The following is a 57,671-nucleotide window of genomic DNA, read 5'->3' on the forward strand; positions in this document are numbered from 1 at the left end:
AATTGCGATGTGGTGGGAATAGACGAAGCCCAGTTTTTTGATGAAAGCATTGTTGATATTGCGAATCAGCTTGCCAACAGCGGTACAAGAGTAGTTGTAGCAGGTCTTGATATGGATTTCCTGGGACGTCCATTCGGACCGATGCCCAATTTAATGGCTACTGCAGAATACGTCACAAAAGTGCATGCTATTTGCAAGAGAACGGGGAATCTGGCCAATTATTCTATGAGAACTTCTCAGGGAAATGATCTGGTTGAACTTGGCGAAACAGAAAGCTACGAAGCAGTAAGCCGACGGGTTTTTATTGACGAAATGCTTTTAAGAAAGAAGAAATAACAGGGCAATCTGTAAAAAGATAAAGCAGTAAAACTACAACAGATTAATGACCATAAACACAAATTAAATTAATAAGGCCCCCTTTTGTAAGGCAGCTCCATTCAGACCTCTTAAAAGGCTAAAAACACTGGAAGCATTTACCTTAAAAGGCTATAATTTGAAAATAATTTTGTGTATTGATAATGGTCAAAAAAAATAAATTAACTTGTAATGGTAAAACATTGAAAAAAGGTGTATAGCACAGATCAGTTCAGCTTTCTCAAATTTTACCATCAATGAGCTCAAAATAAAGCAGCAGGGGTACCAATGAACTATACAGTAAAACAAATTGCAGAAATCACCAATGCACAGATTATTGGTGATAAAAATTTAGTGATCAGAAATATCGCGTTTGACAGCAGGATTATTTATTCAATAAAGAATACGGCATTTATTGCGATTAATACGCATAAGAATTCCGGTGAAAAATTTATTGAATCTGCAATAGACCGCGGTATCAGTGTGATTATTTCTGAGCATCAATATCCGCAATTTGAAAATGTAACATGGATTATTGTTGAAAATTCAGTTGCTTTCCTTCAGAAACTGGCCCAATACCATTTTGAGAATTCTCATATTAAATCTATTGGAATTACAGGAAGTAACGGAAAAACTATTCTTAAGGAATGGCTTTATCAATGTCTGTGGAATGAATTTCCAACGGTAAAAAGCCCAAAAAGTTTTAATTCTCAGATTGGCCTTCCACTTTCACTACTTCAGATTAACGATTCCTATGAACTTGGAATTTTTGAAGTTGGAATTTCAAAGCCGCATGAGATGGACAAACTTGAAAACATTTTTCATCCCGAGATTGGATTGCTTACTCATATCGGGAATGCCCATGCAGCCAATTTTCAATCGGAAGAAGAATTGATAAACGAAAAAATAAAGCTTTTTAAAGATTCTAAGGTTATTATTTACAATGGTGATCATCTGTTGGTTGCTAAGAAGATATACGAACTGTATTCAGGTAAAAAATTAATTTCCTACGGACTTAAAAATGATAACAACGTTTTCATCAAAGAAGGTGTTACCAAGGATGAAAATATTACTGTTGTTTATTTTGACGAAGAAATCTCCTTCCCTGTTCATCAAAAAGACGAAGCTACACTGACTAATGCATTGGCATTAATCACAGTTTTAAAGGAACTTAATATTGATAATCAAAAGATCATCGATAAGATCAACTCTCTGAAAGCTGTAGAAATGCGTCTGGAAGCCATTGAAGGAATTAAAAATAATATGATTATTAACGATTCATTTAATCTCGATCTGGATTCCCTGAAAACGGCGCTTCAATTTCTGAATGAATATAAGAAATCTAAAAAATCACTGGTCTTAACAGATATCGTAGGGGTTAATTCTAATTCTAAAGAACTCTATGAAGAAGTCTCTGAACTGGTCAATGACCAAAAGTTTGATTCTGTTTTCCTGATTGGGGAAGAAATATCAAAATTCACTGAATTATTCAAGTCCAAAACTTCTACTTTCGTCAATACCCAAGAGTTAATTGACAGTAAACATCTTACGGAAATTGAAAATCAGATTATTCTTCTCAAAGGAGCCAGAAAATTTGAGATAGAAAAATTAAAGGATATCCTGGAACTGCGAAAGCATGATACAGTTCTTGAAATTAATCTCAATGCCATTCTGCATAATATCAACTATCACAAATCCCTGCTGAAATCGGGGACGAAGATGATGGCGATGGTAAAAGCTAACGCTTACGGGTTGGGCAGCTATGAAATTTCAGAATTTTTACAACACCATCACATTGATTATCTTGGCGTTGCATACGCAGATGAAGGTATAGAACTTCGTAAAAAAGGAATCACTACTCCCATTATTGTCATGAATCCTGAGCAGCACAGCTATGAAGCGATTATTGAATATAATCTGGAACCCGAAATTTACAGTTTCAGAGTTTTAGAGCTGTTTTATGAAGCAGTTCAAAAATCTGGCTATGATAAAAAATATCCTATCCACATCAAGCTTGAAACGGGAATGCACCGTCTTGGCTTTAAAGATTTTGAATTAGATCAGCTAAGCGAAACTTTAAGCCATAAGAATGTAAGGGTTCAGAGTATATTCAGTCATTTATCATCTTCTGATATGCCTGAAGAAAAAGAATTTACTAACAGACAGTTTGACGTTTTTGAAAAAAATTCCAGTTATCTGATTGAAAAACTGAACTACACTCCTATCCGACATATCCTGAATTCATCGGGAATAACAAGCTATACAGACCATCAGTATGATATGGTAAGAATTGGAATTGGAATGATCGGTGAGTCACCATGTAGTGAAATACAAAAACAGCTTCACTCTGTAGTAAGTTTTAAAACCGTAATTTCACAGATTTCAACGGTTGATACCGGAGAATCTGTAGGTTACAGCAGAAGATACAAAGCAGATCATCCTTCAAGAATTGCTACTATTCCTGTGGGGTATGCAGATGGAATACCAAGACTTATCGGCAACCAGACAGGAAGTTTGGGAGTACACAAAGTACTTGCACCCATCGTAGGGAATCTCTGTATGGATATGATGATGATCAATGTAGACAATATCCCGAATGTAAAAGAGGGTGATACGGTCACCATCTTTAATGCAAAACCAAGTTTAAAAGAATTCGCAGACTACTGCAAAACAATAACCTATGAAGTGTTAACATCCATTTCGCCCCGGGTGAAACGGATTTATATAAAAGACTAGTTATGAGAAAACTCCTGATCCTTCTCTTCGCATTCCAGCTCCTAATGATCCATTCTCAAGTGAAAAAGGATCTGGTCATACCAAAAAATCCCAAAATAGGCCTTTCCCTTGCCGGAGGCGGTGCCAAAGGATTTTCACATGTCGGAGTACTGAAGGTCTTAGATTCATTGGGAGTCAAAGTCGATTATATTTCCGGAACCAGTATGGGAGCCATTGTAGGCGGCCTGTATGCTTCAGGATATTCGGGTAAAGAAATAGAAAAAATCGTCATGGATACCGATTTCTATTCTTTGATCATGGATCCCAAATCCAGACAGGAGTCTTCTTTCTTTAATAAATCTGTGGATAAATATCTTTTATCCATACCTCTCAAAAATGGAAAGATATCCCTTCCCTCTTCTATAAGTTCCGGACAGAGAAATGTATACCTTCTCAAAGAACTTTTCAAAAATGTTTCCAATATTGACGATTTTTCCAAACTGCCAATTCCTTTTATGTGTGTAGCTACCAATCTTGAAAGTGGCAATATGCAGATATTTGAAAAAGGAGATCTCGTGCAGTCCATTATGGCCAGCTCAGCTTTCCCTTCTCTTATGGATCCGGTAAAAATTGGTGACAGTATCTATATAGACGGAGCCATGACAGTCAACTATCCTTCAAAGCCGTTAAAGGACAAAGGAATTGATATCGTCATAGGTGTTGACCTTAATCAGGATTTATCGACAAGAGAGGATTTAAGTAACATTATATCCATCCTGAATCAGGTAATTGATTTCGGAATTAAAAGGGATACCAGAAAACAGTATAAATACACCGATATCAATATCAAGCCTAACCTAAAGGGAATGACGGCAACCAGCTATGATGACAAGAAAAAAATTCTTGACAGCGGGTATATAGAAGGAATGAAATATACTGAGATATTGGATCAGCTTCCCAAGAAGTCTTTTGACCGTCTTAGAGAGCGTGTAAACCCCATATATTCCAACGTATATAAGATTGACAGCATTTCACTCGATGGAGGCAGAATATACAGCAAAAACTATGTTCTAGGGAAAATGGGACTCCGTCTTCCGTCTATGCAGACTTACGGCAGTATCAATAAGAAAATCGATAAACTTGTTGCAACAAATAACTACAGATTCATCAATTATGATATCATTCCTGAAAATGATGCGAATTATTTAAAACTTTACGTTACAGAAGACGAAGCCCGTCATTTTTTAAAAGTAGGACTCCATTATGATGAAGTATTCAAAACAGGACTTCTTCTCAATTATTCAGGAAAACGTCTTTTATTTAAAAATTCTAATCTCTCTCTAGACGTTGTCGTAGGTGACAAACCAAGATATTATCTGAATTATTTTATAGACAACGGATACATACCTGGATTTGGTATTTACTCTTCGGGAATGAGTTTTGATCTGAAAAATATAGACAATAATGTTGTAGATAAATGGGAATGGTTTAGAAATGAGGCCTATATTCAGTCTGTATGGAAGGATAAATTTGCAGTTGGAGGTGGTATAAGCCATGATTATTTTGGAGCCGAAATCAATGGCGTACATGAAAGATATATGCGCTTTCTAAACCCTTACGTATTCTTAAAGAGCGATACACAGAATGACAAAGATTTTCCATCCAGAGGTATTTATATAAATGCAGAAGGTAAAGTAATTGACCTTTTAAAGTCTGAGGTAGACAAAAGAATCATACAGGTTAAAGCTGACATCAGGCTAAATATTCCACTCTCAAAGCAGTTCTCCTACCGTCTTAACCTTTACGGTGGAATTACAATTGGAGATAATCTTCCGGAGTTTTACCAATATAGATTAGGAGGAATCTTTGAACAGAATTTAATCAACTTCAGAAGTTTCGGAGGCTTCTATTTTGCACAACTCAACACCAATAATGTTATTCTCATTTCAAATGATGTTCAGTTTAAATTTAATAAAAACTATTTCATCAGCGGGAATTTTAGCTTTGCTAATCTCTCAGAAGACATTAAATTTGAAGATGCAGTTAAAGTAAATTATAGTTCACTAGGACTTACTGCCGGATATAAATCTCCTTTCGGGCAGATTAAAATTAACTTTAGCCACTCACTTAAAAACAATCAAAAAGGCATATTCAGTGTTATTTTAGGACACTGGTTTTAATACAATGATACAATTCTTTTACGAAAATTTAGAGGCATCTGTTAATACAGATTATCAACAATGGCTGAAAGACATTATACTTTCAGAGGACAAAAAACTGGGCGAAATCAATTATATTTTCTGTGATGACGAGCATCTGCTGAAGATCAATCAGGATTATCTGCAGCATGATTATTATACCGATATCATCACTTTCGACTATGTAAAAGGTAAGACAATAAGCGGTGAGATTTTTGTATCTTTGCAGCGTATTTCAGATAACGCTTCTACCCTATCCAGAGATTACGAAGAGGAACTAAAAAGAGTCTTGGCTCATGGCATTCTTCACCTCGCAGGATACAAGGATAAGACAGAAGAAGAAGAAAAAGAGATGCGGAGAATGGAAGATCTTTACCTGGCTAAATTCAGAGATTTAAATCCTGAATAAATTAAAGAATCACTTAAGAAACGATTCGTAAAGTGCTAGAAGCTAGAAGTAATTACCACTCACTTAGAGTGCATTCTCTAAAAATGTTTCACGTGAAACATTCCTAGAAAATATTAAATTAAAAGCTTTAAATAAGCAATATAAAAATGATTTCAGATATATACGACGTCATCGTAGTAGGTGCCGGACATGCGGGTTGTGAAGCAGCAGCAGCTGCCGCGAACCTGGGTTCAAAAACCCTACTTGTTACAATGAATATGCAGACCATCGGACAGATGAGTTGCAACCCGGCAATGGGAGGAATCGCAAAAGGACAGATCGTAAGAGAGATTGATGCTATGGGAGGATACTCCGGAATAATAGCTGATAAATCTGCCATCCAGTTCAAAATGCTGAATCTTTCCAAAGGTCCCGCGATGTGGTCTCCAAGAACCCAAAATGACAGAATGCTTTTTGCGGAAGAATGGAGATTGGCATTAGAAAACACACCCAATCTTGATTTCTTTCAGGATATGGTGAAACAGCTTATTGTTGAAAATAATAAAGTAACCGGAGTTGTTACTTCTTTAGGAATCGAGATAAAAAGTAAATCTGTCGTTTTAACTAATGGAACTTTTCTTAATGGATTAATTCATGTTGGAGATAAACAATTAGGCGGAGGAAGAATGGGCGAACCAAGAGCATTCGGAATTACAGAACAGCTGGTAAGTTTAGGTTTCGAAGCAGGAAGAATGAAAACAGGAACTCCTCCCCGAGTAGATGGAAGAAGTCTTGATTATTCAAAAATGGAGGAACAAAAAGGAGACGAAAATCCTCAGAAGTTTAGCTATACAGATACTCCGAAATTGACAAAACAATTAAGCTGCCATATCGTTTATACCAATGAAACGGTACACGATATTTTACGCGAAAGTTTCGATAGAAGCCCGATGTTCAATGGGACGATTCAAAGTCTTGGTCCAAGATATTGTCCAAGTATAGAAGACAAAATCAACCGTTTCGCAGAAAGAACAAGACATCAGCTTTTCGTAGAACCGGAAGGATGGAGAACAGTTGAGATCTACGTCAACGGATTTAGCTCTTCTCTACCTGAAGATGTCCAGCTTAAAGCAATGAAACATATTCCAGGTTTCGAGAATGTAAAAGTATTCCGTCCGGGCTATGCCATTGAATATGACTACTTCCCTCCTACCCAATTGAAACATACTTTAGAAACAAAACTGATTGACAATTTATATTTTGCCGGCCAGATCAATGGAACTACAGGATATGAAGAAGCAGCTGGGCAAGGTTTAATGGCTGGTATCAATGCGCATAATAAAGTACACGACAAAGAAGATTTCATTCTAAACAGAGATGAAGCTTATATTGGTGTACTGATCGATGATCTTATTACAAAAGGTACAGAAGAACCTTACAGAATGTTCACTTCGCGCGCTGAATACAGACTTTTACTAAGACAGGACAATGCTGATATCAGATTAACGGAGAAAGCTTATCATTTAGGTCTTGCCAAAGAAGACAGATTAAGAAAAGTAGAAACCAAAGTATCTAAGAGTCAGGAACTTGAAAGCTTTTTAAGAGAAACTTCTTTAAAGCCTGGTACGATCAACCCTATTTTAGAAACTATTGACAGTAATCCTGTAGATCAGGCATACAGAGCATCACAATTCCTTACAAGACCTAATATTACTCTGGAAAAACTTGATGCTATAGATGTTATTAAAGAATTTTCTTCTCAATATGATGATGAAGTTCGTGAGCAAGCTGAGATCAATATTAAATATAAGGGATACATAGAAAAGGAAAAGGAAAATGTAGCTAAACTTAATCGTCTCGAAAATATAAAAATTCCAGAGGATTTTGATTATAAAAGCATTTCGAGCCTTTCTTTAGAAGCAAAACAGAAGATGTCTAATATAAGACCTAAAACTATTGCACAAGCAGGCAGGATCAGTGGTGTTTCTCCTGCCGATATAAACGTTTTACTGGTCTATTTGGGACGTTAAATCAAAAATGTTTCACGTGAAACATTTGTAAATTAAAAGCAAAAAATAAGGTATTTATATACGTTTAAACTTACCCCATAAATACCTTATTTTTACAATATCAAGATATCAATTCAATGAGAATAAAAGATCATTTTCTTTCACAGGAAATATTTGAAATAAAAGAAACGGAAACAAAAGGAGTTTTTAAAACCTCTCCTATCCCATCCAATATTTCTAAATATTACGAAAGCGAAGATTATATTTCCCACCATCAGGATTCCGGAAGCTTAAAAGAAAAGCTGTATAAATTCTTACAGTCCTTCAATCTGCAATACAAAAAAAATATCCTCGCAGATAGAATCAAAAAAGGATCGAAAGTTCTTGATTATGGATGCGGCGCAGGAGAATTTGTTAAGTATATAGAAAACGATTTTGAAACTTTTGGCTTTGAACCAGATGACGATGCCAGAAAAGCAGCTCTCAGTAAAATATCAAAAGCAACAGTCCTGGATAATATTCAAAGTATTCCGGATCATAGCCTGGATGCCATCACATTATGGCATGTTTTTGAGCATGTAGAAAATCAGGATGAAATGCTTCAACTATTTCACGGGAAATTAAAAGATAAAGGACTTCTTATTATAGCGGTTCCCAACCCTACTTCCTATGATGCAAAACATTACAAAGAATATTGGGCAGCATACGATGTACCTAGGCATATTTATCATTTCTCTAAAAATGGTATGGAAAATTTAATTTCCAAGAAACCGGATTGGAAAATGAGAAAAATCAAACCTCTGGTCCTGGATTCGTTTTACATCTCTATGTTGAGCGAAAAATACAAAAAATCACCTCTTTTTTGGCTGAAAGCAATAGTCTACGGAACAATTTCAAACGTAAAGGCGCTTTTTTCAAACGAATTTTCAAGTTTGATATACATTATCGAAAAAAGATAGAAAATCGATTTTTGAGCCGTTTATGACGGTCAAATTTCATCAATTTTCACCAAAAAATACAAAAACCCGGAGATTTCCGGGTTTTATTTTTTTAATTTGAGTACAGTCAAAAAATTGAAGTAACTCAAAATTAAAACTCCCCTACCCCACTCTCCAAAAAAAATTGGAAAACAAAATCGGGACTTCTCTAATTTATAGACGATTGAAAATTTTCAAAAAAAATTATGGTATCAAAGAATTCAAAAAAAAGACATAACCAAAAAACACGAAAAAATGAAAAATTAATATTCCTTAGTGCATTTACAAAAATTCAGGATATGGTTAAAAAATATCACGCGAAAAAAATAGATCCAATAGAAAACATACCATCTGTTTTCACTGAGAAAAAATATTTACAAAAAACAAACTATATACACATGTTCCTAACAAATTTAGAAATCAGGTAGTGATTTTCTCAGATACTCTATTTTAAGTTCAAATAGACAGTCATCAATGAATATGACCTATTCTAAAAAATTTACTTTCCATAAAATAAAAAGACCGCCATAGCTGACGGTCTTCTATATATAGAAAAAATAAAATCTATTTGTTGATTGCTGCAATTCCTGGAAGTTCTAAACCTTCCAGACTTTCAAGCATTGCTCCTCCACCTGTAGAAACATAGCTTACTTTTTCATCGTAGCCAAACTGCTTCACAAAAGCAACACTGTCACCTCCCCCAACAAGAGAGAATGCTCCCAATTTTGTCGCTTCAGCAATACTGTCTCCAAGAGCAATTGTTCCTCCTGCAAAGTTTGACATTTCAAAAACTCCTATCGGACCATTCCAAAGAATTGTTCTTGAATTTAACAAAACATCATTGAACTGATCTCTGGATTTGTGACCCGCGTCAAGTCCCATCCATCCTTCAGGGATAGCATAAATATCAGCCTCTTTTCTTTCAACATCATTATTGAAAGCTTCAGCGATAATAACATCTGAAGGAAGATATACTTTTACATGATGCTCCTTAGCTTTTCCAAGAATCTCAAGAGCTAAAGGAAGCTTATCCTCTTCCACCAATGAGTCTCCTATTTTTCCACCTAAGGCTTTAATAAAAGTAAATGCCATACCTCCGCCAATGATCAAATTATCAATCGCAGGAAGTATATTTTCTATAATGGTAATTTTAGTTGAAACCTTAGAACCACCTAAAATAGCAGTTACTGGTCGCTCCCCTTTTCTCAATACTTTATCGATTGCCTGAAGCTCTTTAGCCATCAGTAAACCGAAAAATTTAGTTGAATTGAAATATTGAGCAATAACAGCAGTAGAAGCATGCGCTCTGTGAGCAGTTCCGAATGCATCATTCACGAAAGCATCCCCCAGTTTTGAAAGCTGTTCTGCAAAACCTTCATCACCTTTTTCCTCTTCATTGTGAAAACGCAGGTTTTCCAGCAATAAGATTTCCCCGGGTAAAAGCTCAGCAGCAGCTTTTTCAGCCTTTTCTCCGATACATTCATCCACAAACTTCACTTCCTTTCCAAGAACGCCGGAAACTTCATCTACGATATGCTTAAGAGAGAATTCATCTTTCACTTCACCCTTTGGTCTTCCAAGATGCGTCATTAAGATCACGGAACCTCCGTCATTAAGAATTTTTTCCACTGTGGGCTTCACAGCAGCAATTCTCGTATTATCCGTTACTTTTAGCTGATCATCCTGCGGAACATTAAAGTCCACTCTTACCAGAGCCTTCTTGTCTTTAAAATTGAAATCATTGATTGTTTTCATAAATATCGTTGAATTTTCGTTTCACAAATGTAAGCTTTTAAACTTTTTCAACAGATCCCCCGAATTAAAACTTTTCCGAAACTTTCCCCCAACCCAATCACCCACTAATCAACAATTTTTTTCTCTTTAAAGAAAAGAATAATGTAGTTGTTGTTGAGTATTGTTAGTTTCGGGGATAAGTTTTATCAAAAAAATTGGTAACAAATAATTTTTATTCAATTCATATTTAATTCACATTGTAAAATATTGTAAATCTGTCTTTTCACACACTTATTAACAGATGTGAATAACTTTCCCACAAATCCATTATTAGTTATTTAATTATGGAAAAACTTTGGAGTAAGTGAAGAAAACAATTTGAAAGTTGTGAGTGAAATTTCCAAATACATTTCCCATTACGAAATAAATTCTTCTTTAAAAATAGAAAGTTGGAAAAAGTTTTCCACAGTTATTCACATACCTTTTCACAAATTACCCCCGATTAATTAACAGACTTTGTTATTATTCTTACCTTTGTCATGAAATAAAATCTAAAAAGACTTAATACAGGTATTATGAAAAGAAAAATAGCGATTGCTGCAGACCATGCAGGCTATGAGTATAAGGAGATTGTTAAGAACTATCTATCAGAACGATTTGATGTTCAGGATTTTGGCACGTTTTCCACAGACAGTGTGGATTATCCTGACTTTGTACACCCGGCAGCAGCCTCTGTTGAAAACGGTGAAAATGAATTGGGAATTTTGATCTGCGGAAGCGGAAATGGAGTTCAGATTACAGCAAACAAACATCAGAAGATCAGATGCGCACTTTGCTGGATGCCGGAGATTGCAGTCCTGGCGAGACAGCATAATGATGCGAATATGATCTCAATGCCTGCGAGATTTATCTCTAAGGAAGTAGCTATGGAAATTGCAGAGAAATTTCTTTCCACAGACTTTGAAGGGGGAAGACACCAAAACAGAGTTGACAAAATTGCTGTTTGCTAAATATATAAAGGCCTGTAAATCAAATTGCAGGCCTTATTTATTATTTATTTTGTACATTTGTACCAGCCAATAGAAATTACCAGTCTATTATTTCCGTACAGAACCTCAAATATTTAAAAGATATTATTCAAAGGTTTTTCTCCCCTCTTCTCCATATTTGTAGTAATTTTATACAAACTAAAGTTTCCATTGAAAAAAAATTGGAAGGAAAATTGATGCTGTTGGACTAATAAAGAAATTTAAACCTGAATGAAGATCAAAGCATCTGCCGTACTATTTTTCGTTATAAGTTGTTTCCATGCTCAGGAAATAGCGGATAGAGATGCCTTTGAAAAATGCATAAAGGAAAACAGCCGGAGAACCTGCATGTCTGATAAAGATAAAGATGGTGTTCTGTTTTATCTTGATGAATGTTCCAATGTTCAGGGATTGGCTGAATTTAAAGGATGTCCGGACTCAGACGGTGATGGGATTCCTGATAAAGATGATTTCTGTTTTGAAGTGCCGGGACCTATGGAAAATAAAGGATGTCCATGGACGGATGCAGATGGTGCGGTATTTTGGATAAAGATGATGCATGTCCAGCTGTAGCAGGAAAAGTTGAGATGAATGGATGCCCTGATATCATCAGACATTATTATTCAGAAGAAGAATTAAAAAAAGTAGAAGAAGATTTTTTAGCGCGTACTAAGAACAATAATTATCATGCGCTGGCCGATCAGATTTTTAAAAAGATTGAAAAAAAATATTTTAAACATAAAATACTGTACATATCCATTTTAGATATTTTCTCAGCCGGATGTGGAATGGATAGAACAGACTATTCAGCAGATAATTTAAGAAGTAGGTTAAAGTACAAATCTTTCTGGGATGACAGAAATTTCAGAAAGTTTGTAAATATTTTTCCGGAAAAAACAATTATTCCGGTACCGCGTGGTTACGATTATGCTTACAAACGTTTTTTGGAGCAGATCAATTTTAAAGGTATTCCCCAATCAAAACTTGATTACAGAGTCGTTTTTAACGCCAAAGGAAATTTTGTTAAAACAGTAACAAATAAAGAAGTAATAATTCCTGAAAGTGATTTCATTCAAATATCTCTTAATATGGAGGAAAAAAATAATAAGGTAGAAGTTCTTATGGGAGATCTCGTTTATTATTTTGAGTTTAAAAATTCTGAAGTAACAGAAATTGCAAAATCGGATTATTACAAATAATAACAATTAAATAATATTAAAAATGCCAAGAAAAGGTAAATATATAAGCCATAAAAACGAACAGAAACTGATAGAAATCGGAAGACTGATCCTTCGTTTCATGAATACTAATTCATCAAAAATCTATAATTATAAACAGATCGCAGATGGAATAGATTATAAAAATCCCCGCCAGAGAGAGCTTGTTATTCAAAGCCTTCACAAACTTCAGGCTTCTGAGAAGATCAAAGAAGTAGACAAAGGAAAATATATCGTTAATCTGAAAATTGCAGGAACATTAACAGGAATCATTGATTTTAATCAGTCCGGTAACGCCTATGTAAAAGTAGAAGGTCTGGAAGATGATGTCTTTATTCACTCGAAAAATGTAAAAGATGCTCTTCAGGGAGATAAAGTTTTAATTATTACCTATCATTTCAAAGGTAAGAAACTGGAAGGCTCCGTATTGGAAGTTCTGGAAAGAACAAGAACTGAATTTGTAGGAACATTTCAGCTCGTAGCTCATAAAGACTTTGGTTTTGTAGTTTGTGATAAAAAAACGATCAATACTGACATCTTTATTTCAAAAGCAAACTTCGGAGGAGCTGAAAACGGGGACAAGGTAGTTGTAAAAATGACTGAATGGAGACCGGGAGACAAAAATCCACAGGGAGAAATCATTCAGGTACTGGGTGCTCCGGGTGAGCATGAAACTGAGATCCACTCTATTCTTGCAGAATATGGGCTTCCGTATGAATTCCCGCAGGAAGTTGAGCTTGATGCCGATAAAATCGACAGAAGAATCACCAGTGAAGAAGCTGCAAAACGCTGGGATATGCGTGATATCTGTACCTTCACTATCGACCCTAAAGATGCAAAAGATTTTGATGATGCGCTTTCTATAAGAAAATTAGAAAATGGAAACTGGGAAATAGGTGTGCATATTGCAGACGTTTCCCATTACGTAGTTCCGGGAACTATGCTGGATGATGAAGCCTATAAAAGAGCAACTTCGGTATACCTTGTAGACCGTGTGGTTCCTATGCTTCCGGAAGTTTTAAGTAATGATGTATGTTCACTTCGTCCTAATGAAGATAAATATACATTTTCGGCAGTTTTTCAGCTGAATGACAAAGCAGAAATTCAGAAGCAGTGGTTTGGGAGAACAGTGATTCATTCAGACAGAAGATTTACGTACGAAGAAGCTCAGGAACGTATAGAAACGGGACAGGGAGATCTTGCTGAAGAAATCAATACTTTAGACAGACTTGCCAAGATTATGCGTGATGAGCGTGTAAGAAACGGGGCGATTACTTTCGATAGAAGTGAAGTAAGATTCAACCTGGATGAAAATAATTCGCCAATTGGAGTTTACTTTAAAATAAGTAAAGATTCCAATCATCTGATCGAAGAATTCATGCTTTTAGCGAATAAAAAAGTATCTGAATTTGTATCATTGACGAGTAAAGGAACAGTAAGCAACAATACCTTTATTTACAGGGTTCACGATGATCCCAATCCTGCTAAATTGGAAGCATTAAGAGATTTTGTTTCTACATTTGGATATAAAATGAACCTTGACAACACTAAGAAAGTTGCAGAATCATTGAATAAACTTCTTTTTGATGTCAAAGGAAAAGGAGAAGAAAATATGATCGAAACGCTGGCGATGAGAAGTATGAGCAAGGCGGTATATTCTACAGAACCTATCGGACACTATGGTTTAGGTTTTGAATACTACAGTCACTTTACCTCTCCTATCCGACGTTATCCTGACCTTCTTGCCCACCGTCTTTTACAACATTATCTTGATGGAGGTAAATCTCCAAGCAGGCAGGAACTCGAAGACAAAGCAAAACACTGCAGTGCTATGGAAAGACTTGCTGCCGATGCGGAAAGAGATTCTATTAAATACATGCAGGTGAAGTTTATGGAAAAACATCTTGGAGAAACCTTTACCGGAGTGATCTCAGGTGTGGCAGAATTCGGCTTTTGGGTTGAAATACCTGAAAACGGAGCTGAAGGGTTAATCAAATTAAGAGACCTGGTAGATGATTCATATTCATACGATCAGAAGACCCATGCCGTTTATGGTAGCAGAACGGGTAAAAAACATCAGTTAGGAGATGAAGTTCAGATCAAAGTAGTAAAAGCCAACCTTATTCAAAAACAGTTGGACTTTAAGATTGTTGACTAATGACTAAAATTGATAAAGCGATCGTATTCAGTATTCTGAATGCGATTTTGCTTGTGACTGTTATTTTTAAAACGGTTCTCAATTTTTATGTATTTGTAGCAGTTATCCTCCTTCTTATTGTATCGTGTTATATTTTAATCAACAAAAACAGGATTAATATTGGAAATGAGGGGAAAAAATATTTTTTTTTGATTAAATTTCCGCTTGTAATTAATTTTTTTTTTCTGATCAATTATATTACAGGAATGAATCCCACAAAAGAAACCTATTGTTATAGGGCACAATCATCTTATGTTGGAGGCGCTCATAGTCGTCAGGTAGGAAAGACTACCTACATCTACTTAAGCGGAAATGCCTATGAATATGAGTATATGATCAGGAGTTTTTTTATCGATTACAAAAGGATGATGTTTAAAAACCAGATTACCTATACATTTGAAAGAGGTATCTTTGGGTTAAAAATCAGGAAAGATTTCCAGTTTTTTTATAATGAAAATTGTTTAGAATAGAATGTTTGAACTTGTACTTTCTGCCGTTGTTTTAGGGTTTATGCTGAGCCTGGTTTTTATAGGACCTATTTTTTTCCTGTTAATTGAAACCAGTTTTTCCAGAGGACCCAGGCATGCTCTGGCACTTGATCTCGGAGTCATTACGGCAGATATATTATGCATTGTTGCTGCTTATTATGCAAGTGCAGATATTGTCACTTTAATAGATAAACATCCCGGATTTTACCGGATCACTTCAATTCTTATATTTGTTTACGGGATTGTGATGATGGTTACCAAAACCAAAATGCATATGCCCGGTGAAGAAAGAATCATTGGCCAAAACTATTTTAAAACGTTTTTCAATGGTTTTTTCTTTAATCTGTTGAATGTAGGAGTTATTCTTTTCTGGCTGGTTACAGTAATTTCTGTCCGGAATCAGTATCCTGATACCAGCAGTTTTATTCTATATGTAGGTATTGTGATTGGAACATATCTGTGTATTGACCTGGCCAAAATATTCTTAGCAAAACAATTCCATGATAAACTTACCCAGAAACTCGCCAACAAGATCAGAAGGATTGTAGGCGGGATTCTTATTGTGTTCAGTTTCTTTATTTTTCTGCAGAGTTTTAAGAAATTCAATCAGTTTGACAGACGTTTAGAGGAAGCTGAGAAAAAGGAAATCAAATACCAGAAAACAGAATGAAAAAAATAATCTTTCCAAAAACTCTTAAAAAAGGAGCTAAAATAGCTGTTATCTCCCCTGCCGGAGCTGTAGATCCATCTCAGCTTGAAAAAGGTATAGAAATGATCAAAAGCAATGGTTTTGAACCTGTATTGGGAGAACATCTCTATACTAAGTTTTCAAATGGATATAACTACGCAGGAACGGAAAAGGAAAGATTAAAAGATATGAACTGGGCTTTGAACGACAGAGAGATTTCAGCAGTCTGGGCTTCCAGAGGCGGTTACGGATGCCAGCATCTGGTTCAGCATCTAAAACTGAAAAACTTTACAGAAAATCCTAAATGGTATATCGGCTACTCTGATAATACGGTTATACAAAGCTATTTACTAAACAAAGGTTTCGCATCCATTCACGGGCAGACTATCAAAACCTCAAGTTTTGGAGTGACTGGGGAAAGCTATGGGCTGATCTTTGATATTTTAAAGGGGAAAAGCCTCAAATATGCTTTAAAAGCTCATCAATTTAATAAGAAAGGGAACATTGAAGGAGAACTGGTTGGAGGTAATTTAGCCCTGATCTATGCGCTTCTTGGAACCAAATATTCCTTTGACTTTAGGGATAAGATTTTATTTATTGAAGATATCGGTGAAAACTTTTATGCACTGGACCGAATGATCATGAGTCTTGAATTAGCCGGAGTTTTCACTAAAATAAAAGGACTGATCATCGGAGGAATGACTAATATGGGCGATGAGAAAGAGAATAAAAGCTATGAAGAAAGCTTTGATGAATTTGCTTATAAACTGATTTCAGACAGAATCTCAAAGTATAAATTTCCTGCTGTTTTCGGATTTCCGAATGGACATATTAAAGACAACCGGCCTTTGATTATTGGTGGAAAAGTTACCATGAAGATTGGAGATAAGGTTAAGATTGATTTTTAAAAGATACCAATCTCAATAAACGCTCTCTACGCTCAAACCCCTAAATTTGAAAGATGGCAACTCACAACGATTTCGGTAAAATAGCAGAAGATCTTGCGGCTGAATATCTGCAGAAGAAAGGCTATAAAGTTCTTACGAGGAATTTCAGGTTTCAGAAAGCTGAAATTGATATCATTGCTGAAAAAGAAAATTTAATTATTATCGTAGAAGTGAAAGCACGTTCTACCGATGCTTTTATGCTCCCCCAGGAAGCAGTGACCAAAACCAAAATAAAATCGATCGTGTCTGCAGCCAACCATTATCTTGAAGAATTTAACAGGAATAATGAAGTAAGATTTGATATTATTTCTGTTCTTCCCGATGAAATGAAGAAATTGACCATTGACCATATAACCGATGCTTTTGAAGCTTTAGATGCCAATTAACTATGAATAATTTAGATTGGGAAGTCATATACTCTGTGGTAGTTTATGTCCTCAAAAACTATCCGCTTAAAATCATTTTCTATATGTCTTTGTGCTTTATACTGGGCATAATACTAAGCATTATCTATAGTCTGATTCTAAAAAAATATAAGGTTCTTTCAAGAGAACATAAATATTATAACTGCGCAGTAAAACTCTACATTCCGGCTATTTTTGTCATCAACATCATTTTCTCTCTTAAAGCAGGACTGTTTTGGGGCGCATACGAGGCACTTAAGAAGGACAGCTACTCTATTTCGCAACAAACATACAATGCCGGTACTTACTATGCTTTTAAAGACGAACAATCCAAAAAGCAGTTTGTTGGAAAGCTTCAGTTGGTGGTATCAGATCTTAGTACAAGTAATCAGAATACAAAGATCAGGATTGTAGATATTGTAAAAGCATATGACACGAAATATCAGGTAGTAGACAGTCCCAAAAACTGGCTGGCTTCTTTGTTTGCTGAAAAATACGGCGAGAGAATCCATACCCTTGTTTTGTATGGAATGCTTAATGCAGTGCCTCATGTGAATATCTCAGAGAGTATTTCGTACAGCGAGTTTGATCAATTGACCAGTAAGCTCATCATGCTGGATTCAAAAGATGTGGAATCTTCTATTGTTGTAAAGATTCAGAATTTGTTTCTGATGGTTCTGAAATCACAGTTTAAAACGATTATCAAGGGAATTCTTATCATCTTGATATTGCTCATGCTGATTCCGTTAGTTGAATTTTGCATCTACAGATATGTAATGAAAAGAAAACAAAAAAAGGTAATAATTTAGCAGTGTACCAATGCAAAACGCTTATTCTGTTTACTGTTACATTATAATATAATATTTATGAAAACAATACTCATCACCGGAGCAACTTCCGGAATAGGAAAATCTACGGCAGAACTTCTTGCCAGACAGGGAAACAGAATTATTATCTGTGGAAGGAGAAACGAAGTTTTAGAATCACTAAAATCTGAACTTTCCCAATATACCGAAATATTTAGTTTGATTTTTGATGTAAGAAATCTTGAAGAAGTTGAAAAAGCGATCAATTCTCTTCCGGAGGAATGGAAGAATATTGATGTTCTAATTAATAATGCAGGAAATGCACATGGTTTGGAGCCTCTTTCTGCTGGAAAGACAGATGATTGGGATTCTATGATCGATGGTAACGTTAAAGGACTTTTATATGTTTCTAAATTGATCATCCCCTCTATGAAGGAGAGAAATTCAGGTCATATCGTAAACATTAGTTCAGTGGCAGCAAGGCAAACCTATGCAAACGGAACTGTATATTGTGCAACTAAAAAAGCAGTTGACGTAATTTCCGAAGGAATGCGACTGGAACTTACGGAATTTGGAATCAAAGTGACCAATATTCAGCCGGGTGCCGTGGAAACAGATTTCTCACTGGTAAGATTCAAAGGCGACAGCGAAAGAGCGGCCACCGTTTATGCCGGATATGAAGCTTTAAAAGCTGAAGATATTGCCGATGCTATCGCCTACTGCGTGAATGCTCCTAAACACGTAATGGTGTCAGATATGACCATTTATCCAAGCGCACAAAGTGAGCCGAGAACGATTTACAGAAAATAAAGTGAAAAAAGCATCGCTTTTTATACTGCTTTTCTCATTTGCTTTTTGGAGTTGTCAAAATATAGGCATTTCTAAAAAAGATGAAAAACTATTGGGAAGTATTAAGCTCCTTGATGCCTATTTACAGGATAATGATGAAAAGATAGTCGATATTTTGCAGCCAGATGTTTCTTTTGGCCATTCTAACGGTTGGATACAGAGTTTTGAAGATTTCAAAAAGGATTTTTCATCAAAAAAGGTGACTTACAGAGAGATTCAGCAAACAGAGCTTTCTGAAATCAAAAAATATAAAAATACAGTAAGCATCAGGAGAAAAATAAAAGTTTCGGGAACGTATAAAAATCAGGATTTCGAAATGAAACTGGCTCTGCTTGAGATTTGGATAAGAAAGAATGCGGTGTGGAAACTCTGGAGTCGTCAGAGTGTCGAAATAAAGCCATAAATTTGCACGAATTTGAAGCAATTTTGCCTTTTGCAATTTGCCAATCAGCTTAAAAATTAAAGAGATGAAAATTCTATATCTGGAAACCTCTTCCAAAAACTGCTCTGTAGCTATTTCAGACGACGAAAAGCTCCTGTGCCTTTGCGAAGAAGTCTCCGAGAACTACAAACAGTCTGAAAGTCTTCACACTTATGTAGAATGGGCACTGGAAGGTGCAGGACTCACCATGAAAGATATTGAGGCTGTATCTTTGGGTAGAGGGCCCGGCTCATATACCGGGTTAAGGATCGGAGCAGCTTCCGCAAAAGGATTCTGTTATGGGCTGAAAATTCCCCTTACAGCAGTAAATTCGATGGAAAGCATGATAGAGCCTTTTTTAGGCAAAAACTATGATTATGTGGTGCCGTTGATTGACGCAAGAAGAATGGAGGTTTATACGGCCGTTTATGACGGCGAGACAGGGGAAGAAAGATTTCAGACCGAAGCCAAAATTTTAGATGAAACTTCTTTTGAAGAATTTAAAGATAAAAAAGTAATTTTTGTAGGGGACGGAGCAAAGAAGGCTAAAGATATTTTAGATCTTCCCCATGCAGATTTTAGAGAAGATGTCTACCCTTCTGCACAGTACCTGATCAAAAGAACTCTCGAAAAAATCGATCAAAAGGAATTTGAAGATATTGCCTATTTTGAGCCTTTTTATCTCAAAGATTTCCACGGTGTAAAGAAAAAGAAAAGCGAAGAATAGATCTTCGCTTTTCTTTTTATTGAGGTTTTGCCGGAATTTGGTTGGGCTGATTTTCTTTCAGCTTCTTTAATTTCTGTTTTTTATCAGGCTTTGCCAGATCAGCTTCAGGTAGCGGCTGAAGGAGCTTATTATTATTATTATTATTATTATTATTCGGGTCCTGTGGAGCACCATTAACCGGCTTCTGCATCGGTTGTGACGGCATTTCAGGAACCTGAGAAACAGAATTTCCTCTATTATCCGTTGCCTGGAAGGCCAGATCACTTTTAAGATAATTCAGCATTTCTTTGGCTTTGATACCCTCAGGTGTTTTAGAATAATTCAGTGCGATCTGTTCAAGCTGCAGAATCATCACCTCTTTCCCACTTGTTTTTCCCGTATTGAAAGCATTCAGCAGATGAAACTTTGGAATAAGAGCGTCCTTAGGGAATTTTTGTATCGTCTGATCTATAATGTCCCTGCTTTCTCCAAACTTTTCAGATTCATAAAGAGCGTAGGCTTTTTTATATTCATTTTCAACATCTTCTGATGATTTTACAAAGGAATTGTTCTTAGGATTTCTTGCAAATTCTGCATAAGATGTATAAGCATAATCCGTTAAAAGAATCTGTTTTGCCCTTTCTGAGGCTTGGGGATTCTTTTGATAATTCATGGCAAAGATCTCGTAAAGCGCCTGAAGCATTACTTTTTCCTCAGGTTTTACGTCAACAAGGTCATACAGTGTTTTTGTTGCCAATGGAGTATTGGTGAAGTAATTCTGATACATCACTCCCAGTCCTAATGAAGCTGTATCTCTGTCCTTCTTTAATTGCCCTAATTTCACCTGATCGGTAGGAATCTGTTCAATATAAAAAGTGGTTTCAAAACGTCTCGGATTAGGAGCCGAAGTTACGCCGAGAGCTTCATTTTTCATGTCTTCGATAGATGCCATTTTTTTAGAATAACGCCAGTTATCCGCTAACGCTCTGTCTCCCCAAACCTGTTTAAATGAAGATGTTCCCTTGCTTATTGTTCCGGTATTACTGAAATAGAATCCTTTGGTAGTTACCCCAAAATCTTCAAAAGAATTAGTGTTATTGGCAAATATAGAATTGGCATTGTAGTCTCCGCTGTCGAAGCCTTTGCTTCTTTCTGCCCGTATTCTCTCCTGTTCTTCTTTTTCCTCTTTAGCTTTCAGTTTAGCGATATATTTGGTGAAAAAGTCGGCTTTCTGTGTATCACTCATCCTTGCTAAAGAAAGAATACTGTCATTCTTCTTGATCAGATAGTAGTTTTTGGAAATCTTCTTGATATACTCAGACTGGTCTTTCAAAAGGATTTTAGAAGGCTCGTAAGTCATTACCGTTAAGGCCGAATCATAATATGTTCCTGCTCCGATATAGTCGTTTTTTTCCAGATAACTCTTCCCTATCTCATAATACGTAAGACCTCTTACCTGTGGATCAGAAACCTTCTCAAATAAAGATTTTTTAAAGAACTGCTGTGCTTCGTCTTTCTTTCCAGCCTTATTGGCCATTAAGCCTAAAGCATAGTAAAACTCATTTTTTCTGGAGCCATATGTACCTTTCTTACTGATGCCTTCAAGATAATTTTTAGCACCATTATAATCTCCTTTTCCATTGAAAGTCTTTGCAATAGCGATTTGGGATTTTACTTCAAACTCAAAATCATTGGCATATTTGTAAGCCTGAGTGAAGCTTTCACGGGCTTTGTCATTTTGGCCGAGATTTTCAGAAACCTGACCTCTCAGATAGGCTATCCTGCTTTTAAGCTTCCTGTCCGAGTTCAGATCAAATGCTCTGTCCAGTTCAACGGCTGCTTCATCCAGTTTACCAGCTTCCAAAAGAGTCTCAGAATGATAAATACTCAGCAGTTTTGCATAGCTTTTATTAATATCCTCTCCTTTTAGCTTGGCAAATGTTTCCTGAGCTTTATGATAATCTTTGATTTTAGAATAAGCGACCCCCTGGTAAATTCGTGCCAGAGGAAGCCTTTTGTCTTCCTTCATGTGAGTGAACACATAGTTAAGAGCATCCAGAGCCTGGACTGCCTTATTTTGGTAAATTCTTGACTGCACAAGAATCATATAAGCATCAAATATTTTTTTGTTTTTTTCTTCACCATTTCTGATGACAGAATATTTGTTGATGGCTTTTTGGGCTTTAGCTTCAGCAATTTCGAGGGTGGTAGCTCCTTTATTTTGTTGACTGTCAGCAGTTCCTGGGCCCTGTGCATCTGGCATTCCCGGTTGTGCTCCGGGTGGCATTCCTGGAACACCTCTTCCTGAAGGTTTGTTTACTTCAGCCATTTTCATGGAGTTTTCAGCAAATGCGGCTGATTGTCCCAAATCACTTCCCAAAGGCTGATCTTCAAAGGTAAGGATGGGAATGTAAGGAGCATAAAAATTATCCTTATGTCCTTTGTCTCTGCTCGTAAATTCACTGTTTAATGCGTCTTTAGCATTAAAAAGGGTATTGTAATATGTGTTAAATCCTTTCATGAATTTTGATCGTTGCTCCGGCTTTTTGGTCTTGGTAGCACAGGAAGCAACGATACACATGATTAAAAGGAATAATATATTCTTTTTCATTATTCAATATAACTCTCTTATCTGCTTTTTATTATCAGCAGTTGATGATTTTGTAAAAATAATAAAATTTTATAATGAATAATATTTATATTTCATTCAAAATTTTGTAAACCAAATGGGTAGGAAGCCCCATAATGGTATAAAAACTTCCATTCAGCTTTTTGATTTTGGCCATACCCAGCCATTCCTGGATACCATAACTGCCCGCTTTATCGAAAGGTTTATAATTCTGAATATAATAGTTTATTTCATCATCTGAAATTTCATCAAGTTCTACGTCTGCTACATCGGTTTCTGTAAAGGTCTTATCAACAGACTGTATGGTAATTCCTGTATACACCTGATGTGTTTTGCCGGAAAGCATTCGAAGCATATGTTTGGCCTCCGCCTTATCCTTTGGCTTTCCAAGAATCTGTCCTTCTGAAGCAACGACGGTATCGGCTGTTATTAAAACTTCATCAGTGGTTAAATCGCGGAATGCTTTTGCTTTTAATTCAGACAGATAAGCTGCAGCCTCTCCTATTTTGATAGCCTCAGGAAGAATTTCTTCGCAGTCTATTTTGACCACTTCAAAATCAAAACCTAAGTTTGAAAGCAGTTCTTTTCTTCTTGGAGATTGGGATGCTAAAAGTAATTTCATAGGTTGATTTTATACAGATTGGGTATTATCGTCGTGCCAGTTCCCCTGAACTTTCATCACCTGCTCTATCACATCACGTACTGCTCCACTGCCTCCTTTTTTGGTTGAGATATAATCAGATATACCCTTTACTTCCGGAACAGCATTTTCTGGGCATACAGCGATTGCGGAGCTTTCCATGATGTGGATATCCGGAAGATCATCACCCATCGTAAGAATCTCTTCATTTTTAAGATTATATTTCTTTTTAAAATCTTCAAAATCAACCATTTTATTATGTGATTTGGGATAATAATCATCAATGCCCAGATAATTGATTCTGTGTTTTACCATATCATCATTTCCTCCGGTGATTACTCCTATTAAATAGTTGTTTTTTAAAGCTTTAACTACTGCATATCCGTCCAGGACATTCATTACTCTGCACATATTTCCACCAGGCATCAGATAAACACTTCCATCTGTAAAAACTCCATCTACATCAAATACAAACGCCTTGATATCTTTTAATTTCTCTTTATAACTCATACATTTTCTGAATAGAATGATTCATTGTCTTATAAATTTCAAGACTTTCGCCTTTTAATAGCTGCTCATGTAATTCCAGTACTCTCACATCGTTTCTTACAGCAGGTCCGGTTTGTGCCGCTTTGGGCTCAATTTCATGAATTTTCTTCACCGTCTCATCAATCAGCGGCAGAAAATAGTCGAACGGAATTTCCTGTGAATCCGAAACTTCTTTAGCTCTTGCGAAGAGATGATTAACAAAATTGCAGGCAAAAACCGCAGTAAGGTGGATATATTTTCTCTTTTCATGACTGCTTTCCATGACGTTATCTGAAATTTTGGAAGCGAGATCAAAAAGAAGCTGTTGGTCCTGTTCATTTTCTGTTTCAATAAAAAACGGAATCTTTTCGTAATCCAGTGCTTTTGATTTTGAAAAGGTCTGTAAAGGATAAAAGCTTGATTTTCTATATTCTCCTGACAGTATTTCCATAGGCAGAGAGCCTGAAGTATGGGCAACCAAACAGTTTTTTTTAGTGATCATTCTAGAGACGTTTTCCACCGAATGGTCACTTACACAGATGATGTAGAGATCTGCGTCTTCCAGGTGCTTTGTGGAATAAGGAACATTCAGCTCCTCAGAAATTTTCTTCAGTTCTTCGCTGTTTCTTCCAAAAATCTGTGTTAATGGAATACTATTCAGACTAAAAGCTTTTGCCATATGGTAGGCTACATTACCGGAACCTATAATTACAATTTGCATCTAACAAATATAAGATTTTAAAGGAAGATGGAAACAGAAGGGCAGAAGTTTATGATAAGTCTTCTAAGGCCCGCTGCCTAAAGCTCAGAGCGTAACGATCTCATATTATTTTAAATATTTGGACTGAAAATTGAATAAGTAATTTAACTTTCGGCTATTTTTGTAATCCAAAACAGTGAAAGCATCTTATGAAGATTAAGGACGCGGAAATTATTTCGTTGATGCAGAATCCACGGACCCAGGAAAAAGGTGTCCGTGCCTTGATGGATGCTTATCAAAGCAGATTGTACTGGCATATCAGAAGAATTATTGTGGATGGAGATCTTGCTCAGGATACGTTGCAGGAGACTTTTATTAAAGCCTATCAGAATTTTCACCAGTTCAAAAATGACAGCCAGCTGTATACCTGGTTGTACAGGATTGCCACCAACGAGGCATTACAGCAGGTAAATAAGATGAAGAAAATGCAGAAAACGGATGAAGATCCGGAATATTATATGCAGAATCTGGTGGCCGATAATACAGAAGGAGATGCAGAAGAAATACAGCTGTTTCTCCAGAACGCCATACAAAGCCTGCCCGAAAAGCAGAAACTGGTATTTATGATGCGGTATTATGATGATTTGCCTTACGAAGAGATATCAAAAATTGTAGATATGTCTGTAGGGACCCTGAAAACGAATTATCATTATGCCAAACAGAAAATAGAAGAATATATTAAAGAAAATTACGAGAGATAATTTTTTGACCAAACAAAGATGAAAGAGTTCGACATAGAAAAACTAGAACGAAAAAATATTTACAAGGTTCCGGATGATTTATTTGAAAATATCCAGAACAGGGTAATGAACGAAGTGAAAGTGGATAAAAAAGCACCGGTTTTCAAGCTGAACTGGATGTATGCCGCTGCAGCCTCACTTGCTTTGATATTTGGGGCTACCTATGTTATTAATTCTGACAATGATACTGCAAATGATGGAGTGAATCCGAAAACATATGCAATCAACAGGGAGCAGCCAAAGACAGAGGGAGAGCGTGCTTATGAAACGCTTGAAGCAGATTTAACTTCTGTTGAAAATACTAATCAAACAGTTAGTAATCAAAAGGGTAAAACGGTTTCCTATACTTCTGAAAACAGAAATGAAAATATAACATCTCAGAAGCCTGTGAAAACAGGGAATAAGAAAGAAGAAACTAAAATGAATGAATATCTGGATTCGTTTTCTAATTCTGAAATTTCAGAGTTGGCAAGTAACTCAACCCAGGACGTTTATTTAGATCTATATAATTAAGAAAGATGAAAAAGATATTATTTACACTTTTTATTATGTATGGTTTTGGTCTGAATGCACAAAATGCGCAGACTACAGATTATGACTGGAAAAAGATGGATCCTAAACAACGAAAGGAGGTAATAAACAATCTTTCTCCGGAAGAAAGAAAAGAGCTTCTCAAGAAGTTTAGAAATAATATGGTGTTGGAAAATCTCGAAATTGATGCCAGTGATAAAACAGAATTTACGCAGCTTTATAACGAGTATCTTGAGAATCAAAAACAGATAAAGGGCCAGTTTAATCCCAATTTTAATCCGGAAGCATTATCTGATGATGAAGCAAAAGCAAAGTTACAGCAGAGTTTCGAAGTGGGGCAGAGGCTGCTGGATAACCGAAAGAAATATGCTGATAAGATGCAGCAGGTGATTCCTTGCCAAAAGGTATTAAAACTGTTTCAGTCTGAAGGAATGATGAGAGATAAAATGAATGAAAGAAAACCTCACAGCGGGCACGATAATACGGCGAGGCCCAAACAGAACCCATAATAGTTTATTTTTTTAATGTTGGACGGCTCTTACAAACAATTGTTTGTGAGAGCCGTTTAGTTTTAAAACTAATTGTTAGTTTTGCGAGAAATTACATTATGAAAAAAATACTGATGTTTTTAATGGTTTCAACTTTGTGCTTTGCTCAAAAGACAGAACTGATTAAGCTGAGCCAAAATATCAAAGACAAAAACTCCCGTACAAAATCTTTAAATTTATTGGATATCAGGACAGATAAAGATTTGGGAACTGTGATATACAAAGACGAATCTGTTCAAATGAAATTCAGCAATGAAGATTTAAAAAATCATGTGGAAACATGGTTTGCTGATGATAATAAAGCGAGAGGAAGTAATGATATCACCATCCTTTTAGAAGAAATCAAAATCACTAACTTTCAGAATACCGGACTGACAAAATTAAAAGTTAAAGTGAGCAGTTTTATCAATAGAAACGGTAAATATTTTTTTATCAGCAGATATTATAATACGTTAGATTTTAATTCAAAACTTACACCAAATATTCCCAAGCAGATTTCCTCATCTATCTCAGATATTTTATCCTCTTTTATTAATCAGTCATATGCTCATACTGTTTTACGTACGCCAATTCCGGAGGCTGAACTCAAAGATTATGAAGTGATACTGGAGAAAAATATGAAGTTTGTGACCTCTCCCGAACTTACGAATGGAGTTTATAAAGATTTCAAATCTTTTTCTGAGCAAAAACCACAGGAAGGGTATTATATCGGGAAGAATAAAAAAGGAAAAGTAATTGGGGTGAAAGATCAAAATGATCTTCTTGTCTTAACTGAGGAGATGTATGGATATGTAGAAGACGGGAAAGCTTATCGCTCTACACCTGTTGGTTTCTTAGAAATAAATAAAGATGATAGAGGATATTATATTGTTTCTTCCAGACAGGAACTGTATCCGAAAAACAGCAATACAGGGGCTATGATTGGAGGAATGACCGGTGGGCTCGTTGGTGGGCTTATCGGCGCTGCAATTGATTCCGGATCAAAAACCGGGAGAAATGGGAATACTGCTTTATCCAATGTTTATATAGACTCTTTAACAGGGGATTATGTCTTTGAAAAATAAATTGTGTCCTGAAAATTAAAGAAAGAAATTGTCCTGCTTTTTATTACTTTGCAAATTACAACGTTCTTAAAAATGATGTAATTTCAAGAAATAGTGGGCAAAATTTTATTTTTGTGAAGTAATTAAATTCAAAGTTTCTGTTTAAAGCAGATCTCAGTTTCGTAAAATTATAAATATGAAAAAAATATTTTTCTTTCTATTACTTTCCGGCTTATTTTTCGCCCAGAAAACGGAAGTAATTGACCTTTCAAAGTCTATAAAGGACAGCAAAAATAGGTACAAAAGCTTCAGAGTAATTGATCAGCGCCCCAATAAAGAAATTGGAAGCGTATTATTTCATAAAAATCAAGTGAATATTGTTTTTGAAAATGACCCGAGTAAAGACATTTCAGACTGGTTTTACAAATACAATACGGCTAGTGGAAATGATGAATTGGTACTTTTACTTGAAAAAATAATTATTTCTGAAGATATAAAAGAAAAATATTCTATCGCAAAGCTTGAGTTGCGGGCGAGTACTTTTAAAAAGAAAAATGACGGGTATCACTTTCTTAACAGAATAGATACCATGACAACGATTTCATCACGGAATACACCTTATTTAGCACAAAGTCTAGCAAAGAAAATTACACTGTCTTTAGCAGATTTTCTGAAAGATTCTTACAGTAAAACTACTTGGGAATTTGGTATTTCAGAAAATGATCTTGCCAGTTATAGTTCTATTTTGATTGATAAGCTTGATATTTTAAAGTCAGATACATTAAAAGAAGGGGTTTATAAAGATTCTTACAGTTTCTTTACCCACAATCCAGAACCTGGTTATACGATTGAAACCAACAGCAAAGGTGTTGCGACAAAAGCAGTGAATGGCGATGATAAAAAGCCAATCAGAAATTTTTATGCATTTGTTCATAACGGCGTTCCATTTAAAGTAATTCCGGTGGGTTATGTTGAAATTTTCAGAGATGAAATGGGACTTTTCATTGACGTTAAAAAAGAAGAGCTTTTTCCTGAACCTAATTCTACGATGTTAATGGTAGGCGGTGGTATAGGGGGGGCGATAGGAAGTCTGGTAGCCAATGTAGCCATTGTAGTGATTAATACCCAGGCAGCAAAAGAAAGAAAAGCGATGGCGGGAACAGAAGTTTCACTTGATCCATTAACAGGATATTATATATTGCCGGAAAATTTTGGTAAATCTAAATAATACATAGAGAGCATATTGCTTCTCTTTTTTATTGAAATCAGAATTAAGCGAAAGCATTTGTGACTAAAAATTAAAAATGAATTTCTCCTGCATTTTTTTATCTTTGCAAATTACAACGTTCTTAAATGAAAAACATACGAAATTTTTGCATAATCGCTCATATTGACCACGGTAAAAGTACTTTGGCAGACCGGCTTTTGGAGTATACCAATACAGTTACTCAGAGAGAACTGCAGTCTCAGACCCTGGATGATATGGATTTGGAGAAAGAACGTGGGATCACGATTAAGTCTCACGCCATCCAGATGGATTATGAATATAAAGGAGAAAAATATATCTTAAACCTGATCGATACACCGGGACACGTAGACTTTTCTTACGAGGTTTCCCGTTCTATTGCTGCTTGTGAAGGAGCACTTCTTATAGTAGATGCGGCACAGAGTATTCAGGCACAGACCATCAGTAATCTTTATTTAGCATTAGAAAATGATTTGGAAATTATTCCAATTCTAAATAAAATAGATCTTCCATCTGCAAATCCTGAAGAAGTTACCGACGAGATTATGGGACTTTTGGGTTGTAAATATGAAGATGTTCTTAGAGTTTCCGGAAAAACAGGTGAAGGGGTTCATGATTTGCTTGAGCAGATCGTCAATAGAATTCCTGCTCCGGTTGGAGATCCGACGGCTCCGCTACAGGCATTGATTTTTGACTCTGTATATAACCCTTTCAGAGGAATTGAAGCTTATTTCAAAGTAGTCAATGGAAGTATTTCCAAAAATGAGAAAATTAAATTTTTTGCAACTGGGAAAGAATATGGAGCTGATGAAGTAGGGACTTTGAAACTAAAACAGGTTCCGAAAAAGACGATTGAATGCGGTGACGTAGGTTATATTATTTCCGGTATTAAAGATGCAAGGGAAGTAAAGGTAGGTGATACCATAACCTCTTTTGTAAATCCTGCTGCTGCGGCAATTGATGGATTTGAAGAAGTAAAACCAATGGTTTTTGCCGGAATCTATCCTATTGAATCCGAAGATTTTGAAGAACTGAGATTCTCATTAGAAAAATTAAGACTGAATGATGCTTCTTTGGTTTTCGAACCTGAAAGCTCTGCAGCTCTTGGTTTTGGTTTCCGTTGCGGATTCCTGGGAATGCTTCACATGGAAATCGTACAGGAACGTCTTGAAAGAGAATTTGATATGAACGTTATTACTACGGTTCCCAACGTGTCATACCATGGATATTCCAAAAAAGATCCTGAAACCACAATTCTAATCAACAACCCGTCTGAGATGATTGATCCCAATCTTTTAGACAGAGTTGAAGAGCCTTATATTAAAGCTTCTATAATTACTAAGTCCGATTTCGTTGGCGCTGTAATGACGCTTTGTATTGAAAAAAGAGGGGAGATTGTTAACCAAAGTTATTTAACGGCAGACAGAGTGGAATTAACATTCAATATGCCTTTGGCTGAGGTGGTCTTTGACTTTTATGACCGTCTAAAATCAATTTCTAAGGGATACGCATCTTTTGACTATTCACCGATAGGAATGCGTTCTTCTAAATTGGTAAAAATGGATATTCTGATCAATGGAGATATGGTAGATGCATTGTCATCATTGATTCATGATAGCAATGCCTATTATATCGGTAAGAAGATGTGTGAAAAACTTCGTGAACTGATTCCTAGGCAGCAGTTTGATATTGCAGTTCAGGCAGCTTTGGGAGCGAAAGTTATTGCAAGAGAAACCATTAAAGCATTGAGAAAAGACGTTACCGCAAAATGTTACGGTGGAGATATCTCCAGAAAACGTAAACTTCTTGAAAAGCAGAAAGAAGGTAAAAAGAAAATGAAACAGATTGGTAGAGTAGAAGTACCACAATCAGCGTTTATGGCAGTATTAAAACTAGACGATTAATATAAAAAAGACCGGTAATTTTTACCGGTCTTTTATTTTTAGAAAGTTCGCTGCTTCTCCGTAAGGTTGGCCTGTATAACCAAAGCACCGAGACCGAGAATCACTTCAGCAATGCCCAGTGTTCTTATAAGATTGATCCCGCATACGAGACATTCAGGTTCCGGGAAAGGCTTTTTCCCCACAACAATGATCAATACTCCTCCTATGATAATAATGACCACGATAAAGGCTCTTAATAATGTTTTCATGATGGTATAAATTTTTATTTTCTACACCAAAGGTGAGTATATCCGTCAGAAAATCAATAAGGAAAATCACTGTTTAGGAGAAGAGGTTTCTCCTGTTTTTATTTCTTTCTGGTGAATTGTATTTCCATGGATTTATGTTCTTTTCCTGTTTTGGAATCAGGACCGTACATTTCCATACTGTGGTGATTGTCGTCTGTAAATATATAGACTTCTCTGAAATCACAGTTTTTACCGGGTCTTGCAGGATCGGCCATGGTACCTTTGAATTCAAGTGATTTTTTCGCCGCATTCCATTCTCCTTCCGCATGCATGATTCCTGTTCCCATATTATCGATCCAGGTACTTACAAACTTTTTCTTGGCATTATCATAACCCATCAGGCTCATGCCTTCAAAAGGCATTCCCATGAAGTTTCCTTTGTAGTTGCTCTGCTGATACCGTCCTCCAAAAATCATTTTATTAGTGCATTCGGACTGGCTGGTCACCGGCTTTCCACCTGCTTCCATCCACATGGTTGATGTTCCTGTCCAGTTTCCGTCATATTTTGCAAGCATCTTGTGAAGATCTCCCGGTGTTGCATAGTCCATCCATGCTTTCATCGCAACAGCAGAATCTACAGGTTTCCATTCAGCAGAATCTGTTTTAACAGAATTTTTGTCTGTAACAGTCTTTCCCTTCTCACACGCGGTCAGAATTAAAGCGACGGAGAATAATAACAATAGATTTTTCATAATTAGTTAATTTTAAGTGGGTTAATGTCAAATAAAGTTAGCGAATTTTATTATGCGCTCAATTGTTTTTTTGATTTCATATATAAGTTGTACCTTTGTGTATTCATAACGCAAATTAATTATGCAGGATATAAAAGTTGCGGTAGACGCAGTCATTTTCGGATACTTTGATAAACAGGATCTTCAGCTTCTTCTGATTAAAAGAAAGATTGAACCTTTCAAAGGAGGATGGGCTCTTCCGGGAGGCCTTGTTCTGGATGATGAAAATCTGGATGATGCAGTGAAAAGAGAACTCCATGAAGAGGCCGGAATAAAGCCTGATTTTTTGGAACAACTCTATACTTTTGGCAACGTAGGTCGGGACCCAAGGAACAGAGTGGTTTCTGTGGCTTATTTAGGCCTTGTCAACCCTTCTTATCATGAACTCTTTGCAGACTCTGACGCGGAAGATGCACAATGGTTCAGCGTAAACAGACTTCCGTCTCTTGCTTTTGATCATAAAAACATTATTGATATTGCGCTAAAAAGACTTCGGACAAAGCTCCAATACCAGCCGATCGGCTTTAATCTTCTGAATGAAGAATTTCCTTTTTCTGACCTTGAAAATCTGTACCGGACTATTATCGGGCGTGAAATAGACCGAAGAAATTTTCGTAAAAAGATCATGAGCTATGGCCTGCTAAATGAAACCAACAACATTAAAAAAGAAGGCAGCGGAAGACCCGGAAAACTATTCACCTTCAATCAGGAGAAGTATGAAGAACTCGAAAAAGAAGGCTTCTACTTCGAAATCAAATAATCATAATTCAAGACTCATCCAGTTTAGATTGACATCAAAAATCTGTGATTTTATCATTTAAAACAAATAAACTAAAATTTTAGTTTATCGCGTGTTCGTGCTGTTTGCAAAAAAAGCAATATCATTTACATTTCAAAATATTTAAATTTTAATATTGATAATCAGTTACTTGAATATTTAGCGTTAAAATAACGCAAATATATTTTGGTCGTAAAATGATATTGTTTTACATTTGTGTAAGAATAACACAATCATGAAATACACCTTACCAAATATTATTGAAAAATTTCAGCAAAAAGAAAGACCTGAATTCTTACTCTTCTGGGGACACACGGTAAAAGATGAAATTACCAAATCATGCTTCAGCCAGTGGTTCCCCCTTCAGTTTGAAGAAAACAGAACCATTTATAAAACTGCCGAACATTATATGATGGCCGGAAAAGCAAAATTGTTTAATGATCAGGAAATCTTACAGAAAGGTTTAAAATCCGAAACGCCTAATGAAGCTAAAAGCTTAGGAAGGAAAGTGAAGAATTTTACCCGAAACTTTGGGACGAACATAAATATGAAATCGTAAAGAGGGCCAATCTTTTGAAATTCTCACAAAATCTAAAGTTTCAGAATTTTCTGTTGGCAACTGATGATAAGATTTTAGTAGAAGCCAGTCCTTATGACAAAATCTGGGGCATCGGAATGCTGGAAACAGATGCCAGAGCTCTTGATCCAAAACTTTGGGATGGTGAAAATCTGCTTGGATTTGCTTTGATGGAAGTAAGAGACGAATTAAGAAGGTAAAAACACAGTCGCCAAACACAAAATAGCAATATGGAAAAGACAGAACTTCACCCACAAATATTTCTGATCGAAGATTTTCTCACTTCCTCAATTTGTGATGAATATGTTGCAATGGCACAGGGAAAAGTATTTGAAGAAGCCAAAATCAATATGAATGGGTTTCAGATGATGAGCAAAGGGATCAGAAATAATGACAGACTGATGGTTTTTGACAATGATTTGGCCGGTGATCTTTTCAGAAAAGCGGCAGAATTTCTTCCTCAGGAATTTGAAAATTATAAGCTTCAGAATTTTAATGAAATGTTCAGAGTCTATAAATATGCTCCGGGGCAACGTTTTAAAATGCACAGAGACGGAAGTTACATCCGTAATGAAAATGAAAAAAGCTTTTATACTTTTCTGATTTATCTGAATGATGACTTTGAAGGAGGAGAAACAGAATTTGAAAACTTATTCACTGTAGCTCCAAAAAAAGGAACCGCATTGGTTTTCCATCACCCGCTTAGACATGAAGGGAAAACTTTGATCAGTGGATTAAAATATGTTTTGAGAACCGATGTAATGTATTCCAATACGTAATCACCTGTAAGAGCATAAGCATTACTATGTCTTTTTTAATTAGCGTACAAATAACACAAACAAAACCGTAAAAAGATGGAAGACAACTTAAAACCAAGATTCATAGAGTCATTACAAAGAAATAATGACCAGATCAGAGAAGACCGTGCACGGACAATCGGAGCAGATTCCGAATTGATCTACAGGCGCCGGGTGGAAGACATTGAACTTAAAATAAAGAGACTGCAAAGAGAACAGGAGGGCCTTATTGATATCAGTCCTTTGGACAGGAACAGTTTAACGTTTGCGGATTTTCAGCCGGAGGCATTTGTTCAGAAAGATATAGAATATTCATTAACCATCAGAAATTTAAATATTCAGCTTGAAGTTGCAGTAAAGAGATTTGAGTATTTATTCGGTAAAACATTTTAATTATGGGAAGTACAAGATATGACATGGACGCTCGCTTTGAAAGAGCAAGAAAAGAAGGTTACGGATCTAAATCCGCAGGTGAAATTTTCACTCAGAATGCAAAAAGAATGGCTCATGAATCGATGAACCCCAATGGTATTTCTTTCAGAGAATCCAGAGATTCTGAGGTACACCCGAATTCAGTTCCTGTCATTTTAGGATTGGATGTGACGGGAAGTATGGGGCATATTCCACACGAGCTTATTAAAGAAGGACTTCCTAAATTAATGGGCGGAATTATCCAGGGAGGTGTTCCTGATCCAGCGCTTTTATTTTTAGCGATCGGGGATCATGAATGCGATGCCTTTCCTTTACAGGTCGGGCAGTTTGAATCCGGAGATGCGGAACTGGATATGTGGCTTACCCGTACGTATATTGAATCCGGCGGTGGAGGAAATGCAGGAGAAAGTTACCTTTTAGCTTGGTACTTTGCCGCTTTTCACACAAGAACCGATGCTTTTGAGAAGAGAAACCAGAAAGGGATCTTGTTTACGGTAGGGGATGAACCCTGTTTAAAAACACTTCCGGCATCAGCGATCAGAGAAATTATGGGAACGGGTCAGCAGACCTACACTCATATTGAGTTACTGGAAGAAGCGAAAAAACGATATGAAGTATATCACATCAATGTTCTGCATTCTGATCAGGCGATGAGAGCAGATAGTGGCTGGAAGGAATTATTAGGACAAAACTGTTTATCAATAGCTGACCACAGAGAAATTCCGAATGTCATAAAAAGAGTGATCTGCGATAGGTTTAAAAATGAAACGTTCAGACCAGCAGAAGGAGGAGGATTGGATCATATTCAAATGTTTTAAGTCATGAAAAGGGCCCAAATAGTAATAGGCCTGGGTTTTGGTGATGAAGGAAAAGGAATCACTACGGATTTTCTTGCGCAGCAAAACCCGGAGTCTGTTGTCATCAGGTTTTCCGGAGGACAGCAGGCGGCACATACGGTAATGCTTGATGAAAAAAAGCATGTCCATTCCAGTTTTGCCAGCGGAGCCCTTCGTGGACTGCCTTCCTATTTTACAGAACATTGTACCATTCATCCTGTTTTTTTGTTGAATGAAAGAGATGAACTGATGGAGAAAGGCGGAAACACCGAACTGCATATTCATCCATTAGCCAAAGTGACGACTCCGTTTGATGTCTGGAAGAACAGGAATAGTGTGAAAAACCTGGAACACGGAACCTGCGGAAAAGGAGTTGGAGCAACGATGAAAAGACAGGAAAGTCCTTACAAACTGTTTGCTGCCGATTTGATTGCCCCAAGAGGAATGCTGATCGAAAAATTAAAGGGGATTGCTTATTACTACGGATTGATGAATGAAGATCAGTTGGAAGAATCATTGCAGGACTTTTTGAATGCGGTGGATAAGATCGATTGGAAAATAGAGGATTATAATTATCTGAATTCTTTTGAAAACCTCATTTTCGAAGGCAGTCAGGGGGTTCTTCTGGACATGGATCATGGGGTTTTTCCAAATGTGACCTATGCAAATACCACATCCAAAAATGCGTATGAAATCTGCAGACTTTTGAAAATTGAGGATATTGAAATGTTTTATGTGACCAGAAACTATTCTACCCGTCACGGAAGTGGCTGGATGAGCAATGAAGGAGAATTAATGTTGAAAAACAATGAAGAGGAAACTTGTGTCTTTAATGATTATCAGAAGGAACTCCGCTTTGGAGAACTGGATTATGATCTGCTGAACTATGCCCTTCTTTTGGATGGGGCCTATGTTTCAGCCACTCAAAAGAATCTGGTCATAACATGCCTGGATCAGACGGATGAAAAACTTAAAAAAGAGAACTTAAAAGTAAAATTTGACAGAGTCTACGGATCATATTCTCCCTTTTCAAAAGACTTTAAACAAATTTTTTAAACCAAAATAATGGCTTTATATTTATTGACAAAAACGAGCCGGATATCGTAAAATGATGAAAGAATTTGAAATAAGAGCAGATTACAACAGAGATAACATTGTGGTCTACCAGTCCTATAATGATCAGATTGCAAAACCTGCAATGATCAATCAAAAATTTTCTGCTCCTTTTTCATTTAGCAGAATGACCTGGATCAAACCATCCTTTCTTTGGATGATGGAACGGAGTAATTACGGACAAAAATCTGGACAGGAATGCACGTTGGCCATTCATATCAAAAGAGAAGCGTGGGAAAAGGCGCTAAGCAAAGCCATTTTAACTTCACCCGAAAAAAGGGTTTATCCTAATCCGGGAATCTGGGAAAAAGACTTTGAAAGTGCTGAAGTCTATGTGCAGTGGGATCCGGAAAGAAATATTAAAGGAAATAAATTAGCATATCGTTCCATTCAGGTTGGCATCAGCCGTTATTTGATTGAAGAATTTAATGAAGAATGGATTGTTAAAATAGAAGATTATACTCCTTTGGTAAAAAAGATCCTACATTTTACCAAATCAGGAGCATATGATAAAGCTAAAAAGCTGTTGCCAACTGAGAAAATATATCCACTATCCAGTAAACTGGCTCAGACCATAGGAGCAATTATTTAAAAACAAGAAAAATGAAAACAGTAAGTCTTTACAGACCGGTAGGAGAAAAAGAAATGATCCTGATAGCAGAGAGTAACTACAAAAAATTTCCACCAAGATTGGAGTGGCAGCCTATTTTTTATCCCGTATTGAATGAAAGCTATGCTTCAGAGATTGCTGAAAAGTGGAATACGAGAGACGAAGCCGGAAATTATCTTGGTTTTGTTACCAAATTTGAAGTGAAAGAAGAGTTTATCGATCAATATCCTGTACAGAATGTGGGAACAAGAAGGCATAATGAATTGTGGGTTCCGTCGGAAAAGTTGGAGAATTTTAATGATGCGATTGTTGGAAATATTGAAGTGATTAAAGTATTCATAGGAGAAGAGTTTACAAAAACGGGAAGTCCAGAACTGAAAAGTCTGATGTTAAACATTAAAAAACTAACCATGACCAATAAAGGAATGGCAAAAGATACCTTAGAGATCTTAGCCAAAAAATAAAAATCCGGGAGGAGGATTTATCAACGGGGCAGAAGCTCAGGAAGAAAGTCTGGCAAGAGCTACGGCTCTATACGAAGCCCAGCTTCAAGCCTGGGATTATTACAAAATTCATAGAGATATAGAATCCTGCTTTTATACCGATATGATGATTTACAGCCCTCAGGTTCCGGTTTTCAGAAAAGATAAAGGAGAACTGTTATTGAAACCTGTTTTTTGTAATTTCATTACCTCTCCAGCGGTGAATGCCGGAGTTGTTAAAAGGCAGGAACCTGAAAGAGCAGGTGAAATATATGATGCCATGGATGTTAGAATGGATAAAATGCTCGCTTTGGCTCTGAGTCAGGGAAATGAAACTTTAATTTTAGGGGCCTGGGGATGTGGAGTCTTCAAAAATGAGCCAAAAGAAATTGTGGATTTATTTAAAACGCATCTGCATGGAAAATATAAGAATCAATTTAAAAGAGTGGTTTTTGCGGTCTTGACTAAAAAGGAAGAGATGCTGAAACTGTTTGAAGAAATATAATGAAACTTAAATTAAAAAAATATAAAGAACAATTACAGGATTGGCCTCAAAAAGGACATCATATCATGGCTCAGTATGATGATGAGAAAATTATTGCCTATCAGTCTTATCGGAAACAAATTGGAGAATTTGCTGTTAAGAATCAATATTTTGGAGGCGCATTCAGTCTGGAAAGGATGACCTGGATAAAACCCAACTTTCTATGGATGATGTACCGAAATGGGTGGGGAACCAAAGAAGATCAGGAATATGTTTTGGCGATTCACCTAAAAATGGATGCTTTCAAAAAGTATTTAGAGAATGCAGTTTATTCTTCCTACAAAGATAATTTGGGAATTTCACAGAAAGAATGGCAAGATCAGGTGAAGGAGTCTTCTGTAAGATTACAGTGGGATCCTGATCATGATCCTTTTGGAAATAAGCTGGAGAGAAGAGCAATACAAATTGGACTGAGAAATGAATTTGCCCATATTTTTGCTCATGAAGATATTCTTTTAATTGAGAACATATCGGATTTTGTAAAAGAACAGTATCAGTTTGTTTTAAATGATGATCTGGATAATTTGATTATTCCTGAGGAAAAACCACTGTTATTCGAAGATGAGGTTTTAAATAAAAAATTAAGATTAAAATGACAACAGACAGACTTTTTCTCGCTTCAAAATCACTGACGGGAACTTCTTTTGGTGATGCTTTTGGAGAAAGCTTTTTCGGAGAGGAAAGTTTGATGAAAAGGTATATACATCAGAGAGTTTTGCCTGAAAGTACTTTGGATTTTACCGATGATACAATTATGTCTGTTGCTGTTTTTAGATCTCTGGAAAATTTAGGAGAAATTAATCAGAATTTTCTGGCAAAAGTTTTTACAGAGAATTATTACCTTGATATCAACAGAGGATATGGTCCTTCCATGCATCAGTATTTCAGATCTGTGGAAAACGGAGAAAGCTGGAAAAACGTTTCCCACTCAAAATTTGAAGGACAGGGTTCTATGGGAAATGGTGGAGCAATGAGAGCTGCGGCAATCGGGGCTTATTTTTATAATGATCTGGAAAAGGTTAAAAAGAATGCAGAACTGTCATGTGAAGTTACTCATGCCAACAAAGAAGCAATAGAAGGAACAAAAGCTATTGCTTTGGCTTCGGCATTTGCCGTTCAGGAAAAACTGGAAATTATACAGATGAGCCAACAGGATTTTATTCACAAAATTCAGGATGAGCTGGAAGATTCTGACATGAAAAGTAAGCTGAATAATGTGCTTTATTTAGATGGAAAACCAAGTATAGAACTGCTGGTAAAAACTTTAGGAAATGGGATAAAAATGACAGCTCAGGACACAGTTCCTCTGGTTATCTGGATGCTGTCAAGATACAGGAATAATTTTGAAGAATGCCTCTGGCATACGGTGTCTGTTTTAGGTGACAGAGACACAACCTGTGCGATGGCTGGCGGTGTAAGCATTCTTTGCTGCGATGAAAACACTATTCCATATTGGGTCAAAGATGTAGAAAATTGGAAAAAGAGCAAATTTTATGAACATTGAATTAATAAAAGGAGATATCACAAAGATCCATGCAGATGCAATCGTCAACGCAGCCAATTCTTCGCTTCTCGGTGGAGGTGGAGTAGACGGAGCAATTCATCGTGCAGGTGGAAAGCAGATTCTTGAAGAGTGCATCCTGATTAGAAACAGACAGGGAAAATGCAATACTGGACAAGCTGTCGTAACGTCAGCGGGAAATCTTCCGGCAAAGTATGTGATTCATACCGTAGGACCTGTCTGGAATGATAATGAAGAGGAAAGCTCAGAACTTCTATCAAATTGCTATAAAAATTCTTTGCAGTTGGCCGAAAGTTTTGGAATTAAAACGGTTGCTTTTCCAAATATCAGCACAGGAATTTATAAATTTCCAAAAGAAAAGGCAGGAAAAATCGCTGTAGAAACGGTAAGAAATTTTCAGTCAGAGATCATTGAAAAAGTTATTTTTGTCTGCTTTGATGACGAAAATAAAGAAATTTATAAAAAGATTTTAGAATAATGGAGAAGTTTAATTTCAGATTTGTAGATGATCCTAAAAATAGAAATGTGGGATTAACGCTTGAAGAAATTAATACTCTCAAAGAGAAGATCGGTCTGAGGTTTCCAAAAGCTTACATTGATTATCTTCTAAAAGCGGGGAAAAATTCAAATGTGTTCAATGTTGAAACAAACAGTAGTGAATTGCAGAGAATTCAAAAAGGATTAAGGGCAGAATTAGATGCCCTTAATCTATTACAAAATGAAGAAATCTTATGTATCAAGAAAAATTTTGAAACCTATTATTTTTTTAATCTGTCTGAAAATAAAGGGACTCCCACACTTTATATTCTTTCAGAAATCTGTATAAATGAGAATTGGAATGTCTTCCAAAAAAGAATAACAACGGGGCAAGGAGAAAATTTTGTAAACTTTATTAACGGGCTGGCGGAAAAAATATATGGGAAGATGGTAAAACAATATCTTAAAAATATTCCATTATACATTATTGCAATACCAATTGCTATTGTTTTTAGTGTGCTAGCCGGGCTGATGATATTAACAGAAAAAATTTGGAGAAAAAATTAAAAAAAAATGAAAAAACTAACCATATTAAGCGGTGCAGGAATCAGTGCCGAAAGTGGCATAAAAACTTTCAGAGATGGAGATGGTCTCTGGGAAAATCATAATATCACCGACGTAGCCAGTCCGGAAGGATGGAGAAAAGACAGGGAGCTGGTACTGGAATTTTACAACCAGAGAAGAAGACAGCTTCATGAAGTTGAACCTAATGAAGCCCATCGATTAGTCGCAGAACTGGAAAAACATTTTGATGTTCAGGTCATCACTCAGAATATAGATGACCTGCATGAAAGAGCAGGATCTACGAATATACTTCATATTCATGGCGAACTGTTCAAGTCTTGCTCCTGCAACAATAAAAACCTGGTCTATGAAGAAAAAGGAGATATAAAGATTGGAGATAAAGCGGAAGATGGCGCTCAGTTAAGACCTTTTATCGTGTGGTTTGGAGAAGATGTTCCTTTGTACAAAACGGCTCAGGAAAAGGTAAAAGAAGCGGATATCCTTGTGGTGATCGGAACCTCTCTGCAGGTATACCCGGCAGCAGGACTGATCCATGAGATTAAAGACGATTGTCTGCTTGTTGTGATCAACCCCAACGAGACTGGATTTGGCTACGGAAAAAGAGCGGTTGTCATGAAAGAATCGGCGACTCAGGGCATGAAACTTCTATTTGATAAACTGGTAAATCTTGCTTGATGGAAAATGCAGTAAAAGCAGGAATTTTTGGTGTCTGTATTGGTGATGCACTAGGCGTTCCGGTTGAATTTAAGAATAGAGAAGATTTAAGAAAAAATCCGGTTACCGGTTATTTGGAATATATGTCCTGGAACCAGCCTAAAGGAACCTGGAGTGATGACAGCTCATTGACGCTTTGCATTGCGGATGTACTTACAAAAGGGTATGATTTAGAGAAGATCGGACAAAGCTTTGTAAAATGGAACAAATATGGACATTGGACAGCTTACGGAAGGCTTTTTGATATAGGGGGTACAACAAGACATTCCATTGCGAGACTGATTAAAGGAGAAAGCGCAAGATTTTCCGGAAATATTTTTGAAGAAGATAATGGGAACGGTTCTTTGATGAGAACTCTTCCCTTAGCTTTTTATCTTAAAGATGAAGGGAATATTGAGAAACTGTATCAAATGGTAAAGGAAGTCTCTGCCATTACCCACGGACATTTCCGTTCTGTTTTTGCATGCTTCATGTATATAGTTTTCGCCATAGAGCTTATTAAAGGGAAAAGTAAAAAAGAATCTTATGTGTATATGCAGAAAATGGCTTTTGAATACTCTGTAAATCAGGATTTTAACCCTTGTGAAATAGAGTTGTTCCACAGGGTTTTAAAGAATGATATTTCAGCTTATCCAGAAGAAGAAATTAAAAGTGGTGGCTACGTTCTGCACAGCTTGGAAGCTTCGCTTTGGTGCTTCCTCAATTCGGAAACCTATGCGGAAGCCGTTTTGAAAGCTGTAAATTTAGGCGGAGATACAGATACAACAGGAGCCATTACAGGAGGAATTGCCGGAATTTATTACGGATTTGAAAACATCCCGGAAGAATGGATATCCGGATTGGTAAGAAAAGAAGATATTGAAGTTTTATGTGAAAAGCTTCAGGAAAAATTAATGAATTAAGAACATACACAATGAACGAAATAGAAAACAAAAGAATAAGCAAATTTCTAAGCCTTATTCTCCGACATCAGCCTGAAACTATTCAGTTAAAACTGGATGAAAATGGTTGGGCAGAAGTGAATGAACTGATTACAAAATCTGCAAAAGGCAGAATGCATTTCACTTTTGAAGAGTTGGAAGAAGTCGTAGAAACCAATAATAAAAAGCGGTTTGCTTTTAATGAAGATAAAACAAAAATCAGAGCAAGCCAGGGACATTCCATTGATGTTGATCTGGCCTTGAATACAGTGCAACCCCCTGATTTTCTCTATCACGGAACAGCAGAAACAAATATTTCTTCTATCCTGGAAAAAGGAATTGAGAAAAGAAGCAGGCAGCATGTTCATTTAAGTGCAGATAAGGAGACCGCGACAAAAGTAGGCATGCGTCATGGAAAACCCATTATTCTCACAATAAGAACTGGAGATATGCATAATGACGGAATACTTTTTTATCTTTCAGCAAACAATGTCTGGCTGACAGATTTTGTAGAGGCAAAATATATTTCAAAGTAAAAAAATGAGCAGAACACTTGTAATCGGAGATATTCACGGAGGATTTAAAGCCTTGCAGCAGATTTTTGAAAGAGCAGAAGTAACAGATAATGATAGGTTTATATTTCTTGGAGATTATGTAGATGGCTGGAGTGAATCTTCTCAGGTCATCCGTTTTCTGATGGAGCTTTCCCAAAAAAATGACTGTATTTTCATAAGAGGAAATCATGATGCATGGTGCGAAGATTGGCTTTCCGTTGGAAATACACCCGATATGTGGCTGTTCAACGGAGGGAAAAGCACTATTGAAAGCTATAATGATTATTCATTGGAAGACCTTGATCTTCATCTTGAATTCTTCCAAAGGATGAAAAGTTATCATATAGATCATAACAACCGCCTTTTTATTCACGCCGGATATTCATCTATGCACGGTCCCGAAAAAGAAGTGTATTCCAGCAATTACCGTTGGGACAGAACCCTTTGGGAAATGGCTGTTGCGATGGACAAAAAATTAGAAAAAAACTCAGTGCTTTATCCAAAAAGACTTCTTTTGTACAGAGAAATCTTTATCGGACACACCCCGACAATAGATATAGGAATTAATCATCCTGCCAATAAAGCCAATATTTGGAATATAGACACAGGAGCCGCCTATACAGGTTCATTATCAATGATGGATATTGATACCAAAGAAGTCTGGCAAAGCGATCTGCTTCCTTCTTTGTACCCAAGTGAAAAAGGCAGAAATAGTGATGTCATAGGAAATAAAACCTTATGAAAATAGATCATAGATCGTCAAGACTCCCAACCTTATAGGTTTCCAAAATCTATAAGGTTTTAACCATAAAAACTCAATGTAAATATCATATATATAATAGATTACACACGATTCCCAAAACAGCATGTTATCCAGTGAAATCCCTGATGTTCCTGCACCGTAAAATAGCTATTAAGGCCAAAAATATTAGCGTCCTTGTGTAAATTCACTTAATAATATACGGCCGAATAAATCCTCATTTCCCTTTCCCACCCAAATCATATTAAGTAATTTTGAAGTCTAAAAACTGCTTCAATGAAACTGAAATACCTCTTGATTTTCCTAAGCACAACATTGCTTTTAGCCCAAAATTCATTTCAGACCCCTTTTGAAAAGGGAAACAGAAACCAAACCGTTACCTATGAGGAAATGAATAGCTATTACCAGGATCTTGCTAAAAATTTCAGTACGATTCAGTACCTCAAAAAAGGGGAAGATGACAATGGAAAGGCAATTTATGTCGTGGTCTACAATCCTTTTCCTGAAAAAGATCTGGAGAAGCTGAGAAAAGAGAAAGCCGTCTTAATGGTCAACAATGGAATCCATCCGGGAGAACCTGACGGAATAGATGCCACGATGATGCTGATGAGGGATCTTGCAACAGGGAAAGTGAAAACACCTCAGAACTTTGTTTTAGCCGCTATTTCTGCCTATAATGTTAGCGGGATGCTGAACAGGGGTTCCTTTTCCAGAGCCAATCAGAATGGCCCGGAGCAGTATGGTTTCAGGGGAAATGCCAGAAACTACGACCTGAACAGAGATTTCATTAAAGCAGACTCAAAGAATGCCAAAAGTTTTCAGGAAATCTATCAGTGGCTGCAGCCGGATGTTTTTATAGATAATCACGTGAGTAATGGAGCTGATTATCAGTATACTTTTACCTACATTTCTACCTTTAAGGAACGTCTTGGAAATCCATTGGGAACCTATTTTTACAATGATTACCAGACCAAAAATCTGGATGAAATGAAGAAACTCGGCTATGAAAGTACACCTTACGTAAACATCCATGGGGATGTTCCCGATATCGGATTTGCAGCTTTTGAAGATTCTCCCAGATACTCTACCGGCTATACCTCTTTATTTAATACTATGGGAACTGTTCCCGAAACCCATATGCTGAAGCCTTATGATAAAAGGGTGGATGCTACATACCAATATATGCTGGTGAATCTTCAGAGTCTGGACAGAGACCATAAAAAGATCAAACAGCTCCGTCTTGAGAACTTAAAGCAGTACAAAGCGGGGATGCAGTATGGTATCCGTTGGAAAATAGATTCTACAAAATTTTCTACGATGGATTTTAAAGGGTACGAAGGAAATTATAAACCGAGTGATATTTCCGGTAAACCAAGACTGTTTTACGACAGAAATAAACCTTTTACAAAGAAGATCAAGCTGTTTATGACAGCGGTTCCTACAGGATATATTACCATTCCTAAATACTATATCGTTCCACAGTCCCAATACCGTGTAATCGAAGAACTGAGAAGAAATAAAATCAGGATGAGTGCACTTAAAAAAGACAGTACGGCTTCGGTTGAGTCTTATAAGATCAATGATTTTAAAACTGTGAAAAATCCTTACGAAGGACATTATCTTCATTATGATACAAGCGTAGAAAAAACAAAAAGAAATCTTGCCTTCCTGGCTGGAGACTATCTTATTCCAACAGATCAGCCAGGCGTAAAATATATCATCGAAACACTTGAACCTGAGGCATTAGACTCGTTTTTCAACTGGAATGTATTTGATGGAATTCTTGCTCAGAAGGAATATTATTCTGCCTATATTTTTGAAGACACTGCTTCAGAACTATTGAAGAAAGATAAAAAACTAAAAGAAGCTTTTGAGGCTAAAAAATCATCAGATAAAAAGTTTAATGACGATGGTACGGCCCAACTTGACTGGATCTACAGGAATTCTCCTTATTTCGAAGAAAAAACATTCAGACAATATCCGGTTTACAGAATATTATAAATATTTTAAATTGCGTTAAATTTCTGGTTTTCAGTATTTAATTAATAGGATTTCCACTCATGCAGATAGGGTGTTTTTCCTGCTGGACTTTGAACTTGCTCTGCCGAAATTTGCTTTATAAAACCAATAAAAATTATAGTATGGCCACTAAAAAGCAATTTTTCGTTTCGTTAGAAGGGGTTGATCTTTCAGACGAGCAGTTGAAAAACATCGACAGAGGAATTCAGAGTGTTGTTCTTTCTGAATTGTCAAAGATTGATAATACGCAGGCTTTCGGAGCTCACAGGGACTTTAAAGGACTGTTAAGACCTATGAAAATCAAAGATTGGTTTCCATGGGGAATCATCATCTTCAAACCCGGAATTGATATTCAGAGCCAGGTGAAAGATATTCAGTCTCAAATAAAAGGCTATGGAGGCTAATTCCAATACTTCAAAGAAGATGTGCCCCAGTTATCTTGGTAAAGTAGGGGCACAGCTTTTTGGTGTTACCGGTAAAGACGGTAAAGTAAAATTTATAACACCTCTTATCGTTACAGAAGATTTCCTGGAGCAGAATAAAGACAAAAACAGTCTTGAGCAGAGATTTCGTTTTACAGGAAAATGTGTTGAAAAAGGCTGCGCACAATGGAATAAAGAAGAATCTAAATGTTCATTATCTCAAAAAGTACAGCATTTGGATCTAAACAAAGAAAAAGAACTGTTCTTTTGCCCAATTCGGTCGCATTGCAGATGGTTCTCACAGGATGGAAAAGAAGCCTGTTTCTCCTGCAATGAAGTGACGAGAAATATGGAAGAACTTTTGGTGAGTACACAAACATAAAAAAAGACGCTTCACATTGAAACGTCTTTTTTGTTTTATTTAGGTAAGCCTCTTTTTAAAGCAATCTCTGCGGTCTTAACCGCTGCTTTTTCTTTCCAGTCCATGTATTTGTTTTTAAAATTGGACTTCATAATATCGTCAAACTTACGTTGTACAGTAAGGTTCCAAATCGAGTGAGCCTTCACTGCCCAGGATTTGTCCCAGGCTCTTAACGAGATGGAGAAACTTCCATCGAGATATTTCATCCAGTGCCACCATCCTGTAGGCATGAAAAGCGTGTCCCCATGTTCAAGGAAACACTCAATTCCTTCTACACCATCCAGAGCGGGATATTTCTCGAAATCAGGGTTGTCGATATCATAATCTTCCAGTGCATAGGTTGCATAAGGAAGGCGATATAATCTTTCTTTCCATTTATGTTCAAACAACTTCACGTGTTTTCTTCCATTGAAGTGCGTGTGGAAAATATGGGCCATATCAATATCAAAATGAAGGAAAGTTACAGAACTCTTACCTCCAAAAAACATAGAAGGGTACTTATCTAAGAAACCTCCCATAAGCTCTTTTGGTGCGATAAAATCGTCCATTAATTTATTGGCATGTTTTATCGGATCAAAAAAGAAAATTCTCAGATCGGTAGGCTCTCTTTGAATAAGGTCTATATAATCCGCGAACTTCATTTTTGTCGTTGGTGTATTGATGGGAGCTGCAGGATCGGCTTTTTTAGAATCATAAAGAGGAACTTCAACATCACCTACCACCTCCTTCACATAATCCATCGTCCACTTCTGATAAGCAGGCCAATTTCTTGCCATATTTTTAATGACAACGGGCCTTCTGGGCTTTAGATATTTTTCCATAAACTCTTCCTGAGTAATATCATCTACAACATCTATAGGCTTTAAAATAATTCCCATTTTATAAATTTTATGTTACAAAATTATTAAATAAATATATATGAATCAGTGTTTAAGTTTTTTTTAATCTATGATTCAAATCACTTTTAACTATTTAGACTAAATAAAAATATTAATAATTATTCTTTCTGATATAGTCCTTGGGTTTTTGGCACTATAAGAACATATTTTCTCCGAAAATGTTAAACCGGGATAAAAATATCTTTATTGTTCCGACTTAAATTTAGTGATAAGATTTTAAAGAATTGATATACCAAACGAATTTTAAACATAAAACTGACAGAGTCTTATGTAAAATATCTTAATCTTAAAATTTCGATGCGTATTCCACGCTTAGTAAAGATATTTTAAAATTTTTTACTAAAAGATTGGGTATATAAAAAATATCACTATGTTTATAGTGTTAAATCATTTAACCTTTATCAATAAAATACATCTTTATAAAAAGTGTAACAAAAAACACAACCAATAAACTAATTAGGCAAATAATAAATTATGAAAAGAAAGATCTCATTGTTTCTGATGCTATTTTTTACGGTGCTCACTTATGCACAGAAAACGGTATCAGGGAAAATTACCGATGAAGACGGATCTGCTATACCAAGTGCCAGTGTTACCATAGAAGAACCTGAAAAAGATGCTATTCTGGCATATGGAATCACGAATTCTAAAGGGGAATATAAAGTGACATTTACTTCTTCAGAACCTAATGTAGATCTGAAAGTAAAAGCTTTCAACCAAAAACCACTGACCAAACAAATTACCAACGGTGATCAGACCCTCACTTTCAAAATGCAGTCTGAGGCCACAGAAATAAAAGAGGTACAGCTTAAAACAAAGATGATCACGGCAAGAGGAGATACCATTGCCTACGATCTTAAAGCTTTTGACAGCAAAAGCGACAGAACGCTTGCTGATGTGATGAGAAAAATCCCGGGAATAGAAGTTAATAAAGACGGGACGATTCTTTATCAGGGAAATGCTATTAACAAATTCTATGTTAACGGTAAAGACCTTATGGAAGGCGGTTATGGAACCATCAATAACTCGCTCCCAAAAGATGCGGTGCAAAAAGTGGAGGTTCTTGAAAATCACCAGCCGGTAAAAATTTTACAGGATAAAGTACCATCTGACCAGGCTGCCATCAATATTAAACTGAAAAATTCTGTTACCATGACCGGAAGAGGAGAAGTGGGAACAGGTTTTGGAGATCCTTGGCTATGGAACGTTAAGCTGACCCCAATGTTTTTTGGACAGAAAAGCCAGTGGGTGGTAAACTATAAAGCCAATAATATGGGGGAACAGGTAGAAAGCGAAGGAAACATCTTGGCTTTTGGAAGCGGATGGGAAGGCAAAAGAATCAATGCTGCCCAAAACGACTGGCTGAATGTAGAAAATGCAGATGCTCCCAATTTACCTGTGAAAAGATATCTAATGAACAGCGTACATTACTTGTCCGCAAACTATCTTACGAATATTGACAAAAAGAAAGAATGGGAGCTAAAGGCAAATGCCAATTATACGAATAATGCAGTAGAGAGAGAAGATATTGTAGAAACTGTCTATAGCCCAAGAGATGATAAACCGGGTTCAACGATAACAACAAGTACTAAAAATAAATTTTTCACAGATAAGCTGAAAGGGGAGCTTATCTTTACTAAAAACGCAAAGAAAGGATTCTTTAAAAACACAACAAGTTTCAGTCAATTCTGGAATGCTGACCGGGCTCTTGCTACGAGAGTGGGGAGAGTTGGAAATGAAGCTGTACAATCGCCTACTTCTTCTTTCCAGAACTCTTTAAGTACGATTATACCATGGAAGGAAAAAATGGTGAACTTTAAATCATATATCAGCTATCAGGATGATAGCCAGACTCTTGAAGTAGAACCGGCGAATTACCTTCAGATTTTATATAAAAATCCGACATCAAATTCTACCACACCTATTAATTTTGCTCCGGGAACATCAGCATTGCAGAGCTTCAGACTTAAAACTTTAGATACTTCCCACTCTGCCAACATAAGTTTCAGTACAAAAGGATGGACATTTACCCCTCAGGTAGGAGTTGATTTTTCATCCAAAGAGCTTAATACAGACTTTACAGGCACAGCAATTCCAAATCCTTTGATTCCAAATGATGTTGCCCCAAGTTTTGATGGACCAGGCTATGAAAACGATCTGAAATTTACGGAATTTGCTCCTACGGGATCTTTAGGAATTAATTACAAATCAGAGGCGTGGAGTTTATTTGCAAACATTCCTGTAAATTTCAATAGCATCAAAGCTGAGGACGACCTAAGAAATGTACATAAATCACTGAACAAAACCACGTTTACTCCAAATGCTTATTTACAGTATTCATTTGCTTCTTTCTGGAAAGCAAGTGTGAACGGAAATATAAGCAATAACTTCGGAGATGTAAAGTCTGCTTATGCAGGATATATGCTTCTTAGTCCTGGAGGATTTAATGTAATGGATCCTAATAATCCAATTCCTCAAACTCTTTCTAAGAGTGGAGCTACAAGAATTGAGTATAGAAATCCTTTGAACAACCTCTTTTTCAATGTGACTTACTCTCTAAGCGACAGCAAAAAGAACCTTCTTGCTTCTCCAATTCTTGATATAACTACAGGATTTACATTAATTCAGTACAGAGAGCAGGAAAATCATGCAAAAAACAACCGCTTTGGTGTGGAAGTAGGTAAATACTTTCCGAAATTTAAAACCAATGCTTCTGTAAGCTACAGTAACAGCTTATCTAAAGCAGATGCCTTCCTGGATAATGTTCAATATCTGAGTAAAAATAATACACAGTCTTACGGATTTAAATTAAACAATACGTATTTCAGCTGGATGAGTTTAGATTATAATCTAAGCCTTTCCAGAAACAAACAGGATAATGAGGGATTGAGTGAAAGAGGAGGAAGTTTAGGAATTAATAAAGGATTCAATCACAATTTAGGAGCATTTTTCTACCCGGTTGAAAACCATACTGTAGGGTTTAGCTGGGATCAGGTGAATACAAGTGATGGACAGAATAAGTACAATAACGCTTTTTATGATCTTTCTTACCAGTTTACCTGGTCTAAAAAGAAAATTGATTTTGAACTTAAATGGATGAATATTGCTAACAGAAGGGTTTTTGAGACCTATAATATTAATCAGGCAACCAACAGTGTAGCATATACAAGAATACAGCTCCGCCCAAGCCAGGTCATGTTTACTGTAAAATTTAATTTCAAATAGAATAAACAAAAAAACCAATCTCCCGAAGATTGGTTTTTTCGTTTAAGATATATGCTGTTGCTCTAGAAACCTTGGTTGTCTGCAGATGGGCCGTAGCTTCCGGGAAGAGGAATTTCATTCAACCTGTAATATACTCCAAGCTGTGCTCTGTGGTGGGTGATTTGGTTTAAAGCGTGACGGATAGATCCGTATTTGGTCCATTTGGCAACTTCATGGCCACTGTTTTTTAAAGCCCAATATTCGTTGAGATCTTCTTCCTTAGCCTGGCCAAGTGATTCCTGTGCGGATTTAAAATTATCATCAAGGGTCTGCAAAAGATCTTCTTTTGTTGAAAGGTGCTTGGGCTGAAAATCTCCATTGGCAAAATCAACCTCCGAAGTTTTCAGGATGGTGTCCGGCCATCCGAAAATCTCAGAAATGTGAGTGGCCAGAGGCATCAACTTCATACTTTTCTCATGAGGAGAATAGTCGTTTTTGTTTTCAGGGTAAGCTTCAAAGAACTTTCTGGTCGTCTGATATTCGTTTTCAAACTCGTCTTTAAATTGTGATAAAGTGTCCATATTATTTTGTTTTTTAAGTACTTAAAGATAAGTCTTTTGGAATGTAAAATGTTTTAACGGAATCATAATTTTATAAAATTCAGATCAATTAACTTAACATAATCTACAGAAAATAAAAAATAAACCAGAGAAAATTAAGGTGTCACTTATTTGAAATTCAGTAATTTATATTTTCTGAAATCAAATTTTGAAAAAAAACTGTAACATATTTCATCAACTGCTCACTAATTAGTAAACATCATTACTATGAAAAAACTATTTTCAGTATTCTTTATCGCTCTTTTTGCCTTCGCATCAGCACAGGATTCGAAAGATGCAAAAGAGTCTGCAAACCGTTTCTTTTATGAACTGACTTTTAAGCCGAAGAAAGATTCTACGAAACTGGATAAAGTAGTGACCATCTTAGATATTACAGATAAGAACAGATCAATTTATCAGGATTATACGGTGATTGCTCAGGACTCAATCATGAAAATTGAAATGGAAGCCATTCAGAAATCCGGGATGATGAAAGACCTATCTAAATCTCTTAAAACACCTAAAATTTCAGCTAGGGTCTACAAGACATATCCAAGCATGAAAATACAGTATGTAGATAAAATAGCAAGCGGTTTTACGCCAACTAATATTGGATATAGTGAAGAATTGAAATTTAACTGGAATATCCTGAATGATAAACAAAAAATAGGGGAATACAATACACAAAAAGCAACTACAGAATTTGGAGGAAGAAAATGGACTGCCTGGTTCAGTACTGATCTGCCATTTCAGGATGGACCCTATAAATTCTTTGGGCTTCCGGGGTTGATCATTAAAATTGAAGATGATCAGAAAAATTACTCTTGGGTTTTACAGGGAAATAAAAAAATTAAGGATTATACAGAATACTCATATATAGAAAGCCTTATGCAGGCAAAAGGAGGGAAAGTAAATGAATTAAGCAGAGAAAAGTTTGAAAAGACATTCAACGACTTCAAAAAAGATCCTTTTGCGTCAATCAGACCTATGATGACACAGGAAATGATGTCTAAATCTGTTCCGGGAATGGATGGAACAGTTGGAGATATGGTCAAAAAGCAGGAAAAGCAGTACAAAGACTTTTATAATGCGAATGATAATCCGATAGAAATATCATTACAAAGTACCGACAAAATGAAAAAATAAACATTCATATCAACTAAATTATATTTTTGAATCAACCCAGATACAGTCATGTATTTGGGTTGATTTCTTTCATGTCTGTCGTTATTTAGATTAAATTTAAATAACGTATATTTGCGGTTACTAAAAAGCAGGTTTTGAAAGAGAAGGACTTACATAAATTAAGCAAATTCCCTAAAAACAAAATGGGGAAGATTTTGGGGTATGATAATGATCACCTTAAAATGCCCAATAAGATTATAGAAATGGGACTTCTGCCGGAAACAATTTTCAGAATATTGTATCAGGCACCATTCAATGGTCCTATGTATGTAGAATTTGGAGAAGAGAAAAGCCGAATCGCTCTACGTGAAGAAGAGGGAAATTATATCATTGTTGAAGAATTGAATTAATGCAGGAAAATAAGAAAAAACAGGTCCTTTTAGTCGGGAATCCTAACGTCGGAAAGTCTACGGTTTTCAATGCACTGTGCAATAAAAAACAGAAAACCGGAAATTACGCAGGTGTTACCGTTGCGAGCCATTCTGGAAACTACACCTATAAGAACGAAGAAGTTGAGGTCATCGACCTTCCCGGTTCATACAGTGTCTATCCAAGCTCGGAAGATGAAGCTATTTTTTCCAAATTTCTTATCGACGAGCAGGAAAATTATGCTGGAGTCGTTTACATTCTTGAAGCATTGAGCCTCAAAAGAGGATTGCTTCTGTTTCAGCAAATACAGGATCTGGGTATTCCGATGATTCTGGTAGTCAACCAGATCGATCAGGCTGAAAGAAGAGGAATTTCCATAGATATCCAGAAGTTTTCTGATGCTTTAGGAATCAAAATCATCCAAACCAACGCCAAAGAGCAGTTGGGAATAGACGAGATCAGAGAAGCCGTTCTGCAAAATGGTTTTGTAAAAGCAGATAAAAACTCTTTCGAAACACCGAACGAACATAAAGATTTTATACAGAAACTAGCGGCCCACAAAGGTATCGACAACGAATACAAAGCCTGGATGAGTCTTTCCTTAGGGTCAGATCTGGGAAAAATTGCGTCTATAAAAGATCTTATGAACGAACCTGACTCCAAAAGTTTGGTTCCTAAAAGACTTCAGGTACAGGAAACGGTAAGAAGGTATCAGAACGTTGACAAAATTTTAGCCAATGTTATCTCTAAAAAAGCTCAGTTTAAAGAGCTCCTGACAGAAAAACTGGATAAAGTACTGGTTCACAAATTCTGGGGCTATGTCGTTTTTCTGATGATTCTGTTGGTTATTTTCCAAAGTGTTTTCTTCCTTGCCGAATATCCAATGAACTGGATTGAGGAATTATTCTCCTGGCTGGCTGCCTTTAGTGCGGAACATTTGCCGGAAGGACCGATCAATTCATTGATCTCAAATGGAATTGTGCCGGGAATAGGAGGGATTGTGGTTTTTGCGCCACAAATCGGTATTTTATTGTATTTCTTATACCTGTTAGAGGACTCAGGATATATGGCGAGAGTAGTATTCCTGATGGATAGACTCTTACGTCCTTTTGGACTCAATGGAAAAAGTATTGTTCCCCTGGTATCGGGGACAGCATGTGCTATACCTGCCGTAATTTCTACAAGAAATATTGAGAATGTCAGAGAAAGACTGTTAACTATTTTAGTGACCCCTTTCATGACCTGTTCCGCAAGACTTCCGGTTTACAGTATTATTATAGGACTGATTATCTCGGAAGGATCCTTCCTTGGAATTAAATATAAAGCACTGGTGCTGATGGCCATGTACCTGCTAGGTTTCCTGGTAGCGTTGTTTTCAGCGGCGATTCTAAAAAGATTTATCAAAAACGAAGGTAAAACCTATCTTGTCATGGACCTTCCTGCCTATAAAAAACCACTATTCGGATACGATCTTAAAATGGTTTTGGGCAAGGTGTGGGAATTCGTTACAGGAGCAGGAAAGATTATTTTTATTGTCAGCATCATTATTTGGTTCTTAAGTTATTTTGGACCCAAGCAGAGCCCAGAGCAATTTGTGGCAACAAATGTAGAGTTGGACCACTCATACCTGGCCAAAATGGGGAAAGGAATTGAACCTCTTATTGAACCTCTTGGATATGACTGGAAAATGGGTGTAGGAATTCTGACGAGTTTCGTAGCGCGAGAAGTTTTCGTAGGAACGATGTCTACGCTTTACAGTCTTGAAGATGATGCCCCTGAAGTAAAGGTAATCGATAAAATGAGAAGAGATGTGAATCCTGACGGAACTAAAGTTTTCAGCTTTGCAACAGGTATTTCAGTTCTTTTATTTTACGCATTTGCAATGCAGTGTGTTTCTACACTTGCAGTAGTCTACAGAGAGACCAAAAGCTGGAAATGGACCGGCTTCCAGGTAGCGATGATGACAGGTTTGGCATATTTTGTGTCGTTGATAGCATATCAGATTTTAAAATAATGGATACTTCATTAATTTTCCAGTACGTAATTATTGTATTGATCGTTGCATTTGCCTGCTACTCTTTATTTAAAGTGCTCAGAAAGAATTTTGCACCAAAAAAATTCAGTTCCAAAAGAACAGGGTGCGATAAAGACTGTGGATGTTCATGATCTGTTTTTAAGCTTATAATTGAAAAAATTGTAGTAATTTCATTTTTTGAAACTAAAACCTTTTCGATTTGAGCCCGAAATCAGCAGCATTATTTCTATTTTTCCTTGTAACGGCTATGGTAAATGCCCAGACCGATACGGCCAAAATCAAGTCTTATGCAGATCAGGTTATGGTCAGGGTAAACCTTGATACCAATATTGAAAAATATGTTTTTACGGAAGGTCCCGAGGATAAACCGTTGGAAACAATTCTTACCATCAACAATAAAACGAGAGCTTCTTTTTCTGTCGATTACAGGATTATAAGTGCTACCGTTTCTTTTACACCCAACTTTCTTCCCGGAAACAATGATAATGAACTGAAAGGAAGCAGTTCTTATGCAGACTTCAGATTTCGTTTTTTTCCAAAAAGATTTATTCAGACCGTTTATTACAAAAATGTAAAAGGATTTTATATTGAGAATATGGCAGACCTTTTTCCGGAATGGAAAGAGGGTAAAGACGCCTATCTTCAGTTTCCGAATTTGAGGATTCAAAGCTTTGGAGGATCTACAGCATTTGTAATGAAAAAAGATTTTTCCCTGAAAAGTATCTATACGCAGGGAGAATGGCAAAAAGAAAGCCGTGGAAGCTGGGTTCCTTTTGTAGACTATGACCTTTCCGTTTTCAGAGATATGATCGGTGACAGAAAAGGAAAGGAACTGCAGTATAGTTTCGCAGCTAATATGGGTTATTTTTATAACTGGGTATTGGGCGAAAAAAAAAGAGTAAATATCTCACCTAATGTTTCGCTGGGATTAGGCGGAATGTTTTCCAGCAGCTGGGATATTGGAAATGATGGCTCAAAATTAAACAAAGAAAATACCCAATACCTCATTCTCAGGTTTGCTACAGGACTTCATATTGGATATAATACAGATAGATTCCTGTTTGGAGGGAAATTTAATGTCAATGCATATACATACAATGAAAGCGCAAACGAGAACGTGCAGAACAATAATATTTACGGGCTGCTTTATATAGGTTATCGTTTCCCCCCTCCAAAGGTAGTACAGAGAAATTATGACAAGATCCAGAAAAAGATTCCTATTTTATAACTTATGGGTCTTTTAAGTATCTTTGTCTCCCAGAATAAAACAACTTAAAAAAATAAAAACAGAATGTCGCTAATAAAATCTATTTCAGGGATCCGAGGGACAATCGGGGGAAAAGTAAATGATAACCTGACTCCTCTGGATGTGGTGAAATTTGCTTCCGCATTCGGGACCTGGCTTCAGAATACACAGAATAAAAAAAACTTAAGACTTGTTATAGGAAGAGACGCCAGAATTTCGGGAGAAATGGTTTCGTCACTGGTAGCAGCTACCCTTCAGGGCTTGGGAATTAATGTAGTAGATCTTGGGCTTTCCACAACGCCAACCGTGGAAATCATGGTGCCTGAACTGAACGCAGACGGAGGAATTATTCTTACTGCTTCCCACAATCCCAAACAGTGGAACGCTCTTAAGTTGTTGAATGGCAAAGGAGAATTCATCAGCGGAGATGATGGGGCAAAGGTACTTGCTCTGGCAGAAAGCGAAGATTTCAATTACGCAGAAGTAGATGACCTCGGAAAATATGAAACAAGACAAGATGCGTTTGATATTCATATTCAGCAGATTTTAGATCTTCGGATGGTAGATGTTGAAGCCATTAAAGCTAAAAAATTCAAAATAGTTTTGGATGCCGTGAATTCTACAGGGGGTATAGCTATCCCAATGCTGTTGGATAAATTGGGATGTGAGACTGTAAAATTATACTGTGAACCGAACGGACAGTTCCCGCACAATCCGGAACCATTGAAAGAGCATTTGGGAGACATCTGCGAACTGGTAATAAAGGAAAAGGCTGATTTGGGAATCGTTGTAGATCCGGATGTAGACAGATTAGCCCTAATTGATGAAAAAGGCGAAATGTTTGGGGAAGAATATACCCTTGTTGCTGTTGCAGATTATTTGTTGAAGCATAAAAAAGGAGCAGCGATCTCCAATCTTTCTTCAAGCCGTGCATTGAGGGATGTCGCCGGAAGCCACGATTCAGAATACTTTGCAAGTGCTGTAGGGGAAGTAAATGTGGTTAACCTGATGAAAGAGAAAAATGCAGTGATCGGAGGAGAAGGAAATGGTGGAATTATCTATCCTGATCTTCATTACGGAAGAGATTCTTTGGTTGGTGCCGCGTTATTTTTAACCCATCTTGCCAAAGAAGGCAAAACGGTTTCAGAACTGAGAACTGGCTACCCAAGTTACTTTATGGGTAAAAAGAAAATAGAGCTGACTCCGGAGATTAATGTGGATGATATTTTAGCCAAAATGGAAAAAGAATATCAGAATGAAGAAGTTTCCACAGTAGACGGCGTTAAAATTGACTTTGAAAACAATTGGGTTCATCTTAGAAAATCCAATACAGAGCCGATTATCAGGATCTATACCGAAGCTTATACGCAGGAAGAAGCGGACAAACTTGGAGATGATATCATCGCTAAAATTAAAAGTTTAATTTAAAATATAACAGGAACGGAACAGAAATGTTCCGTTCTTTTTTTACCAACATGTTTGAGCATATACAGAACAGATTTCTATTTCCAACGGAAAAATGGAGGAAATTTCTAAGTTGTTTTGAGCGTATAGAGATTCCCGCTAAGACCCTTCTTTTAAAAGAAAATGAGGTGTCGGACACTGCGTACTATATTGAAAAAGGAGTCGTAAGAGCCTGGTACAATAATGATGGAAAAGATGTGACCTTCCAGTTCTTTATGGAAAACACCATGTTTTCATCCCTTGAAAGTTTCAGGAAAGGGCTTCCCAGCATGGTTTCGTTCGAGACAATAGAATCCTGTGTTTTATGGAAGATTGCCAAATCTGATGCAGACGTCATTCTGGCAGAGGTTTATGAAGATCCGGAATTGAGAAGCCAATTTATGGATTCCCTTTT

Annotated in this window: 57 protein-coding genes and 2 pseudogenes (2 of these 59 only partly in view); 50 read left to right on the forward strand and 9 right to left on the reverse strand. The window is 36.6% G+C overall.

The genetic code is table 11. The features are described from left to right. From IW16_RS03465 to IW16_RS03490, 6 genes are all read left to right on the forward strand, one after another. A protein-coding gene (locus IW16_RS03465; protein ID WP_034739727.1) for a thymidine kinase crosses the window boundary here: on the forward strand, window positions 1-336 show its 3' portion. It extends 255 nt beyond the left edge of the window; only the last 336 of its 591 coding nucleotides appear in the window; the start codon falls outside the window, past its left edge; the stop codon is at window positions 334-336. A 306-nt stretch (window positions 337-642) separates the two neighbouring features. After that, complete coding sequence (locus tag IW16_RS03470) at window positions 643-3,090, forward strand: bifunctional UDP-N-acetylmuramoyl-tripeptide:D-alanyl-D-alanine ligase/alanine racemase (RefSeq protein WP_034739728.1); 2,448 nt, start codon at window positions 643-645, stop codon at window positions 3,088-3,090. A 2-nt stretch (window positions 3,091-3,092) separates the two neighbouring features. Further along, window positions 3,093-5,249, forward strand: coding sequence for a patatin-like phospholipase family protein (locus IW16_RS03475; RefSeq protein ID WP_034739731.1), 2,157 nt, complete (start codon window positions 3,093-3,095; stop codon window positions 5,247-5,249). A 4-nt stretch (window positions 5,250-5,253) separates the two neighbouring features. After that, entirely contained in the window at window positions 5,254-5,676 is a 423-nt protein-coding gene (gene ybeY, locus IW16_RS03480) for an rRNA maturation RNase YbeY (protein WP_034739732.1), read from the forward strand. 146 nt (window positions 5,677-5,822) lie between these two features. Then, the gene (gene mnmG, locus IW16_RS03485) at window positions 5,823-7,685 is read left to right on the forward strand and encodes a tRNA uridine-5-carboxymethylaminomethyl(34) synthesis enzyme MnmG (RefSeq protein WP_034739733.1); all 1,863 of its coding nucleotides are present in this window, start codon (window positions 5,823-5,825) and stop codon (window positions 7,683-7,685) included. 116 nt (window positions 7,686-7,801) lie between these two features. Then, window positions 7,802-8,623 carry a class I SAM-dependent methyltransferase gene (locus IW16_RS03490; protein WP_034739734.1) on the forward strand — a complete coding sequence of 274 codons (822 nt, stop codon included), beginning with the start codon at window positions 7,802-7,804 and terminating at the stop codon, window positions 8,621-8,623. 582 nt (window positions 8,624-9,205) lie between these two features. On the opposite strand, the gene IW16_RS03500 is transcribed toward IW16_RS03490, so the two are convergent. Next, window positions 9,206-10,396, reverse strand: coding sequence for a phosphoglycerate kinase (locus tag IW16_RS03500; RefSeq protein WP_034739738.1), 1,191 nt, complete (start codon window positions 10,394-10,396; stop codon window positions 9,206-9,208). A 554-nt stretch (window positions 10,397-10,950) separates the two neighbouring features. On the opposite strand from IW16_RS03500, the gene rpiB reads away from it, so the two are divergent. The 11 genes and pseudogenes from rpiB to tsaB all read left to right on the forward strand — a co-directional run bounded on the left by rpiB (window position 10,951) and on the right by tsaB (window position 20,147). Then, the gene (gene rpiB, locus IW16_RS03505; protein ID WP_034739740.1) at window positions 10,951-11,385 is read left to right on the forward strand and encodes a ribose 5-phosphate isomerase B; all 435 of its coding nucleotides are present in this window, start codon (window positions 10,951-10,953) and stop codon (window positions 11,383-11,385) included. Between the two features lie 372 nt (window positions 11,386-11,757). Continuing rightward, window positions 11,758-12,005, forward strand: a pseudogene (locus tag IW16_RS26855) (thrombospondin type 3 repeat-containing protein); the annotation flags it as partial. A gap of 619 nt (window positions 12,006-12,624) precedes the next feature. Next, entirely contained in the window at window positions 12,625-14,778 is a 2,154-nt protein-coding gene (gene rnr / locus IW16_RS03520; protein WP_034739746.1) for a ribonuclease R, read from the forward strand. Further along, window positions 14,778-15,287 (forward strand): hypothetical protein, encoded by a 510-nt coding sequence (locus tag IW16_RS03525; protein WP_034739748.1) that lies wholly within the window; start codon window positions 14,778-14,780, stop codon window positions 15,285-15,287. The genes rnr and IW16_RS03525 overlap by 1 nt, the downstream gene beginning before the upstream one ends. Window position 15,288: 1 nt before the next feature. After that, window positions 15,289-15,975, forward strand: coding sequence for a LysE family translocator (locus IW16_RS03530; protein ID WP_034739750.1), 687 nt, complete (start codon window positions 15,289-15,291; stop codon window positions 15,973-15,975). Beyond that, window positions 15,972-16,901 (forward strand): S66 peptidase family protein, encoded by a 930-nt coding sequence (locus IW16_RS03535; RefSeq protein ID WP_034739751.1) that lies wholly within the window; start codon window positions 15,972-15,974, stop codon window positions 16,899-16,901. The genes IW16_RS03530 and IW16_RS03535 overlap by 4 nt, the downstream gene beginning before the upstream one ends. 53 nt (window positions 16,902-16,954) lie before the next feature. Next, window positions 16,955-17,326, forward strand: a complete 372-nt coding sequence (locus IW16_RS03540; protein WP_034739754.1) for a YraN family protein — start codon at window positions 16,955-16,957, stop codon at window positions 17,324-17,326. A gap of 2 nt (window positions 17,327-17,328) precedes the next feature. Beyond that, window positions 17,329-18,153 (forward strand): hypothetical protein, encoded by an 825-nt coding sequence (locus tag IW16_RS03545; RefSeq protein ID WP_034739755.1) that lies wholly within the window; start codon window positions 17,329-17,331, stop codon window positions 18,151-18,153. Window positions 18,154-18,210: 57 nt separating this feature from the next. Continuing rightward, window positions 18,211-18,960, forward strand: coding sequence for an SDR family NAD(P)-dependent oxidoreductase (locus IW16_RS03550; protein WP_034739758.1), 750 nt, complete (start codon window positions 18,211-18,213; stop codon window positions 18,958-18,960). Next, window positions 18,932-19,402: a nuclear transport factor 2 family protein gene (locus IW16_RS03555; RefSeq protein WP_165571949.1), complete on the forward strand. Its 471-nt coding sequence runs from the start codon at window positions 18,932-18,934 to the stop codon at window positions 19,400-19,402. The genes IW16_RS03550 and IW16_RS03555 overlap by 29 nt, the downstream gene beginning before the upstream one ends. A gap of 64 nt (window positions 19,403-19,466) precedes the next feature. Continuing rightward, a complete protein-coding gene (gene tsaB / locus IW16_RS03560) occupies window positions 19,467-20,147 on the forward strand; it encodes a tRNA (adenosine(37)-N6)-threonylcarbamoyltransferase complex dimerization subunit type 1 TsaB (protein WP_034739764.1) in 681 nt (226 codons plus the stop codon). 16 nt (window positions 20,148-20,163) lie between these two features. Here the strand turns inward: tsaB and porW are convergent, their stop codons facing one another. The 4 genes from porW to IW16_RS03580 form a co-directional block, all read right to left on the reverse strand. Continuing rightward, window positions 20,164-22,737, reverse strand: a complete 2,574-nt coding sequence (gene porW, locus IW16_RS03565; protein ID WP_117590622.1) for a type IX secretion system periplasmic lipoprotein PorW/SprE — start codon at window positions 22,735-22,737, stop codon at window positions 20,164-20,166. Window positions 22,738-22,822: 85 nt separating this feature from the next. Then, window positions 22,823-23,377, reverse strand: a complete 555-nt coding sequence (locus IW16_RS03570; RefSeq protein ID WP_034739766.1) for a Maf family protein — start codon at window positions 23,375-23,377, stop codon at window positions 22,823-22,825. Window positions 23,378-23,386: 9 nt separating this feature from the next. Beyond that, window positions 23,387-23,905 (reverse strand): KdsC family phosphatase, encoded by a 519-nt coding sequence (locus IW16_RS03575; RefSeq protein WP_034739768.1) that lies wholly within the window; start codon window positions 23,903-23,905, stop codon window positions 23,387-23,389. Next, window positions 23,895-24,644 (reverse strand): Rossmann-like and DUF2520 domain-containing protein, encoded by a 750-nt coding sequence (locus tag IW16_RS03580; protein WP_034739770.1) that lies wholly within the window; start codon window positions 24,642-24,644, stop codon window positions 23,895-23,897. The genes IW16_RS03575 and IW16_RS03580 overlap by 11 nt, the downstream gene beginning before the upstream one ends. A gap of 188 nt (window positions 24,645-24,832) precedes the next feature. Between IW16_RS03580 and IW16_RS03585 the strand changes: the two genes are divergently transcribed. The 6 genes from IW16_RS03585 to lepA all read left to right on the forward strand — a co-directional run bounded on the left by IW16_RS03585 (window position 24,833) and on the right by lepA (window position 30,695). After that, window positions 24,833-25,384: an RNA polymerase sigma factor gene (locus tag IW16_RS03585; protein ID WP_034739772.1), complete on the forward strand. Its 552-nt coding sequence runs from the start codon at window positions 24,833-24,835 to the stop codon at window positions 25,382-25,384. Window positions 25,385-25,402: 18 nt separating this feature from the next. Beyond that, window positions 25,403-25,936 carry a hypothetical protein gene (locus IW16_RS03590; RefSeq protein ID WP_034739773.1) on the forward strand — a complete coding sequence of 178 codons (534 nt, stop codon included), beginning with the start codon at window positions 25,403-25,405 and terminating at the stop codon, window positions 25,934-25,936. Window positions 25,937-25,941: 5 nt separating this feature from the next. Then, the gene (locus tag IW16_RS03595) at window positions 25,942-26,463 is read left to right on the forward strand and encodes a hypothetical protein (RefSeq protein WP_034739775.1); all 522 of its coding nucleotides are present in this window, start codon (window positions 25,942-25,944) and stop codon (window positions 26,461-26,463) included. A 98-nt stretch (window positions 26,464-26,561) separates the two neighbouring features. Further along, a complete protein-coding gene (locus tag IW16_RS03600; RefSeq protein WP_034739777.1) occupies window positions 26,562-27,566 on the forward strand; it encodes a hypothetical protein in 1,005 nt (334 codons plus the stop codon). Between the two features lie 175 nt (window positions 27,567-27,741). Further along, window positions 27,742-28,773 (forward strand): hypothetical protein, encoded by a 1,032-nt coding sequence (locus IW16_RS03605; RefSeq protein WP_034739779.1) that lies wholly within the window; start codon window positions 27,742-27,744, stop codon window positions 28,771-28,773. Window positions 28,774-28,898: 125 nt separating this feature from the next. Beyond that, window positions 28,899-30,695 (forward strand): translation elongation factor 4, encoded by a 1,797-nt coding sequence (gene lepA, locus IW16_RS03610; protein ID WP_034739780.1) that lies wholly within the window; start codon window positions 28,899-28,901, stop codon window positions 30,693-30,695. Window positions 30,696-30,733: 38 nt separating this feature from the next. Here lepA and IW16_RS03615 read toward each other — a convergent pair whose 3' ends face one another. Next, window positions 30,734-30,943, reverse strand: a complete 210-nt coding sequence (locus IW16_RS03615) for a hypothetical protein (RefSeq protein WP_034724485.1) — start codon at window positions 30,941-30,943, stop codon at window positions 30,734-30,736. A 98-nt stretch (window positions 30,944-31,041) separates the two neighbouring features. Further along, the gene (locus IW16_RS03620; RefSeq protein WP_034739782.1) at window positions 31,042-31,674 is read right to left on the reverse strand and encodes a DUF1579 domain-containing protein; all 633 of its coding nucleotides are present in this window, start codon (window positions 31,672-31,674) and stop codon (window positions 31,042-31,044) included. A 121-nt stretch (window positions 31,675-31,795) separates the two neighbouring features. Here IW16_RS03620 and IW16_RS03625 point away from each other — a divergent pair, with 121 nt between their 5' ends. The 20 genes and pseudogenes from IW16_RS03625 (at window position 31,796) to IW16_RS25575 (ending at window position 46,237) form a co-directional block, all read left to right on the forward strand. Next, window positions 31,796-32,473, forward strand: a complete 678-nt coding sequence (locus tag IW16_RS03625) for an NUDIX hydrolase (protein ID WP_034739784.1) — start codon at window positions 31,796-31,798, stop codon at window positions 32,471-32,473. A 253-nt stretch (window positions 32,474-32,726) separates the two neighbouring features. Beyond that, window positions 32,727-33,268, forward strand: a pseudogene (locus IW16_RS27165) (NADAR family protein). Window positions 33,269-33,298: 30 nt separating this feature from the next. Then, window positions 33,299-33,847: a 2OG-Fe(II) oxygenase gene (locus tag IW16_RS03635; protein WP_034739785.1), complete on the forward strand. Its 549-nt coding sequence runs from the start codon at window positions 33,299-33,301 to the stop codon at window positions 33,845-33,847. A gap of 75 nt (window positions 33,848-33,922) precedes the next feature. Next, entirely contained in the window at window positions 33,923-34,258 is a 336-nt protein-coding gene (locus IW16_RS03640) for a hypothetical protein (RefSeq protein WP_034739787.1), read from the forward strand. Between the two features lie 2 nt (window positions 34,259-34,260). Beyond that, window positions 34,261-35,115 carry a hypothetical protein gene (locus IW16_RS03645; protein WP_051889884.1) on the forward strand — a complete coding sequence of 285 codons (855 nt, stop codon included), beginning with the start codon at window positions 34,261-34,263 and terminating at the stop codon, window positions 35,113-35,115. A gap of 3 nt (window positions 35,116-35,118) precedes the next feature. Then, window positions 35,119-36,189, forward strand: a complete 1,071-nt coding sequence (locus IW16_RS03650) for an adenylosuccinate synthetase (RefSeq protein ID WP_034739789.1) — start codon at window positions 35,119-35,121, stop codon at window positions 36,187-36,189. Window positions 36,190-36,241: 52 nt separating this feature from the next. Continuing rightward, window positions 36,242-36,838: a DUF4291 domain-containing protein gene (locus tag IW16_RS03655; protein WP_034739790.1), complete on the forward strand. Its 597-nt coding sequence runs from the start codon at window positions 36,242-36,244 to the stop codon at window positions 36,836-36,838. 11 nt (window positions 36,839-36,849) lie between these two features. After that, window positions 36,850-37,320, forward strand: a complete 471-nt coding sequence (locus tag IW16_RS03660; protein WP_051889886.1) for a hypothetical protein — start codon at window positions 36,850-36,852, stop codon at window positions 37,318-37,320. A gap of 49 nt (window positions 37,321-37,369) precedes the next feature. Continuing rightward, window positions 37,370-37,843: a TIGR02452 family protein gene (locus tag IW16_RS03665; RefSeq protein ID WP_262485506.1), complete on the forward strand. Its 474-nt coding sequence runs from the start codon at window positions 37,370-37,372 to the stop codon at window positions 37,841-37,843. Further along, window positions 37,843-38,478, forward strand: coding sequence for a DUF4291 domain-containing protein (locus IW16_RS03670; RefSeq protein WP_034739793.1), 636 nt, complete (start codon window positions 37,843-37,845; stop codon window positions 38,476-38,478). The genes IW16_RS03665 and IW16_RS03670 overlap by 1 nt, the downstream gene beginning before the upstream one ends. After that, window positions 38,475-39,386, forward strand: coding sequence for an ADP-ribosylglycohydrolase family protein (locus IW16_RS03675; protein WP_051889888.1), 912 nt, complete (start codon window positions 38,475-38,477; stop codon window positions 39,384-39,386). The genes IW16_RS03670 and IW16_RS03675 overlap by 4 nt, the downstream gene beginning before the upstream one ends. Beyond that, window positions 39,376-39,882 carry an O-acetyl-ADP-ribose deacetylase gene (locus tag IW16_RS03680; protein WP_034739795.1) on the forward strand — a complete coding sequence of 169 codons (507 nt, stop codon included), beginning with the start codon at window positions 39,376-39,378 and terminating at the stop codon, window positions 39,880-39,882. The genes IW16_RS03675 and IW16_RS03680 overlap by 11 nt, the downstream gene beginning before the upstream one ends. Continuing rightward, window positions 39,882-40,448 carry an SMI1/KNR4 family protein gene (locus IW16_RS03685; protein ID WP_034739796.1) on the forward strand — a complete coding sequence of 189 codons (567 nt, stop codon included), beginning with the start codon at window positions 39,882-39,884 and terminating at the stop codon, window positions 40,446-40,448. Before IW16_RS03680 ends, IW16_RS03685 begins: the two co-directional genes overlap by 1 nt. A 6-nt stretch (window positions 40,449-40,454) precedes the next feature. Further along, window positions 40,455-41,141 (forward strand): SIR2 family NAD-dependent protein deacylase, encoded by a 687-nt coding sequence (locus IW16_RS03690; protein WP_034739798.1) that lies wholly within the window; start codon window positions 40,455-40,457, stop codon window positions 41,139-41,141. Then, window positions 41,141-42,082 (forward strand): ADP-ribosylglycohydrolase family protein, encoded by a 942-nt coding sequence (locus IW16_RS03695; RefSeq protein WP_034739799.1) that lies wholly within the window; start codon window positions 41,141-41,143, stop codon window positions 42,080-42,082. Before IW16_RS03690 ends, IW16_RS03695 begins: the two co-directional genes overlap by 1 nt. A gap of 11 nt (window positions 42,083-42,093) precedes the next feature. Further along, window positions 42,094-42,636, forward strand: a complete 543-nt coding sequence (locus IW16_RS03700; protein ID WP_034739802.1) for an RNA 2'-phosphotransferase — start codon at window positions 42,094-42,096, stop codon at window positions 42,634-42,636. A 4-nt stretch (window positions 42,637-42,640) separates the two neighbouring features. Beyond that, entirely contained in the window at window positions 42,641-43,396 is a 756-nt protein-coding gene (locus IW16_RS03705; RefSeq protein WP_034739803.1) for a metallophosphoesterase family protein, read from the forward strand. 294 nt (window positions 43,397-43,690) lie between these two features. Next, window positions 43,691-45,415: a M14 family metallopeptidase gene (locus tag IW16_RS03710; protein ID WP_034739804.1), complete on the forward strand. Its 1,725-nt coding sequence runs from the start codon at window positions 43,691-43,693 to the stop codon at window positions 45,413-45,415. Between the two features lie 140 nt (window positions 45,416-45,555). Next, window positions 45,556-45,837, forward strand: coding sequence for a hypothetical protein (locus IW16_RS03715; protein ID WP_034739807.1), 282 nt, complete (start codon window positions 45,556-45,558; stop codon window positions 45,835-45,837). Beyond that, window positions 45,827-46,237, forward strand: a complete 411-nt coding sequence (locus IW16_RS25575; protein ID WP_051889890.1) for a hypothetical protein — start codon at window positions 45,827-45,829, stop codon at window positions 46,235-46,237. Before IW16_RS03715 ends, IW16_RS25575 begins: the two co-directional genes overlap by 11 nt. A 35-nt stretch (window positions 46,238-46,272) precedes the next feature. Here the strand turns inward: IW16_RS25575 and IW16_RS03725 are convergent, their stop codons facing one another. Then, on the reverse strand, window positions 46,273-47,154 hold the full coding sequence (locus tag IW16_RS03725) for a cupin-like domain-containing protein (RefSeq protein ID WP_034739809.1): 882 nt from the start codon (window positions 47,152-47,154) through the stop codon (window positions 46,273-46,275). Window positions 47,155-47,649: 495 nt separating this feature from the next. Between IW16_RS03725 and IW16_RS03730 the strand changes: the two genes are divergently transcribed. After that, window positions 47,650-50,400 (forward strand): carboxypeptidase-like regulatory domain-containing protein, encoded by a 2,751-nt coding sequence (locus IW16_RS03730; RefSeq protein ID WP_034739811.1) that lies wholly within the window; start codon window positions 47,650-47,652, stop codon window positions 50,398-50,400. 62 nt (window positions 50,401-50,462) lie between these two features. Here the strand turns inward: IW16_RS03730 and IW16_RS03735 are convergent, their stop codons facing one another. Beyond that, on the reverse strand, window positions 50,463-50,960 hold the full coding sequence (locus IW16_RS03735) for a DinB family protein (RefSeq protein WP_034739812.1): 498 nt from the start codon (window positions 50,958-50,960) through the stop codon (window positions 50,463-50,465). Between the two features lie 246 nt (window positions 50,961-51,206). On the opposite strand from IW16_RS03735, the gene IW16_RS03740 reads away from it, so the two are divergent. The 6 genes from IW16_RS03740 to IW16_RS03765 form a co-directional block, all read left to right on the forward strand. Then, complete coding sequence (locus IW16_RS03740) at window positions 51,207-52,124, forward strand: GLPGLI family protein (RefSeq protein ID WP_034739814.1); 918 nt, start codon at window positions 51,207-51,209, stop codon at window positions 52,122-52,124. 134 nt (window positions 52,125-52,258) lie between these two features. Continuing rightward, window positions 52,259-52,513 carry a FeoA family protein gene (locus IW16_RS03745; protein WP_034739816.1) on the forward strand — a complete coding sequence of 85 codons (255 nt, stop codon included), beginning with the start codon at window positions 52,259-52,261 and terminating at the stop codon, window positions 52,511-52,513. Continuing rightward, window positions 52,513-54,546, forward strand: coding sequence for a ferrous iron transport protein B (gene feoB / locus IW16_RS03750; protein ID WP_034739817.1), 2,034 nt, complete (start codon window positions 52,513-52,515; stop codon window positions 54,544-54,546). Before IW16_RS03745 ends, feoB begins: the two co-directional genes overlap by 1 nt. Before the next feature lie 220 nt (window positions 54,547-54,766). Beyond that, entirely contained in the window at window positions 54,767-55,795 is a 1,029-nt protein-coding gene (locus tag IW16_RS03755) for a DUF4421 family protein (RefSeq protein WP_034739820.1), read from the forward strand. Window positions 55,796-55,858: 63 nt separating this feature from the next. After that, complete coding sequence (glmM, locus tag IW16_RS03760) at window positions 55,859-57,241, forward strand: phosphoglucosamine mutase (RefSeq protein ID WP_034739822.1); 1,383 nt, start codon at window positions 55,859-55,861, stop codon at window positions 57,239-57,241. Between the two features lie 47 nt (window positions 57,242-57,288). Next, window positions 57,289-57,671 carry the 5' portion of a Crp/Fnr family transcriptional regulator gene (locus IW16_RS03765; protein ID WP_034740553.1) on the forward strand. Its footprint extends 202 nt past the window's final position, so only the first 383 of its 585 coding nucleotides appear in the window; its start codon is at window positions 57,289-57,291; its stop codon lies off the right edge, out of view.

The sequence above is a fragment of the Chryseobacterium vrystaatense genome (genome assembly GCF_000737765.1).
In the GTDB taxonomy this organism is placed as follows: Bacteria; Bacteroidota; Bacteroidia; order Flavobacteriales; family Weeksellaceae; genus Chryseobacterium; species Chryseobacterium vrystaatense.

Bases quoted from the DNA above. Each gene is read 5' to 3' on its own strand.
- IW16_RS03470 (WP_034739728.1), top strand. From the start codon at position 643: ATGAACTATACAGTAAAACAAATTGCAGAAATCACCAATGCACAGATT.
- IW16_RS03475 (WP_034739731.1), top strand. From the start codon at position 3,093: ATGAGAAAACTCCTGATCCTTCTCTTCGCATTCCAGCTCCTAATGATC.
- ybeY (WP_034739732.1), top strand. From the start codon at position 5,254: ATGATACAATTCTTTTACGAAAATTTAGAGGCATCTGTTAATACAGAT.
- mnmG (WP_034739733.1), top strand. From the start codon at position 5,823: ATGATTTCAGATATATACGACGTCATCGTAGTAGGTGCCGGACATGCG.
- IW16_RS03490 (WP_034739734.1), top strand. From the start codon at position 7,802: ATGAGAATAAAAGATCATTTTCTTTCACAGGAAATATTTGAAATAAAA.
- IW16_RS03500 (WP_034739738.1), bottom strand. From the start codon at position 10,396: ATGAAAACAATCAATGATTTCAATTTTAAAGACAAGAAGGCTCTGGTA.
- rpiB (WP_034739740.1), top strand. From the start codon at position 10,951: ATGAAAAGAAAAATAGCGATTGCTGCAGACCATGCAGGCTATGAGTAT.
- rnr (WP_034739746.1), top strand. From the start codon at position 12,625: ATGCCAAGAAAAGGTAAATATATAAGCCATAAAAACGAACAGAAACTG.
- IW16_RS03525 (WP_034739748.1), top strand. From the start codon at position 14,778: ATGACTAAAATTGATAAAGCGATCGTATTCAGTATTCTGAATGCGATT.
- IW16_RS03530 (WP_034739750.1), top strand. From the start codon at position 15,289: ATGTTTGAACTTGTACTTTCTGCCGTTGTTTTAGGGTTTATGCTGAGC.
- IW16_RS03535 (WP_034739751.1), top strand. From the start codon at position 15,972: ATGAAAAAAATAATCTTTCCAAAAACTCTTAAAAAAGGAGCTAAAATA.
- IW16_RS03540 (WP_034739754.1), top strand. From the start codon at position 16,955: ATGGCAACTCACAACGATTTCGGTAAAATAGCAGAAGATCTTGCGGCT.
- IW16_RS03545 (WP_034739755.1), top strand. From the start codon at position 17,329: ATGAATAATTTAGATTGGGAAGTCATATACTCTGTGGTAGTTTATGTC.
- IW16_RS03550 (WP_034739758.1), top strand. From the start codon at position 18,211: ATGAAAACAATACTCATCACCGGAGCAACTTCCGGAATAGGAAAATCT.
- tsaB (WP_034739764.1), top strand. From the start codon at position 19,467: ATGAAAATTCTATATCTGGAAACCTCTTCCAAAAACTGCTCTGTAGCT.
- porW (WP_117590622.1), bottom strand. From the start codon at position 22,737: ATGAAAAAGAATATATTATTCCTTTTAATCATGTGTATCGTTGCTTCC.
- IW16_RS03570 (WP_034739766.1), bottom strand. From the start codon at position 23,377: ATGAAATTACTTTTAGCATCCCAATCTCCAAGAAGAAAAGAACTGCTT.
- IW16_RS03575 (WP_034739768.1), bottom strand. From the start codon at position 23,905: ATGAGTTATAAAGAGAAATTAAAAGATATCAAGGCGTTTGTATTTGAT.
- IW16_RS03580 (WP_034739770.1), bottom strand. From the start codon at position 24,644: ATGCAAATTGTAATTATAGGTTCCGGTAATGTAGCCTACCATATGGCA.
- IW16_RS03585 (WP_034739772.1), top strand. From the start codon at position 24,833: ATGAAGATTAAGGACGCGGAAATTATTTCGTTGATGCAGAATCCACGG.
- IW16_RS03590 (WP_034739773.1), top strand. From the start codon at position 25,403: ATGAAAGAGTTCGACATAGAAAAACTAGAACGAAAAAATATTTACAAG.
- IW16_RS03595 (WP_034739775.1), top strand. From the start codon at position 25,942: ATGAAAAAGATATTATTTACACTTTTTATTATGTATGGTTTTGGTCTG.
- IW16_RS03600 (WP_034739777.1), top strand. From the start codon at position 26,562: ATGAAAAAAATACTGATGTTTTTAATGGTTTCAACTTTGTGCTTTGCT.
- IW16_RS03605 (WP_034739779.1), top strand. From the start codon at position 27,742: ATGAAAAAAATATTTTTCTTTCTATTACTTTCCGGCTTATTTTTCGCC.
- lepA (WP_034739780.1), top strand. From the start codon at position 28,899: ATGAAAAACATACGAAATTTTTGCATAATCGCTCATATTGACCACGGT.
- IW16_RS03615 (WP_034724485.1), bottom strand. From the start codon at position 30,943: ATGAAAACATTATTAAGAGCCTTTATCGTGGTCATTATTATCATAGGA.
- IW16_RS03620 (WP_034739782.1), bottom strand. From the start codon at position 31,674: ATGAAAAATCTATTGTTATTATTCTCCGTCGCTTTAATTCTGACCGCG.
- IW16_RS03625 (WP_034739784.1), top strand. From the start codon at position 31,796: ATGCAGGATATAAAAGTTGCGGTAGACGCAGTCATTTTCGGATACTTT.
- IW16_RS03635 (WP_034739785.1), top strand. From the start codon at position 33,299: ATGGAAAAGACAGAACTTCACCCACAAATATTTCTGATCGAAGATTTT.
- IW16_RS03640 (WP_034739787.1), top strand. From the start codon at position 33,923: ATGGAAGACAACTTAAAACCAAGATTCATAGAGTCATTACAAAGAAAT.
- IW16_RS03645 (WP_051889884.1), top strand. From the start codon at position 34,261: ATGGGAAGTACAAGATATGACATGGACGCTCGCTTTGAAAGAGCAAGA.
- IW16_RS03650 (WP_034739789.1), top strand. From the start codon at position 35,119: ATGAAAAGGGCCCAAATAGTAATAGGCCTGGGTTTTGGTGATGAAGGA.
- IW16_RS03655 (WP_034739790.1), top strand. From the start codon at position 36,242: ATGATGAAAGAATTTGAAATAAGAGCAGATTACAACAGAGATAACATT.
- IW16_RS03660 (WP_051889886.1), top strand. From the start codon at position 36,850: ATGAAAACAGTAAGTCTTTACAGACCGGTAGGAGAAAAAGAAATGATC.
- IW16_RS03670 (WP_034739793.1), top strand. From the start codon at position 37,843: ATGAAACTTAAATTAAAAAAATATAAAGAACAATTACAGGATTGGCCT.
- IW16_RS03675 (WP_051889888.1), top strand. From the start codon at position 38,475: ATGACAACAGACAGACTTTTTCTCGCTTCAAAATCACTGACGGGAACT.
- IW16_RS03680 (WP_034739795.1), top strand. From the start codon at position 39,376: ATGAACATTGAATTAATAAAAGGAGATATCACAAAGATCCATGCAGAT.
- IW16_RS03685 (WP_034739796.1), top strand. From the start codon at position 39,882: ATGGAGAAGTTTAATTTCAGATTTGTAGATGATCCTAAAAATAGAAAT.
- IW16_RS03690 (WP_034739798.1), top strand. From the start codon at position 40,455: ATGAAAAAACTAACCATATTAAGCGGTGCAGGAATCAGTGCCGAAAGT.
- IW16_RS03695 (WP_034739799.1), top strand. From the start codon at position 41,141: ATGGAAAATGCAGTAAAAGCAGGAATTTTTGGTGTCTGTATTGGTGAT.
- IW16_RS03700 (WP_034739802.1), top strand. From the start codon at position 42,094: ATGAACGAAATAGAAAACAAAAGAATAAGCAAATTTCTAAGCCTTATT.
- IW16_RS03705 (WP_034739803.1), top strand. From the start codon at position 42,641: ATGAGCAGAACACTTGTAATCGGAGATATTCACGGAGGATTTAAAGCC.
- IW16_RS03710 (WP_034739804.1), top strand. From the start codon at position 43,691: ATGAAACTGAAATACCTCTTGATTTTCCTAAGCACAACATTGCTTTTA.
- IW16_RS03715 (WP_034739807.1), top strand. From the start codon at position 45,556: ATGGCCACTAAAAAGCAATTTTTCGTTTCGTTAGAAGGGGTTGATCTT.
- IW16_RS25575 (WP_051889890.1), top strand. From the start codon at position 45,827: ATGGAGGCTAATTCCAATACTTCAAAGAAGATGTGCCCCAGTTATCTT.
- IW16_RS03725 (WP_034739809.1), bottom strand. From the start codon at position 47,154: ATGGGAATTATTTTAAAGCCTATAGATGTTGTAGATGATATTACTCAG.
- IW16_RS03730 (WP_034739811.1), top strand. From the start codon at position 47,650: ATGAAAAGAAAGATCTCATTGTTTCTGATGCTATTTTTTACGGTGCTC.
- IW16_RS03735 (WP_034739812.1), bottom strand. From the start codon at position 50,960: ATGGACACTTTATCACAATTTAAAGACGAGTTTGAAAACGAATATCAG.
- IW16_RS03740 (WP_034739814.1), top strand. From the start codon at position 51,207: ATGAAAAAACTATTTTCAGTATTCTTTATCGCTCTTTTTGCCTTCGCA.
- feoB (WP_034739817.1), top strand. From the start codon at position 52,513: ATGCAGGAAAATAAGAAAAAACAGGTCCTTTTAGTCGGGAATCCTAAC.
- glmM (WP_034739822.1), top strand. From the start codon at position 55,859: ATGTCGCTAATAAAATCTATTTCAGGGATCCGAGGGACAATCGGGGGA.